Source organism: Curvibacter sp. GW821-FHT01G03, from assembly GCF_059422285.1.
In genome coordinates, this window is sequence record NZ_JBWKWP010000003.1 from 1 (window position 1) to 55,506 (window position 55,506).

Here is a 55,506-nt window from a genome sequence, read left to right on the forward strand (position 1 = left end):
AGTGAAGCTGATCAACCCCATCGCCATGGAAGAAGGTCTGCGTTTCGCCATCCGTGAAGGTGGCAAGACTGTGGGCGCCGGCGTGGTTGCGACCATCATCGAGTAATTCTTGATAAGAAAATAAGGAGAATTACCATGTCTACCAAGCAAAAGATCCGCATCCGTCTGAAGGCTTTCGATTACAAGTTGATCGACCAATCGGCCGCTGAAATCGTTGATACTGCCAAGCGCACCGGCGCGATCGTCAAGGGTCCCGTGCCCCTGCCGACCCGCATGAAGCGTTTCGACATCCTGCGTTCGCCGCACGTCAACAAGACCAGCCGTGACCAGTTCGAAATCCGTACCCACCAACGTCTGATGGACATCGTGGACCCGACGGACAAGACGGTTGACGCTCTGATGAAGCTCGACCTGCCGGCTGGCGTCGACGTTGAAATCAAGCTGCAATAAATCCAGCTGTACTGGTATCTGCCTGCAGTGATGCGGGTGGATAGCTGATCAAATAATGCGGACTTGTCCTATGGACAAGTTCGCGTTATACTTTTGGGCTCGGCTGCATTTGTAGTCGAGAATTTATCAACTCTCTTTCACACACAAGCGTCGCGGCCAATTGAAGTCGTGGCGGTGGAAGTTTTGGAGAACTACATGAGTCTGAGCAACTCCCTCGGGTTGCTGGGTCGCAAGGTGGGCATGATGCGTCTGTTCACCGATGATGGGGATGCAATCCCTGTCACGGTGGTGGATGTGTCCAACAACCGCGTGACCCAGGTCAAATCCCAAGAGAAAGACGGCTACGTCGCCCTGCAAGTGACGTTCGGCTCGCGCAAAGCATCGCGCGTGACCAAGCCCGTTGCCGGTCACCTTGCCAAGGCAGGTGTTGAAGCCGGTGAAATCATCCAGGAATTCCGCGTGACCGCTGATACTGCTGCTCAGTATCAAGCTGGTGCTGCCGTGCCTGTGACTGCTGTGTTTGCTGTGGGCCAGAAGGTGGACGTGCAAGGTACGACCATTGGTAAGGGCTTCGCTGGCACCATCAAGCGTCACCACTTCGGTTCGCAGCGCGCATCCCACGGTAACAGCCGTTCGCACAACGTTCCGGGCTCCATTTCGATGGCGCAAGATCCGGGTCGTGTGTTCCCGGGCAAGCGCATGTCGGGTCACCTCGGCGTCGATCTGGTTACCACTCAAAATCTCGACGTGATTCGCATTGACGAAGCACGCCAACTGCTCTTGATCAAGGGCGCTGTTCCGGGCTCCAAGGGTGGCTTCGTGACGGTGCGTCCGGCGATCAAGGCCAAAGCTTCCAAAGGGGCGAACTGATGCAGCTCGAACTCCTGAATGACCAAGGCCAGGCTGCTTCGAAGTACGAAGCTCCTGAAACCGTGTTCGGCCGTGACTACAACGAAGACCTGGTTCACCAGATCGTTGTGGCTTACCAAGCTAACGCCCGTCAAGGCACCCGTGCCCAGAAGGATCGTGAGCAGGTCAAGCACTCGACCAAGAAGCCTTTTAAGCAAAAGGGTACTGGTCGCGCTCGTGCTGGTATGACTTCCTCGCCTCTGTGGCGTGGGGGCGGTCGGATTTTCCCGAACCTGCCGAACGAAAACTTCAGCCAGAAGATCAACAAGAAGATGTACCGCGCTGGTATGGCTTCGATCTTCTCGCAACTGGTGCGTGAAGGCCGTCTGGCTGTGGTGGACACCCTGAAGGTGGACGCTCCGAAGACCAAGCTGCTCGCTGCCAAGTTCAAGGCGATGAACCTTGAATCGGTGATGGTGATTGCCGACGAAGTTGACGAAAACCTGTACCTCGCTTCGCGCAATCTGCCGAACGTGCTCGTCGTTGAAGCCCGTTACGCTGATCCGCTGTCGCTGGTTCATTACAAGAAAGTGCTCGTCACCAAGGGCGCAATCGACAAACTCAAGGAGATGTTCGCATGAGCACCGTGAAGTTTGACGAAGGCCGTCTGATGCAAGTTCTCGTCGCTCCCATCGTGTCCGAAAAGGCCACCCTGGTTGCAGAGAAATCCAATGCTGTGACGTTCAAAGTGCTGCAGGACGCTACCAAGCCCGAAATCAAGGCCGCTGTGGAATTGATGTTCAAGGTTGAGGTCAAGGGCGTGTCTGTGGTGAACACCAAAGGCAAGACCAAGCGTTTTGGCAAGTCCATCGGCCGTCGCGACAATGTTCGCAAGGCTTATGTGACCCTGAAGCCCGGTCAAGAGCTCAACCTCTCTGGGGAGGCTGCGTAATCATGGCTGTCATCAAGATGAAACCCACCTCGCCTGGCCAACGTGCCGTGGTGAAGGTGACGCGTGATCACCTGTACAAGGGTGCTCCGCACGCTGCTTTGCTGGAACCTCAATTCCAGAAGGCCGGTCGCAACAACAATGGTCACATCACCACCCGTCACAAGGGCGGCGGTCACAAGCACCATTACCGTGTTGTCGACTTCCTGCGCAACAAGGATGGCATTCCTGCCAAGGTTGAGCGCGTTGAATACGATCCGAACCGCACGGCCCACATCGCTCTGGTGTGCTACGCCGACGGTGAGCGTCGTTACATCATCGCTCCCCGTGGCGTTGAAGCTGGTGCAACTCTGCTGAGCGGTTCGGAAGCCCCGATCCGTGCTGGCAATACGCTGCCGATCCGCAACATCCCCGTGGGTTCGACCATTCACGCCATTGAACTGCAACCCGGCAAGGGTGCGCAGATCGCTCGCTCGGCTGGCTCGTCTGCCACCCTGCTGGCCCGTGAAGGCGTGTACGCTCAGGTTCGCCTGCGCTCGGGTGAAGTTCGCAAGATTCACATCGAATGCCGTGCCACCATCGGCGAAGTCGCCAACGAAGAACACAGCCTGCGCCAATTGGGCAAGGCCGGTGTGAAGCGTTGGATGGGTATTCGCCCGACCGTTCGCGGTGTGGCTATGAACCCGATCGATCACCCGCACGGTGGTGGTGAAGGTCGTACCGGCGAAGGCCGTCATGCTGTCGATCCTTGGGGCAATCTGACCAAGGGTTACCGTACCCGTAACAACAAGCGCACTCAGGTCATGATCGTGTCGCGCCGTAAAAAGTAAGGGGTAACAAATGACTCGCTCTCTTAAAAAGGGTCCGTTTGTTGACCATCACCTGGTTGCAAAGGTTGAAAAGGCCGTTGCTACCAAGGACAAGAAGCCAATCAAGACCTGGTCGCGTCGTTCCATGGTTCTGCCCGAGTTCATCGGCTTGACCATTGCTGTGCACAACGGCAAGCAACACGTGCCCGTGTACGTTACCGACCAGATGGTGGGCCACAAGCTGGGCGAATTCGCCCTGACGCGCACCTTCAAGGGTCACCCCGCGGACAAAAAAGTCCAGAAGAAATAAGGAATGACCATGGAAACACGTGCAGTCCTCCGGGGCGTTCGTCTGTCGGTCGATAAAGGCCGTCTGGTGGCCGACCTGATCCGCGGCAAGAAGGTGGATCAGGCTCTGAACATCCTGACGTTCACGCAAAAGAAGGCCGCTGGCATTGTCAAGAAGGTTCTTGAATCTGCCATCGCCAACGCCGAACACAATGACGGCGCCGACATTGACGAACTCCGCGTCAAGACGATCTACGTTGAGCAAGGTGCCACGCTGAAGCGTTTCACTGCTCGCGCCAAGGGTCGTGGCAACCGCATCAGCAAGCCCACGTGCCATGTGTACGTGACGGTTGGCAACTGAAAGGCTGGTCAGAAATATGGGACAGAAAATCCATCCTACTGGCTTCCGCTTGGCGGTCAGCCGTAACTGGGCCAGCCGCTGGTACGCGAGCAACCGTGACTTCGCTGGCATGCTGGCTGAAGACATCAAGGTTCGCGAGTACCTGAAGGCCAAGCTGAAGAATGCCGCCGTGTCGCGCATCCTGATCGAGCGTCCTGCCAAGAATGCCCGCATCACGATCTTCTCGGCTCGTCCGGGTGTTGTGATCGGCAAGAAGGGCGAAGACATCGAGAACCTCAAGAAGGAACTCGCAACTCGTCTGGGCGTGCCGGTTGCTGTGAACATCGAAGAAGTGCGCAAGCCTGAAATCGATGCCAAGCTGATCGCTGACTCGATCACCCAGCAGCTCGAAAAGCGCATCATGTTCCGTCGTGCCATGAAGCGTGCCATGCAAAATGCCATGCGTCTGGGTGCTTTGGGCATCAAGATCATGTCTTCGGGTCGTCTGAATGGTATCGAAATCGCTCGTTGCGAGTGGTACCGCGAAGGTCGCGTGCCTCTTCACACCCTGCGTGCGGACATCGATTACGGCTTCTCTGAAGCCAAGACCACCTACGGCGTCATTGGCGTCAAGGTGTGGGTGTACAAGGGTGACACGCTGGGTCGCAATGATCTGCCCGCCGTGACTGAGCCCCGTGCTGAAGAAGAGCGTCGCCCCCGTGGCCCGCGTCGTGATGGCCGCCCAGGCGACCGTCCCGGTGCTGATCGCCGTGGTCCCCGTCGTCCGGTCGGTGGCAATACTGCCCCAGCCGACGGCAGCGACAAGCCTGCTGAAGCCGGTGGTGCTGATGCTAAATCTGCCGTTAAGCGCGTCCGCAAGGTCACCGCGCCCGCTACAGCAGCGGACGGTAAAGGAGAATAACTATGCTGCAACCTGCTCGCCGCAAATATCGCAAGGAGCAAAAGGGTCGCAACACCGGTATTGCCACCCGAGGTAACTCGGTGGCTTTCGGTGACTTCGGCCTGAAATCCACGGACCGTGGCCGTTTGACGGCCCGCCAGATCGAGGCTGCACGTCGTGCAATCTCCCGTCACGTGAAGCGTGGTGGCCGCATCTGGATCCGCGTGTTCCCCGACAAACCAATCTCCCAAAAGCCTGCTGAAGTGCGTATGGGTAACGGTAAGGGTAACCCGGAGTACTACGTGGCTGAAATCCAGCCCGGCAAGGTGCTGTACGAAATCGTTGGCGTGCCCGAAGAGCTCGCTCGCGAAGCGTTCCGTCTGGCCGCTGCAAAGCTGCCCTTGCGCACCACGTTCGTGGCACGCATGCTCGGCCAGTAATTCAGGAGAAATCGAAATGACGAAAGCTGCTGAACTGCGCCAAAAAGACGTTGCCGGCCTCGAAGCTGAAGTGAAGTCCTTGCAAAAGGCCCACTTCGGTCTGCGTATGCAAAAAGCCACGCAACAACTGAACAACACGTCGACCCTGCGCACGACTCGTCGTGACATTGCTCGTGCCAAGACCATTCTTGCTGAAAAGCAAGCCGCCAAGTAAGGAGCCAACATGACGGAAGCTAAAAAATCCCTCAAGCGCACCTTGATCGGCAAGGTTGTCAGCGCAAAGCGTGCCAAGACCGTGACTGTGCTGGTTGAGCGTCGTGTGAAGCACGAGCTCTACGGCAAGATCGTGGGCAAGTCGAGCAAGTACCACGCTCATGATGAAGCTGGTACCTATCAACTGGGTGACGTGATTGAGATCACTGAAAGCCGCCCCATCTCCAAGACCAAGAACTGGGTTGCTACCCGTCTGGTTGAAAAGGCTGGCATCGTTTAAGTCTTATTTGACTTTGACGGTGAGAGTTTGAGAAACGACCCACAATGTGGGTCGTTTTTCTTTTTGGGCCGTGTTTTCATGGCCTCCCCCCAGCGCTTAAGGAGCAAGCATGATCAAAGTTGGCGATACCCTGCCGTCCACCACATTGATGGAGTACTCGGAAGTCGAAGGAGAAGGCTGCAGCATCGGTCCGAATCCGGTGGACGTTGCGAAAGCCGTTTCGGGCAAGACCATTGCCCTGTTTGCACTTCCTGGTGCCTTTACGCCGACCTGCTCGGCCAAACATGTTCCCGGTTACGTGGAATTGGCAGATGATTTCAAGGCGGCAGGTGTCGATGAAATTTGGTGCCTCAGCGTCAACGATGCATTCGTCATGGGCGCATGGGCGCGCGATCAGAAGGTGGCCGGCAAAGTTCGCATGCTCGCCGATGGCAGTGCCGACTTCGCCAAGGCCACTGGCTTGACATTGGACTTGACCGGCCGCGGCATGGGGCTTCGTAGCAATCGCTATTCGATGCTGGTCAAGGATGGAAAGGTCCAGACTTTGAACATTGAAGCACCTGGAAAATTCGAAGTCAGCGATGCGCAGACCCTGCTCGGTCAGGCCAAAAACTGATAGCTTTCAAAGCGTTGCGACCCACCAAGTCCGCAATGAAAAAGGCGCCTATCGAAAGATAGGCGCCTTTTTTCTCTCAAGATGCCTCAAAGATCTGCCTTGAGATAGTGAGACCCGGCAATAGGGTTGTGATAGTACGGTGGGATTTCGATGAAACCGAGCTCTGCGTAGAGCGCCCTGGCGGACTCCATGTCATCCAGAGTGTCCAACAAGACACAGGCGTAAGCAAGTTGGCGGGCGCTGTCCATGATGGACTCTGCCAACATTCGTCCGAGACCGAATCTGCGAAATGCCTTGCGAACGTACAAACGCTTCATCTCTGCCGCGTTAGGGTAGTCTGCTGCATCCAGCGGGCGAAGCGCACAGCAGCCAGCGATCGAGCCTTCTACCAAGGCCAGTAGAAGCGTGCCACGAGGTGCTGCGTACTCACCCGGAAGGTTCAGCAGCTCTTGCTCGAAATTCTGAAAGCAAAGATCTACAGCCAGGCTCGCCGCATACTCGCGAAAGATGTCACGAGCGCACTCGATTTGCTGTGGAGTTTCGCAGACGATGATCTGGATATCGGGACGATTCACGGACGGCGCATCAACAAGCTTTGTTGCATGCATTATGACTTGGAGGACCGACGCGGTCTTCGGTGTCCCGCACACTTGCGAGTGGCCTGTGCGGGCGATAAGGTGTCAGAAATGCGTTTTCAGGCCTCGATCAACAACTTTTCGATCAGCTGTTGAAGCTCATTGAAATCTGGCTCGCCGATGTAGCGCTTGACGATCTGCCCCTGTTTGTTGACCAGATAAGTCGTGGGCGTCAGTTGCACATCCCCCCAGGCTTTGGCGATGGAGCCGGTGTTATCGATGGCTACTTGAAAGGGTAGTTGCCGTGTTTGCGCAAAATTCACCACATAGGCGGGCGGGTCATAACTCATGGCCACGGCCATCGTGTTGAAGCCTTGAGGATGGTATTTCTGGTACGTCGCAATCACCTTGGGCATCTCCGCGACACACGTGGTGCAGCTGGTTGCCCAAAAGTTCACGAGAGTGACCTGTCCCTTGAGGGAGGACGAACTCTTGCTACTACCATCCAGCAGAACAAAAGTGGATTCGGGTGCTTGAACGGGCTTGGCACTCCACCAAGTAGCGCCGATGGCCAACGCCAAAGCGAAGGCGCCAGCCGTCACAAGAATAGCCTTTTTCATATTAAGGATGAACTCCATGCATCGTCGACAGTTTAATTCCAACGCGTCAGCCATGCTTGTCTTGGCACTTGCCGGCGTCTCGGATTTGGCGCAGGCCATCAATCTCTCGGGGCTGAGCAATGCGGATGCTACGGCTGGCCTGAAGGCGACCTTGGAGAAGGGGGCCAGTGCTGCCATCAGTTTGCTCGGTCAAGAGGATGGATTCATGGGCAACCCGAAAGTTCGAATTGGTTTGCCAAAACCTTTGGATGAGGCCGCTGGCATGCTGCGTCGATTTGGCCAAGGCCGCCAACTTGATGAACTGGTCATGGCCATGAATCGCGCGGCCGAACAGGCCATCCCACTTGCCAAAAGCCTGTTGCACGACACCATACAGTCGCTGTCCATCCAGGACGCCAAAAGCATCTTGAGTGGCGGCGACAATTCGGTCACCCAGTTTTTTGAAAGCAAGACCCGTGAGCCCCTCAGTCAGCGCTTTTTGCCTGACGTGAGCAAGGTGACAGCCAGGGTCGGGGTCGCAGAGAAATACAAGCAAGTGGCAAGCAAGGCTGCCAGCGTTGGCTTGCTGAAGCAGGAGGATGCCCAGCTTGACACCTATGTCACTGCAAGAGCGCTGGATGGTCTGTATTTGGTGATTGGTGAGAAGGAGCGGGAGTTTCGCAGCAATCCCTTGGCAGCAGGCAGCGCCGTGATCGAAAAGGCCCTGGGTGCGCTCAAACCCTGACTGATGACGCAGGGCGGCGTGTCATGTGTTCTTGCTGAGCAACCTGGCAAGTACAGAAGGCAGCTTGTTGGTGAGGTTGTCCCTGTTGATGCGTTCAATCGCATCGTCAGCCCAACTGGTCATCGTGAGGGAGTGCTGATCATCCGTCACCTCAAGTACCGGCATCTGCGGGTCTGCTGCTAGCAGCTGTCGCCGGATGCTTTCAAGGCCCACACCGTTCAAGCGTTGGTCGAATATCAGCATTTGCGGGCGCTCGGCTTCACAGTGAGCCTTGGCTTGTTCTGGTGAGCTGACGCTCTCGAGGATGACTTGGCCGGAGCGGCACAAGGGGGTCATGACGTCCACCAGACCAGCGTCTGCGGTGACCAGGAGAATGCGTTGACCCGCCGGGAGTCTGGAATGGCTGCTGGCCCAGGAGTCCATGCCGCTGCTCAGGTCCACGGGGTTGGCCTTTTCCAATTGTTTCACCGTGCGCCTGAACTCCAGGACCAAGCTGAGGCTCTGCGCCGACTCGGTGTGTTGAATTGGAATCTGAGCCAGGGACGCCGACTCCACCAGAAGCCACCAGCTCAGACGATAAGGCGCGGGCGCATGGGTATGCTCAGGGTTTGAGTCCGACACCGTGGGGCGGGCTTTGAAGCTCAAAAGTGCATGTTCGGGCATGCTCTGCATTTCAAGCGTGATGTTCAGTCTGTAGCCGGGGCGCGCCATCCATGAAAGCGCTGCGTGCAACACAGTTTCGAGAAGGCTGGGGTCCAGAATCACCTCCACGGCCTGCAATCGATGCACCAGATCGACCGCCCGGCTTTGCAGCATGCCTGCGTTGTCGGCCAGTGCCTGGCGCAATCGGGCGTCGAGTGCCACATGCTCGTGGGATTGCCTGATCGGACTGTGTGCCAGGTGGTCCAACAATTGACTCTGAGCTGCAATGCGCCTGGCCGTGCCCAACGAGCTCATCAACGCATTGACTTGCGGTCGAGACAATTTACCCGTCGTAAGCAATTGCTGGACGATGTGCTCCATTTCAAGCAAAGGGCCAGACAGCTCCGCACCGATGGAGCCTGCCAGCAGGTACTCTGGCCGTGGTGGTGGCGTGGCTCCTGCGTTGGCTTGGGGGGGGCTGCTTTTGACGGGTTCCATTGAAAACGAGCGGTTGGGTCGGCCAGGAAAGGACGGCATCGATCAAGGGTGTCTGGCCGCAGGTTTCAAGGCCAAGCGCTTCCATCATCGGGCGTATCCTTCACCGATCAAGTGAACGGTAACACCGATTCTGATCGTTGGGTTTGTGCCATTTGGCAATCTGCACGTCAAGCGCTTGAAACAGCACATTCCTGCAGCACTGCCGTCAACTCCTCGGGTGCACTGATCATCGGGTCGTGACCCGTGGCCATGTCGACACGTCGTGATCCAGGCAGCCAGGCGCCATCCCAAAAGCGAGGATCTTGAACACGGGTACGAATCACATCGATCGTGGCCAGTGTGGGGCGAGTGCAGTTGATGAAGGTTCTCGGCGTTTGAGCCACTCGTTTCGCATCGAAATGCAACGGTGCTTCGTAGGTGTGCCCGGGATGGGGTGTCTGGCGCCGCTTGACCCACTGATAGTCAGCATCTGCCAAGCCGAAAATCGCCGGATCGGGTGCCGGAAAACTGTAATCTGGATGGCTCTGCGCAGCGACCAGTCTGGCCTGTCGCGTGGCGCTGGCGTGGGTCGAACTCCAGCTTTCGCCCACTTTGGGCACCACCGCATCGACGTACACCAGGTGTTTGAGTCGGTGCGGCAGGCGATCTGCCACCGCCGTTCCAAGCATGCCCGCATAGGAGTGCACGACCAACACCACGTCATGCAATTCCTCGGACTCCATGGCGTTCACCACGTCGCTGATGTGGGTCTCCAGGGTGATGGCGGGTGACATCAGATGGGCGCGTTCCCCCAGGCCCGTCAAGGTGACTGCGTGCGCCCTGTGCCCATCGCGAATGAGGGCTTGCGTCACGTGCTGCCAGCACCAGGCGCCATGCCAGGCGCCGTGAACAAGTAAGAAGTGGGCCATGGGTCGATCTCCTGAGCGTCAAAAGAGTGCGTTGCAAACACTGCTTTGCTGAGCAGTGCACCAAGCTGGTGGTGCGGCTGATAATGATGACATGAGTTCACTGAAGTCGATTTGGCCCTTGGGCGTGTTGATGTCGTTGCTGGCCTGCAGCCCGGCCCTCAATTGGCGCAGTGTGCGCATCGACGACCTGTCGCTGCAGGCAGCGCTGCCTTGCAAGCCAGAGCGAGCCGCTCGGCAAGTGCCGTGGGCCGAGCAAGCCGTTGACATGAAACTCGTCGGCTGTGAGGCGCGGGGGGCGATGTGGACCATTGCGTCTATGGCGCTACCCCAGAACATGTCTGTCGGCGAGGGCTTGGCCCATTGGAGGCAAATCACGCTGGCGCATCTGCGATCCGACGCTGCCGCAGCAAGCCGTTCGTTTGTGCCCCGGGGCGCCTTGGAGGTACCACAGTCAACAAGGGTGCATGTGCGAGGGCAAACGCCCGATGGGGCCGCACTGGAGGTTGATCTGGCCTGGTTTGCCCGGGTCTCGTCGGGCGGGGCCTATCTTTACCAGGCGGGGGTCTATGCGCCAGCGTCTGAGGCGGAAGGTGCGGAGACGCTTCTGGCCGGACTGCATTTCGAGTGAGGTGCTCTTGAACACAGCACTCAAGCGCGGTCGCTTGATCGCCATCTTCCTGGCATTCGCATTTGCGTATTTTTTCTCGGCACTCATCCGGGCGGTCACGGCCACTTTGTCGCCGGTGCTCACCCAGGAACTGGCTTTGCAGGCGCGTGATCTGGGGCTGCTTGCCGGTGGCTACTTTCTGGGCTTCTCCGTGACCCAGCTTCCCCTGGGTGCCTGGCTTGATCGGCATGGACCACGCAAGGTCATCTTGTGCTTTCTTTCCCTGGCCGTATTGGGTTGTCTGGCCTTCTCCATGGCGACCAGCTTCTCGGGCTTGATGGCCGCCCGTGTGTTGTGTGGCGTGGGTGTCAGCGCCTGCCTGATGGCACCGCTGACGGGCTTTCGGCGCTGGATGGCGCCTCAAACCCAGTTGCGGGCTAACTCGTGGATGCTGATGACGGGATCATTTGGCATGGTGGCCTCCACCTTGCCTGTTCAGTGGTTGCTGCCGCAAATCGGTTGGCGGCCTCTGTTCTGGGGCCTCGCCGCATTGACCGCTCTGGGCATGGCCTTGATCGCTTGGCTGGTTCCTCATTGGCACTCAGGCCAGCTCATCAGGCCGGTTGAGGTGGGGGCTCAGCCGCCTGTCATGCCGAAGGGCTACGCAGCAGTTTGGTCAGATCCTTATTTCAGAAGAATGACCCCCATCGGCTTCTTCAGTTACGGCGGCATGGTGGCCATTCAGACGCTGTGGGCGGGCCCCTGGATGGTGAAAGTGGCTGGCTACAGTGCGGCCGAGGCCGCCACGGGCTTGTTTGCGATCAATCTGTGCATGCTCTGCACCTTCTGGTCTTGGGGCATGTTGACCCCCTGGCTGTTTTCAAGGGGCGTTTCGGTAGACCGGCTCATCACCTTTGGACTGCCGGCCAGCCTGCTGACCTTGTCGGGCATTCTGTTGGCGGGTGAGCGTGCCGGGGCTGCGGCCTGGGCTTTGTTCTGCGTCACTTCAACTGTGATTTCGTTGGCCCAGCCGGCCGTGGCTTTGGCGTTTGCACCGGCATTGGCGGGGCGTGCGCTGTCCGCCTACAACCTGGTGGTCTTTGCCGGCGTCTTTGTCTTGCAATGGGGGATTGGCCTGGGGGTGGACCTGTTCTCCTCGCTGGGCTTTTCATCAGTCGATGCATTTCGTGCTGCCATGGGGGTATTCCTGTCCCTCAGTGTCCTGAGTTACGGCTACTTCCTGGCCCTGAAAAGCCATAATGCACGGCAACCAAATTCCCCATGAGCAACAGTATTCTGATCATCGCCCACGCGCCCTTGGCCCATGCCTTGCGTCAATGTGCGCTGCACGTGTTTCCAGACTGCGAGCGTGACATCGTCGCCGTCGACGTGCAGCCCAACATCTCTCCGGAAGAGACCTTGGCTACTGCGCGCATCGCGATGACTGAGCTTTCAGCCCGTGACACGCTGGTGCTGACGGACGTGTTCGGTGCCACGCCTTGTAACGTGGCCCAGCGGCTGGTGGATGGCGTGCATTCCCGGCTTGTGGCCGGTGTCAATTTACCCATGCTGCTGCGCACGGTGACGTATCGGCATGAATCCCTGGATGCCCTGGTGTCCCGGGCCGTGGTGGGTGGCACGCAGGGCGTCCTGCAGGTGGCCATCACGGCGCCCCAGAACCAGGCAAGGAGAAGAAATGATCAAATCCACCACGACCATCAGCAATAAGCTCGGCCTGCATGCGCGGGCCTCGGCCAAGCTCACCAAGCTCGCAGGCAGTTTCCCCTGCGAAGTCTGGATTTCCAAAGGTGAGCGCCGCGTCAATGCCAAGAGCATCATGGGTGTGATGATGCTGGCAGCCGGTCTGGGCAGCACGGTCAGCCTCGAAACCGAGGGGCCGCGAGAGCAAGAAGCCATGGACGCCTTGTTGGCGTTGATGGCCGACAAATTCGGGGAAGGCGAGTGAGCTGCCCGGGGCATCTCCCGGACTCACTTTCCCTGCAACGGAGACATCCATGACATTCACCGTCCATGGTCTGGCTGTGGCCCGGGGCATTGCCATCGGGCGGGCGGTGCTGGTGGCATCCAGCCGCATCGATGTGGCCCACTACTTCATCGATGCGTCGCGCATACCTGAAGAAATCGACCGCATCCGCGTCGCCCGCAACGCGGTGGTGGATGAGTTGCAGCGACTGCAACAAGGCCTGTCCCAGATGGGGCCCAACGATGCGCCGCAAGAACTGACGGCCTTGCTGGACGTGCACCTCATGTTGCTCCAGGACGAGGCCTTGACCTCGGGTGTGAAACACTGGGTGACCGAGCGCCTGTACAACGCCGAGTGGGCCTTGACCACCCAGCTTGAAGTGATCGGCCGCCAGTTTGATGAGATGGAGGACGAGTACCTGCGCGAACGCAAGGCCGACCTGGAGCAGGTGGCCGAGCGCATCCTGCGGCACATGAAAGGGGCCGCGTCACCGGTCTCGCCGCCCCCGCCCTCGCCGCGTCGCAATCAGCAGGAACTGCTGCTCGACGACACCGTCGACGTGCCGCTGGTGCTGGTGGCCCATGACCTGTCGCCGGCGGACATGCTGCAGTTCAAACAAAGCGTGTTCGCGGGTTTCGTCACCGATGTGGGGGGCAAGACCTCTCACACGGCCATCGTCGCGCGCAGCATGGACATCCCGGCCGTGGTGGGGGCCCGCAGTGCCAGCCAGTTGGTGCGCCAGGACGACTGGGTGATCATTGATGGCGACGCCGGTGTGATGATCGTCGACCCTTCGCCCATCATTCTGGCTGAGTATGGTTTCAAACAACGCCAGGGTGAGCTTGAACGTCAGCGCCTGTCGCGCTTGCGGCACACCCCTGCCGTCACCATGGATGGTGAAAAAGTCGAGTTGCTGGCCAACATCGAGATGCCCGATGATGCGCCCGCCGCGCTGGCTGCCGGGGCACTGGGGGTGGGGCTGTTCCGCAGCGAATTTCTGTTCATGGGCCGTCAGGGCAAGCTGCCCGGCGAAGAAGAGCAGTACCAAGCCTATCGGCGTGCCGTCGAGGGCATGCAGGGGTTGCCCGTCACCATCCGCACGGTGGATGTAGGGGCTGACAAGCCCCTGGACTATGCCCACCGCGATGACGCTCACCTCAACCCGGCGTTGGGTTTGCGGGCCATCCGCTGGAGCCTGGCAGACCCCGCCATGTTCCGAACACAGTTGCGCGCCATCTTGCGGGCCGCCGTGCATGGCAAGGTGAAATTGCTGATTCCGATGTTGGCCCACGGTTCCGAGATACGCCAGGCCCTGGCGCAGATCGACCACGCCCGTGCCGAACTCGACAACCTGGGGGTGGTTCATGGGCCGATTCAACTGGGGGCGATGATCGAGATACCGGCGGCCGCGTTGTCGGTGCGCATGTTCCTCAAGTACTTCGACTTTCTGTCCATCGGCACCAACGACCTCATCCAGTACACGCTGGCCATTGACCGTGCCGACGAGTCGGTAGCGCACCTCTACGATCCCCTGCACCCGGCGGTGCTCAAGCTGGTCGCCGAGACCATTGCCGAGTGCCGGGCACAAGGCAAGGACGTGAGTGTGTGCGGTGAAATGGCGGGCGATGTCAGCGCCACGCGTTTGCTGCTGGGCCTGGGCCTGCGCAGCTTCTCCATGCATCCTTCGCAGATCCTGGCGGTCAAGCAAGAGATCTTGCGCAGCGATACGCGCAAGTTGGCAAGCTGGGCTCAGGCCGTGCTCAACGACGATGAGCCGTCACGCTTGATGCCCAACTGATTTTCGTCGCCAGCGCCGCTGCCACGCCCATTGCGGGTGGGCAGGGCGGCCTGGCGTTTCAGGCCTTGGATTCGAGCACGTGCCCGGCTTGCTGGTCTGCGTGGTAGCTGGAGCGGACCATGGCCCCCACAGCGGCGTGGCTGAAGCCCATCTTGTAAGCCTCGGTCTCGAACATTTTGAAGGTGTCCGGGTGCACGTAGCGGCGCACCGGCAGGTGGCTGTTCGTGGGGGCCAGGTATTGGCCGATGGTGAGCATGTCGATGCCGTGTTCGCGCATGTCGCGCATCACTTGCAGAATTTCTTCATCGGTCTCGCCCAGACCCACCATTAGGCCGCTCTTGGTCGGCACGTTGGGGTGCAGTGCCTTGAACTTCTTGAGCAAGTTCAGGCTGAAGGCGTAATCCGAGCCTGGACGGGCTTCTTTGTAGAGGCGCGGCACGGTTTCCAGGTTGTGGTTCATCACGTCCGGCGGGGCGGCCTTGAGGATTTCTAGCGCCCGGTCATCACGCCCGCGGAAGTCGGGCACCAGGATTTCGATCTGGGTGGTGGGGGACAGCGCCCGGGTCTGACGGATGCACTCCACAAAGTGGCCGCTTCCGCCGTCGCGCAAGTCGTCCCGGTCCACGCTGGTGATCACCACGTACTTGAGCTTCAGGCGGGCAATCGTCTTGGCCAGGTTTTCGGGTTCGTTGGTGTCCAGAGGGTCTGGCCGGCCATGACCCACGTCGCAAAACGGGCAGCGACGTGTGCACTTGTCGCCCATGATCATGAAGGTGGCCGTGCCCTTGCCAAAACACTCGCCGATGTTGGGGCAGGAGGCCTCCTCGCACACCGTGTTGAGTTTGTTCTCGCGCAGGATCTGCTTGATCTCGTAGAACCGGGTGGTGGGGGAGCCTGCCTTGACTCGGATCCATTCCGGCTTTTTCAGCACCTCAGCCTGCTCGACCTTGACAGGGATGCGGGACAGCTTGGCCGCAGCTTTCTGCTTGGCCAGCGGGTTGTAGGCGTCTACGCCCTGTGCTTCTCGAACGACTTCGTTGGTGCTCATCTGATTACGGCGCGAGGAAGGTCTGGAGCTTCTGGCCCAGGACCGCTGCTGCGTCTTCCCAAGTGGATTGAACCCCGATTGTAGAAAGGTCCACGGTTTGCAGACCCGCGTAGCCACAAGGGTTGATGCGTTGATAGGGCGACAGGTCCATCGCCACATTGAGTGCCACGCCATGGTAAGTGCAGTGGCGGCTCACCTTGATCCCCAGCGCCGCGATCTTGCCCAGGCCCCGGAAAGGGTCGTGCTCGGGCATCGGGCCGTTCAGTGCCGCATGGCTGAAGGGGTCATCCAGGCGCACATAGATGCCCGGCGCTCCGGCAACCCGGTGCCCTGTTACACCGAAGTGGATCAAGGTGCGTAGCACGGCCTCTTCGATGCGGTACACATACTCCTTGACGTAGTAGCCCGCCCGCCTGAGGTCGATCAGCGGGTAGGCCACCACCTGGCCCGGTCCGTGAAAAGTGACCTGCCCCCCGCGGTTGGTGGCTACCACGGGGATGTCGCCCGGGGCCAGCAGGTGGCTGTCCAGCCCTGCCAGTCCTTGGGTGAAGACAGGGGGGTGTTCGCACAGCCACAGTTCATCGGGCGTGCTCTCAATGCGGCCGTCCGTGAAGGCGCGCATGGCCTCCAGCGTCGGTTCGTAGGGTACCTGACCCAGGGGGCGCAGCTGCATGGGGTCTCAGAGCACGTATTTGGCCAGGGGGTGGGCGGTCAGTGCCCGGTACAGGTTGTCGAGTTGCTCGCGGCTGGTGGCCGTCACGGTCAGGGTCACGCTGAGGTACTTGCCCCCGGAGCTGTCGCGCAGTTGCACGCGCGTCATCTCAAAGCTGGGGTCGTGCTCGGTGGCGATCGCGGTCATGGTCTCGACAAAGCCTTCCACTTTCGGCCCCATCACCTTGATCGGAAACAGGCTGGGAAACTCGATCAGTGATTCCTGTGCAGGAGGCGTGACGGCGGTTGGGGCTGCCGGCACTGCATCGATGGCGGGCGCCGCAGGGGCGCCTTGCTTGGCGCGTTGGTAGCCGGCATAGAGCTGGGCGTACACCGGCCCAGGGCGACCGCTGCCCACTGGTTGGTCGTCAAGGCGTGACACCGCCAGCACCTCCTTGGTGGCCGACGACAGCAGTACCTCGTCGGCGTTGCGCAATTCAGCCTCGCTGATGCGACGCAGTTCGAAGGGGATGTTGGCTTCTTTGCACAGGGTCTCGATCAGACCGTAGCGGATGCCTTCCAGTACCAGGCCATCGCGGGGCGCGCCCAGCACGCGGCCATCCTTCACCACCCAGACGTTGCTGGACGAGGCTTCGGTGAGGTAACCGTCCCGTAACAGGATGGTCTCGGTGGCGCCGGCTTCGACGCTGATCTGGCGCGCCAGCACGGCGCTGAGCAGGCTGGTGCTCTTGATGTGCCCTTTCTTCCAGCGGAAGTCTTCGGCTGTCACGCATGCCACGCCGTTTTCGCGGGCGGCGGCTGATTGAGCTTTCAGCGGGTTGATCATGGCGAACACCGTAGGGGTGATGCCTTGGGGCATGGCGTGATCGCGCGGAGCCACACCTCTGGAGACCTGGATGTAGACGGTCTCTTCGCCTGTGGCACTTGCGGCGTTGCGTTCGACCAGCGCATCTGCGATCTGGCGCCACTGTTCAGGCGTGTGGGGGTTGGGAATTTGCACCTCGGCCAGCGAGCGGAACAGTCGAGCCAGGTGTTCATCGAAGCGGAACAGGCGGCCCTGATAGACCGGAATGACCTCATAGATGCCGTCGCCAAAAATGAAGCCTCGGTCAAGCACGCTGATGCGGGCATCTTGGAGGGCGGTATAGTCGCCGTTGAGGTAGCAGAGGGTGTCGGGTAGTGCTTGCATGGTGAAATTATCCCCGCAGGCCTGAGGCCGTGCAGACGTGGCTGACCCAAGCTTGCCCATTCGCTCGACCTAAGTCAAAACACCTTTGACCTAGGGCCTTTCCCGAGTGGACTGCTTTACATGCGTTGACGTTGCGGGTTTTTACTTATAATCAATGGCTTTGCTGAAATTCAGGCGTGTAACCCTGGCGTAACCAAGAATGAACACAATCGCGCCAGTTCCTGAAGATGAGGCGGAAGAGTCTGATTTCAAGCCGCTGACTGCTGAAGAAGCGCAGCAGCTTCGTGCAAGAATTGCGCCCGTTTCATTGGGGCGTGTTCTGGCGGTTCAGGCTCTGGTTGGGTGTCTGGTGGCCTTGGCTGCCTGGGGCCTGACTGGACGGCCAGCAGCCGGTTGGACTGCTGCCTACGGCGCGATGGCGGTGGTGATTCCTGCCGCACTGTTTGCCCGAGGGGTGCGCAAGCACATGTCGTCTGGCAATCCGGGTACTGCGGTCACCGGGTTGTTTGGGTGGGAGCTCGTGAAGATCGTCCTGACGGTGGCCTTGCTGGCTGCTGCACCTTGGGTGTTGCCTGAGGTGGTCTGGCTGGCGTTGTTGGCCGGCATGGTCGTCACGCTGAAAATGTACTGGCTTGCACTGTGGGTGCAGACCAGGTCTGTTAAACCGACTTGACTCTTCGTTTGAAGAGTCAAAAGAAAGAGTTGAAAGATGAGCGCAGCAGAACACGGTCCGACAGCGAGTGAGTACATCGTTCACCACTTGCAGCATCTGCAGAACGTCCAGCAGAAAGCGATTGTTGATTTTTCAGTGATCAACTTTGATTCGTTGATCGTGGCCGGTCTGTTGGGCGTCGTCGCGCTGATCTTGCTCTTGACTGCTGCGCGCAAGGCCACCTCGGGCGTGCCGGGCCGTTTTCAAGCTGCTGTCGAAATCTTGGTTGAAATGGTCGACAACCAGGCCAAGGCCAACATCCACAGCGCCGAAAGCCGCAAGTTCATCGCTCCCCTGGGTCTGACGGTTTTTGTCTGGATCTTCCTGATGAACTTCATGGACATGCTGCCGGTCGATTTGCTGCCCGCACTTTGGGGCAAAGTCTACGAAGCCAATGGCGGTGAAGCCCATCATGCTTTCCTGCGCATCGTTCCCACGGCCGACCTCTCCACCACCCTGGGCCTGGCTTTTGCCGTCCTGCTGCTGCGCTTCTGGTACAGCATCAAGATCAAGGGCGCCGGCGGCTGGGCTCACGAACTGGTGTCTGCGCCTTTTGGCACCAGCAAGAACCCCATCTTTGCCCTGGTTCTGGGCGTGATCAACCTTTTGATGCAAATCATCGAATACGTCGCCAACACCGTGTCTCACGGCATGCGACTGTTCGGCAACATGTACGCTGGCGAGCTGGTGTTCATGTTGATCGCCTTGATGGGCGGCGCCGCTGCGCTCTCGCTCTCTGGTGTTCTGCTGCCTGTCGGCCACATCATCGCCGGCACCATCTGGACGCTGTTCCACATCCTCGTGATCACGTTGCAAGCCTTCATTTTCATGATGCTCGCGCTGATCTACCTGGGTCAGGCGCACAACGCCCACTAAGCGCTCACCAGGCGCCCTCTGATTTCGTTTCGTTTCTTCTTTCCTCAACCATCCGTTTCTTAATTAGGAGTCATCATGGAAAACATTCTCGGTCTCGTCGCTCTGGCTTGTGGTCTGATCGTTGGTCTGGGCGCTATCGGCGCTTCTATCGGCATCGCCCTGATGGGTGGCAAGTTCCTCGAATCGTCGGCTCGTCAGCCTGAACTGATCAACGAACTGCAAACCAAGATGTTCATCTTGGCCGGTCTGATCGACGCAGCCTTCCTGATCGGCGTGGCTATCGCTCTGCTGTTCGCCTTCGCCAACCCGTTTGCTTCGACCTTCTTGGCCAACCTGCCCAAGTAATTCCCGTTCAACGCCACTCTAGAAAGGTGTTGCCGTGAGTATCAATGCGACCCTGTTCATTCAGGCCATCGTATTCCTGATCTTGGTGTGGTTCACGATGAAATTCGTGTGGCCCCCGATCGCGAAAGCGCTGGATGAACGTGCCCAGAAAATCGCCGATGGTCTCGCTGCTGCCGACCGTGCCAAAACCGAACTCGCCGCTGCAGATCAGCGCGTGAAGAAGGAATTGGCCGCCGCCAGCACCGAAACTGCATCGCGTCTGGCTGATGCCGAGCGTCGTGCTCAGGCCATCATCGACGAGGCCAAGGCCCGTGCCACCGAAGAAGGCAACAAGATCGTTGCCGCTGCCAAGGCTGAGGCTGAGCAGCAATCGGTCAAGGCCCGCGAGGCCCTGCGTGAGCAGGTCGCCGTGCTGGCCGTCAAGGGTGCCGAGCAAATCCTGCGCAAGGAAGTCGATGCCGGCGTTCACGCCGATCTGCTGAATCGCCTGAAGACTGAGCTGTAAGGAGCAACCATGGCTGAACTCGCCACCATTGCCCGTCCTTACGCCGAGGCCTTGTTCAAGGCCAGCACTTCGACCGCAGGCGTTGATCTCAACGCCACGGCCGGCTGGCTGGACGAGCTGGCTGCGATTGCAGCCGACGCCCAGCTCAAGCAGTTTGCCGAGAGCCCGAAGGTCAGTGCCCAGCAGGTCTTTGACCTGGTGGCCGGCCTGACCAAGTACGTTCTGCCCGATCAGGGCAAGAACTTCCTGCGAACGGTGATCGACAACGGTCGTCTGCAGGCACTGCCCGAAGTCGCTGCCCAGTTCCGCAAGCTGGTCAATGCCCAGAGCGGTTCGTCGGATGCCGTTGTGTACAGCGCATTCCCGATCGATGGTGCTGCCCTGGCAGACCTCGCCGCCTCGCTCGAAAAGCGTTTTGGCCGCAAGCTCAACCTGACCGTCGAAACCGACAGCACCTTGATTGGTGGTGTCCGTGTGGCAGTGGGCGACGAAGTGCTCGACACCTCGGTCAAAGCGCGCCTCGAACAAATGAAAGCGGCCCTGGCCGCGTAACCGCGGCCTTGTGCCTCGGCTAAACAAAGAAAGAAGGAAAGAGTCATGCAACTCAATCCCGCAGAAATTTCTGAATTGATCAAGAGCCGCATCGAAGGGCTGGCTGGCAGCGCTGACATCCGCAACCAGGGCACCGTGGTGTCCGTGACCGACGGTATCGTTCGCGTGCATGGCCTGTCTGACGTGATGCAGGGCGAAATGCTCGAATTCCCGGCCAACGCTGAAGGCGTGCCTTCGTACGGCCTGGCCCTGAACCTGGAGCGCGACTCCGTCGGCGCCGTGATTCTGGGCGAGTACGAGCACATCTCCGAAGGCGACACCGTGAAGTGCACGGGCCGCATTCTGGAAGTGCCCGTGGGCCCCGAACTGATTGGCCGTGTGGTGAACGCCCTGGGCCAGCCTATCGACGGCAAGGGTCCGATCAACGCCAAGATGACCGACGTGATCGAAAAGGTGGCACCTGGTGTGATCGCCCGTGAATCCGTGGGTCAACCGCTGCAAACCGGTCTGAAGTCCATCGACTCGATGGTGCCCGTGGGCCGTGGTCAGCGCGAGTTGATCATTGGCGACCGCCAGACCGGCAAGACGGCCGTGGCCATCGACGCCATCATCAACCAGAAGGGCCAAGGCGTCACCTGCGTGTACGTCGCGATTGGTCAGAAGGCCTCGTCCATCAAGAACGTCGTGCGCTCTCTGGAGCAGGCTGGCGCCATGGACTACACCATCGTGGTGGCTGCCTCGGCTTCTGAATCGGCTGCCATGCAGTACGTGTCGGCCTACTCGGGCTGCACGATGGGCGAATACTTCCGCGACCGTGGTGAAGACGCGCTGATCGTTTATGACGATCTGTCCAAGCAAGCTGTGGCTTACCGTCAGGTGTCGCTGCTGCTGCGCCGCCCCCCAGGCCGTGAAGCTTTCCCTGGCGACGTGTTCTATCTCCACAGCCGTCTGCTCGAACGCGCCGCTCGCGTGAATGCCGACTACGTGGAAGCCTTCACCAAGGGCGAAGTCAAGGGCAAGACCGGTTCGCTGACCGCTCTCCCCGTGATCGAAACCCAAGCTGGTGACGTGTCTGCCTTCGTTCCGACCAACGTGATCTCGATCACTGACGGCCAGATCTTCCTGGAAACCAGCCTGTTCAACGCCGGTATCCGCCCCGCCATCAATGCCGGTATCTCGGTGTCGCGCGTCGGTGGTGCTGCCCAGACCAAGCTGATCAAGAACCTGTCCGGTGGTATCCGTACCGACTTGGCCCAGTACCGTGAACTGGCTGCCTTCGCGCAGTTCGCTTCTGACCTGGACGAAGCCACCCGCAAGCAGCTCGACCGCGGTGCCCGCGTGACCGAATTGCTCAAGCAGGCTCAGTACAGCCCGCAGCCCATTTCGCTGATGGGCGCTACGCTGTTCGCGGTCAACAAGGGTTTCCTGGACGACATCGACGTCAAGAAGGTTCTGGCCTTCGAACACGGCCTGCACCAGTTCCTGAAGACCAGCCATGCTGCCCTGCTCGCCAAGCTCGAGAAGGACAAGGCCATGGACAAGGACGCCGAAGCTGAAATGACCGCCGCCATTGGTGCGTTCAAGAAGTCGTTTGCTTAAGTAGCTCTCCAAGCACCCAACAAACGCTTTAGGAGCACATATGGCAGCAGGCAAGGAAATACGCGGCAAGATCAAATCGGTGGAAAACACCAAGAAGATCACCAAGGCCATGGAAATGGTGGCCGCATCCAAGATGCGCAAGGCGCAGGACCGGATGCGTGCTGCCCGTCCTTACAGCGAAAAGATCCGCAACGTTGCCGCCAACCTGGGTCAGGCCAATCCCGAGTACACGCACGCGTTCATGAAGACGAACGATGCGAAGACTTCTGGGGTGATCGTGGTCACGACCGACAAGGGTTTGTGCGGTGGCATGAACACCAACGTGTTGCGTGCCGTGACGACCAAGCTGCGCGAACTGCAAGGTGCAGGCGTGTCGGTGGAGGCTGTCGCCATCGGTAACAAGGGTCTGGGTTTCCTGAACCGTGTTGGCGCGAAAGTGGTTTCGCACGTCACGGGGTTGGGTGATACCCCGCATCTGGACAAGTTGATCGGCCCCGTGAAGGTGCTCTTGGATGCCTACGCAGAAGGCCGCATCAATGCGGTCTACCTGGGTTACACCAAGTTCATCAACACCATGAAGCAAGAGTCGGTGCTGGAGCAGCTGCTGCCCCTGTCCGCCGACCAGATGCAGGCTGAAAAGACCGAACATGGTTGGGACTACATCTACGAGCCCGATGCTCAGGCCGTCATCGACGATCTGCTGGTTCGGTACGTTGAATCCCTGATCTACCAGGCCGTGGCAGAAAACATGGCATCCGAACAGTCGGCGCGCATGGTGGCCATGAAGGCCGCGACCGACAACGCGGGCAGTGTCATCGGCGAATTGAAGCTGGTCTACAACAAGACCCGTCAGGCAGCGATCACGAAAGAACTTTCGGAAATCGTCTCCGGCGCGGCTGCGGTTTGACCCTCGTCGTCGTCACGGTTTAAAAATTTTTGGAGCAAAAAATGGCTCAAGTTCAAGGAAAAATTGTTCAGTGTATTGGCGCTGTGGTTGACGTGGAGTTTCCGCGTGACCAGATGCCCAAGATCTACGACGCTCTGAAGCTCGAAGGATCTACACTGACCCTGGAAGTTCAGCAGCAGCTGGGCGACGGCGTGGTGCGTACCATTGCGCTGGGTTCGTCCGACGGTCTGCGTCGTGGCCTGATCGTGACCAACACCCATGCACCCATCACGGTGCCTGTGGGCAAGGCCACTCTGGGTCGCATCATGGACGTGCTGGGCGCGCCTATCGACGAACGTGGTCCTGTCAGCCAAGAGCTGACCGCCTCGATCCACCGCAAGGCACCCGCTTATGACGAGTTGTCGCCTTCGCAAGAATTGCTGGAAACCGGCATCAAGGTGATCGATTTGGTCTGCCCGTTCGCCAAGGGCGGCAAGGTGGGTCTGTTCGGTGGTGCCGGCGTGGGCAAGACCGTGAACATGATGGAACTCATCAACAATATCGCCAAGGCTCACTCGGGTCTGTCGGTGTTCGCTGGTGTGGGTGAGCGTACCCGCGAAGGGAACGACTTCTATCACGAAATGGCCGATTCCGGCGTGGTGAACCTGGAGAACCTCGGCGAGTCCAAGGTGGCCATGGTTTACGGTCAGATGAACGAGCCCCCGGGCAACCGTCTGCGCGTGGCCCTGACCGGTCTGACCATTGCTGAATCGTTCCGCGACGAAGGTCGTGACGTGCTGTTCTTCGTGGACAACATCTACCGCTACACGCTGGCCGGTACCGAAGTGTCCGCTCTGCTGGGTCGTATGCCTTCCGCCGTGGGCTATCAGCCGACGCTGGCTGAAGAAATGGGCCGTCTGCAAGAGCGGATCACCTCGACCAAGGTGGGCTCGATCACCTCCATCCAGGCCGTTTACGTGCCTGCCGATGACTTGACCGATCCGTCGCCTGCCACCACCTTTGCCCACTTGGATTCCACTGTGGTGCTGAGCCGTGACATTGCCGCCCTGGGTATCTACCCCGCCGTGGATCCGCTCGATTCGACCAGCCGCCAGCTGGACCCGAACGTGGTGGGTGAAGACCACTACAGCACGGCCCGTGCCGTGCAGGGTACGCTGCAGCGCTACAAGGAACTGCGCGACATCATCGCGATTCTGGGTATGGACGAACTGGCACCAGAAGACAAGCTGGTGGTGGCCCGTGCTCGTAAGATCCAACGTTTCCTGTCGCAGCCTTTCCACGTGGCTGAAGTGTTCACCGGCTCGCCCGGCAAGTACGTGCCCCTGTCTGAAACCATCCGTGGTTTCAAGATGATTGTGGCCGGCGAGTGCGACCACCTGCCCGAGCAGGCCTTCTACATGGTTGGCACCATCGACGAAGCCTTCGAAAAGGCCAAGAAGATCTAAGGCCTTCTGTCATCGGAGAGTCGGGTTTGAAAAAGCCCCTCTCCGGTGCAGTCAAGCCTCCAGAAAAGGATTGCCATGGCAACCATTCATGTTGACGTTGTGAGTGCCGAAGAGTCGATCTTCTCGGGTGAAGCCAAGTTTGTGGCTTTGCCTGGTGAGGCAGGCGAACTCGGTATTCTGCCGGGCCACACGCCGCTCATCACCCGTATCAAACCCGGCTCGGTGCGCATCGAGACGGCCGATGGCGGTGAAGAATTCGTGTTCGTGGCCGGTGGCATTCTTGAAGTGCAACCGAACTGCGTGACCGTCCTGTCTGACACCGCGATCCGCGGCAAGGACCTCGACGAAGAAAAGGCCAAACAGGCCCGCGCTGCGGCCGAAGAGGCCATCAAGAACGCCAAGAGCGACATCGACTTGGCCCGTGCCCAGTCCGAGTTGGCCGTCATGGCTGCTCAGATTGCGGCACTGCGCAAGTTCCGTCAGAAGCGCTGAAGCGCCCCGGCTTTCGGCCATGCCCTGGTGCATGGCTCGGGCCTCGCATCAACCCCGTGCCCTCAACTGCACGGGGTTTTGTTTTTGGGGCGATTGACCGGCAAACTGCACCACTTGCCCAAAGCGCGGCAGAATAAAGGCCCGCAGCGAACCCGAGCCCATCGTCATGCCCAAAGCCAAACTTCAGGCCATCACCGTAGGCGGTTCCGCCGCTGAAGTTGAAGTGGCGTTTTACGACGCCTTGCAAAAAGGGGATGTCGGCCAGTTGATGGCCTGCTGGGCAGACGAGGACGACATTGTTTGCGTGCATCCTGGGGGGGCCCGCCTGATCGGGGCCGGAGCCATCCGAGCCGCTTTTGAATCCCTGTTGGCCCAAGGCGCCGTGCCCATTCATCTGGAGCATGTGCAATGTGTGGAGGCGTTGGCCAGTTCGGTGCACAGTGTCATCGAACGCATTGAAATTGACACACCGGCGGGCCGGCACGAGGCCTGGGTGATCGCGACCAACGTGTACCACAAGACAGCTCAGGGATGGCGCATGGTGGCTCACCATGCCAGTCCCGGAACCCCACACAAGCCCTTGCCCTTGACGGATGGCCCTGCCGTCCTGCATTGAGGGGCCATGCAACTTGGCCGTGTTGATGAATTATGTCGCCCCCGCCTGGGTGCCAGGTGGCAATCTTCAAACCATCTGGCCGGCGCTCTTTTCCCGCCGCGTCTTTGGTCATGCGCCTCGGTACCGGCGAGAGCGTTGGAGCACGCCGGATGCCGACTTCATCGATGTCGACTTCCTGGAGCCCGGCGTGGGACCGGAGTCCGCAGCCTCAGCCCCCATGCTGGTGCTGTTTCATGGGCTGGAGGGGTCTTCCGGCAGCCACTACGCTGAGGCCTTTGCCGACTACGCCCGCGAGCGTGGCTGGGCCTACGCCGTGCCGCACTTTCGAGGTTGCAGTGGTGAAATCAACCTCGCCCCTCGCGCTTACCACTCAGGTGACCATGAAGAGATCGGCTGGGTGCTGTCTCGCGTGAAAGCCGCCCACAGGGGCCCCGTGATCGCCGTGGGGGTCTCATTGGGTGGCAATGCCTTGCTGCGCTGGGCCGAGGAAGCCGGCAGCACAGCGGCTCAGGTCGTGAAGGGCGTGGCCGCGGTCTGCTCGCCGATTGATCTGGCCGCGGGTGGGTGGGCCATTGGGAGGGGCTTCAACCGGCTGGTGTACACGCGCATGTTCCTCAAGACCATGAAGCCCAAGGCCTTGCAGAAATTGGCGCAGTTTCCAGGCCTGTTTGACCCACAGGCCCTGGCCGAGGCGCGGGATTTGTACGAGTTTGACAACGTGTTCACCGCCCCTTTGCACGGCTTTCGCAGCACCGAAGATTATTGGGCGCGCGCGTCTGCCAAACCGCATTTGGCCAGCATTCGTTTGCCCACCCTGGTGGTCAACGCTCGCAATGATCCCTTTGTGCCGGCTTGGTGCCTGCCCGGTCAGGGTGAGGTTGGCCGGCACGTGACCTTGTGGCAACCCGCACACGGGGGGCACGTGGGCTTTCCGCATGGGCGGCTGCCGGGGCATGTACGCGGCATGCCCGACGCCGTGGGCGGCTGGCTGGCAGACCACATTTGAATCAGGAAGCGATATGGATGACATCGTTCGACAGGCCATGGCCAAGTGGCCCAACGTGCCTGACTGCTATGGTTGGCTGGGCCTGGATGCGCGTGGCCAGTGGTACATGCGTGACGACCGTGCACAGGCCCTTGGCAGCTTCGCCAGCGGCCAACCGGGTGCCCGTGGCTCCGTGTTGCGGCACGACAAACTGATCGACTTCATTCAGCGCAATTACGAGCCCGATGCCCGGGGCTGCTGGTATTTTCAGAACGGGCCTCAGCGCGTCTATGTTGAGCTGGAAGCCACGCCATGGATCTGGCGCATCAATGACGCATTGCAGGTCAGCAGCCACTCGGGCCGCGAGGCTCAGGTGCAACACTGTCTGCTGGATGAACAGGGCCGGGTCTACCTGGGGACTGATCTGGGCCTGGGGCTGGTGCACACCCTCGATGTGGGCCATGTCGCCAATGCCGTGGAGGCGGGCCTTTGGACGCCAACGGAGGTGGCCTCTGACAGCTTGCCCGCCCGCTTTGGCTATGTGCTGAGCCCCGCTGCGGGCCTTGCCGCTACTTGATTGCCGCGGTCTTGGCAGCGTCAGCAGTCGATGCAGAAATGAAAAAGCCGGCCTATGAGACCGGCTTTTTCACACTGACAGCCCAAGGGGCGCAGCGCGATGACTTTATTTGGCTTCTTCAGCGGCGGCTGGCGCCTTGGGTTCGGGGAAGTTCGCACCGCCATTGTTGGCCATGTAGGCCACGCCACGCGCCACTTCAACGTCAGAGAAATCGCCGCCGCCCTGAGCGCCCATGGCACCCTTGCCCTTGAGGGCAGAATTCACCAGCGATTCGAAACCGGTCTTGATGCGCGGAGCCCAGGCCGCTGCGTCGCCAAACTTCGGCGAGCCTGCTGCACCGGTGGCGTGGCAGGCTGAGCATTGGGCTTTGAACACTTCTTCGCCAGAGCGCAGAGGGCGGTTGGCATCGCGAATGTCCACTGCGCCCACCTTTTGAATGCGTTCGGCCAGAGCCCGCTCTTCATTGCCGGAACCCACCGCCGGCTTGTTGCCCGAGGTGACATACGCGACCAAGCCGATGATCAGAAACACCGGGATGACAAACGAAAAAATAACCGCCACCAGCAGTTGCTTGGGGTTTTTGATCGGGCCGGTGTGTGCGTCTTCGTGGATGTCGCTCATGGCGTCCTCAATGTTGTGGTAAGGCTTGAAACTTAACTTTTGATTATAACGACGGGGCACCCTTGGCTGACCAGGGGCTTGCCCCGAGGGTGTTGCATGCAAGCCAAGTTGATCGCTTGTGTCGGGCCTGATTCGCTGCTGGGTGCGTGAAGGTCATGCGTCCGTCACATCTGCCGCTTACGCTCAAACCCGTGAACCAGTCGGGCTTGGCACGCACCTGAACTTCGGTGCAGGTGCCGCTGGGCCAGCGGTTGAATGAGGGGGGGCGCCACCTGCGCTTGCGCGCAGGCCGGGGTGCTCCATTGCGACGGGATGGCGCCGGAAGGCGCCGTCCCGCTTTTTTGGGCCTGTCTTTCGGCTGCTCATGTCGGATCCGATGAGCGCCGGTCCGCGCGCCAGTGGCCGCCGAGCACCTGATAGACCGAAACCTGGTTTTGCAGCCGATTGAGTTGCGCCTGCACCCGTTGCTGTTTCTGGCTCAGCCAATTGCGTTGGCTGGCCAGCCAATCGAGTCGGCTGCTCACGCCCATCTCCAGGCTGCGTTCGGCCAGGTTCGCCTGGGCCTGCGCCGCCGTGGTCTGACGCTCGGCCGCATCGAGTTGCTGCACAACGGCCTGACGTTCGGCCAGTGCGTCTGCCACCTCGCGGAAAGCCGATTGGATGGCTTTTTCGTACTGGGCGGTGGCGATGTCGCGGCCCACTTTGGACGCGTCCACCTGGGCTTGGTTCTGCCCCGCATCCAACAGCGGCAGACTGGCCTGGGGTGCCAGTGTGAAGCCCTGCGAGCCGCTCTTGAACAGCCCCGAGAGTTGGGGGCTCAGACTGCTGACGCCGGCGGTCAGGCTGATGCGGGGGAACAGGGCAGCCCGGGCTGCGCCCACATTGGCATTGGCGGCGACCAACGCCTGCTCGGCCTGGGCCACGTCGGGCCGCCGCAGCAGCAGTTCGGAGGGCAGGCCTGGCGCCAGGTCGGCCCAGGGGGACACATCCAGGGTGCTGGCGTCCAGGCTGTCGTGCAGGGGAACCGAGTCGGGCAGACCCAGCAACAACTGCAGCGCGTTTTCATCGCGTTGGCGCTGCAGCTCACCCTGGGCCAGGGCTGCACGTGCGGCCTGGGTCTGGCTTTCGGCCTGCAGCAAATTCTGTCGCGCCAACGTGCCGTGCTGCGCTGCGCGCTGGGTCAGTTGCAGGGTGGCTTCCAGGTTGAGCATCGTCTCGCGCAGCAAGGCCAACTGGGCCTCATCGGCCAGCAAGGTCAACCAACCCGTGGCCACACTGGCAATCAGGCTCAGGCGGGCACTTTCGTAGGCCTGGGTACTGCCCAAGTATTGGGCCAGGGCCTGTTCCTTCAGGCTGGCCACACGCCCGAAAAAGTCGAGTTCGAAGGCCGTCACGGTCAACCCGACCGAGTAGCTGCTGCCTTGCACCGTGCCCATGGTCGTGGCCACGGGCGCACGTGACCCGCCTGCCGATCCATTCAAGGTTGGCCACTGATTGGCGCGGCTGATCTGAAACTGGGCCCGGGCCTGTTCCACCTTGAGGGCTGTCACCCGCAGGTCACGGTTGTTGGCCAAGGCCTGGGCGATCAAGGGCTGCAGCCGGGCGTCGCTGAAATAGTCCGCCCAGTCCCCGTTGCGGACAGGCCCTGCCGAGTCCTGCGCCGATCCCGAGGCAGGCCACTGCGCCGGCAGCGACACGACAGGCCGCTGGTAGTCCGGCAACTGGCTGCAGGCGGCCAGCAGCCAGGGCAGGGCCAGAAGATGCAGGCGCTGAGGCAGACGCAGGCGCACGGCAGGCAACGCTGGTTTGGTGGGGTGGAGCAAGGGCTCAGTCATGCGGGACTCCAGGCAAAGGATGGGCCGCTGGTTGGGCACGCCTGGGCTTGAACAAGGTGCGTACCACCACAAAAAACACCGGCACAAAGAACACGGCCAGCGTCGTACCGACCAGAATGCCACCCAGCACCCCGGTGCCAATCGCGCGCTGGCTGGCAGCGCTGGCGCCATGGGCAATGGCCAGTGGCAGCACTCCCAGCCCAAAGGCCAGCGAGGTCATGATGATGGGGCGAAAGCGCAGTCGCACGGCTTCCAGCGTGGCCTCCAGCAGGCCCTTGCCGGCGGCCTGGGTGTCTTTGGCGTACTCCACGATCATGATCGCGTTCTTGGCCGACAGACCGATGATGGTGATCAGGCCCACTTGAAAGTACACGTCGTTCGAGTAACCGCGCAACAGGGTGGCCAACACCACCCCCAGCAAGCCCAGGGGGACCACCAGGATCACCGACAGCGGGATCGTCCAGCTCTCATACAAGGCGGCCAGACACAGAAACACCGACAGCAGCGCGAAGCCATACAGCACCGTCGACTGCGATCCCGCCTGGCTCTCCTGCAAGGACTGTCCGGTCCACTCGTAGCCGAAGCCCTCGGGCAACTCGCCCGCCAGGCGTTGCATCTCGGCCATGGCCTCCCCGCTGCTGTGGCCCGGGGCTGCACTGCCGCTGAAGCGCACGGCGTCGTAGCCGTTGTAGCGCACGGCCTGCATGGGGCCGTTTTGCCAGTGGGTGGTGGCGAAGGTGGACAGCGGCACCAAAGCGCCCGTGTTGCTGGGCACCTGGAACTGCAACAGGTCTTCACCCTGCATCCGGTGCGCCGCATCAGCCTGCACCACCACGCGCTGCATGCGGGCCTTGCTCGGGAAGTCGTTCACATAGCTGCTGCCCAGCAGGGCTGACAAAGCGGCGTTGATGGCAGAAAAGCTCACGCACTGGGCCTGGGCCTTGTCGCGGTCGATCTGCAGGTGCAGTTGCGGGGCATCGTCCAACCCGTCCACCCGCACCTGTGACAACAGCGGGCTCTTGGCCGCTGCGGCCTGCAATTGGGCGCGTGCGGCCATCAAGGCCTCGTGGCCTTTGCCACCGCGGTCCTGCAGCCGGAAGGTGAATCCGGTGGAGTTGCCCAATTCGGGAATCGGGGCTGGGTTCAGTGGCAGGATGAAGGCGTCGCGCACCTGCATCAGGGCCCCGAAGGCCCGCCCGACCACGGCCTGCGCCGAATGTTCCGGGCCTTGACGATCCGACCAATCCTTGAGCGTGACGAAGGCGAGCCCGGCATTTTGTCCGCTGCCTGAAAAGCTGAACCCCAGCACGCTCACCATGCTCTTCACCTCTGGCTGCGCGAGCACGTAGCGCTCCACGTCCTGCATCACCTCCAGCGTGCGGTTTTGCGAGGCCCCGGCCGGCAGTTGGGCGTTGATCAGGATGCTGCCCTGGTCTTCATCGGGCAGAAAGGCCGTGGGAAGACGCTCAAAGACCAGCAGGGCGGCACCGATGAGCGCCCCATACAGCACCAGATAGCGTGCGCTGCGTTGGAGCAGGCGCGTCACCGTGCTCTCATAGCCCGAGGCGGTGCGCGAGAAGCCCCGATTGAACCAGCCGAAGAACCCCTTGCGCTCGTGCTGGGTGCCCGCGGGAATCGGCTTCAGCATCGAAGCACACAGTGCAGGCGTCAAGGTCAGCGCCAGAAAGGCCGAGCAGGCGATCGAGGACACCATGACCACCGAGAACTGGCGATAGATGTTGCCCACGGCGCCGGCAAAAAAGGCCAGCGGCACAAACACCGAGATCAGCACCACGGTGATCCCCACAATGGCACCGGAGATCTGGCCCATGGCCTTGCGGGTGGCTTCCATCGGTGCAAGCCCTTCGTCGGCCATGATGCGCTCGACCGCCTCAACCACCACGATGGCGTCATCCACCACGATGCCGATCACCACCACCATGGCAAACATGGTCAGCACGTTGATCGACAGGCCCATCACCAGCATCGTGGTGAACCCGCCCAGCAGGGCCACCGGCACCACGATGGCCGGGATGATTGTGTAGCGCACGTTCTGCAGAAACACGAACATCACCACAAATACCAGCACCAGGGCTTCGAACAGCGTTTCGGTCACCTGGCTGATGGAGATTCGCACAAAGTTGGAGGTGTCGTAGGGAATCGCCCACTTCATGCCCTTGGGAAAGTAGTGCTCCAACTCGCCCATCTTCTGGCGCACTGCGGTGGCCGTGGCCAGGGCGTTGCCGGTGCTTGACAACTGCACGCCCAGGCCCGAAGCCGGCACCCCGTTGAGCCGGGCCGAAGTGGCATAACTGGAACCGCCCAGCTCGACCCTGGCCACGTCGCGCAGGCGCACGGTGGAGCCATCGGGGTTGGCACGCAGCACGATGCGGCCAAAGTCTTCGACCGAGGCCAGCTGACCACTGACCACCACGGTGGCCGAGATCTCCTGACTGGGCAGTTGGGGCAGGTCACCGATCGCCCCCGAGGCCACTTGCGCGTTTTGCGCCGCGATGGCGGCGTTCACGTCGGCCGGCGACAGCTTGTAGCTGACCAGCTTGGCCGGGTTGAGCCAGATCCGCATGGCGTGTTCGGCACCAAACTGCTGCACCTGCCCGACGCCCGCCAGGCGCTGGATCTCGGGCACCACGTTGCGGGCCACGTAGTCGCCGATCTCGATCGGACCGAAGGCCGGGTCGTCTGAAGACAGCAGGGCAAACAACAAAAAGTTGTTCGACGCCTTGGACACCACCACGCCTTGCTGATTCACGGCCGCAGGCAGGCGTGGCGTGGCCCGGCTCAGGCGGTTCTGCACATCCACCTGGGCCAGTGCCGGGTCGGTGCCCGGCTCAAAACTCAGGGTGAGGGTGCCGGTGCCATCGGCTTGGGCCACCGACTCCATGTACATGAGGCCGGTCGCACCGTTCATTTGCTGTTCGATCACACTGATCACGCTGTTCTTGAGCGTTTCGGCCGACGCCCCCGGGTAGCTGGCGTTGAGCACGATGGTGGGGGGCGCCACCGTGGGGTACTGGGCAATCGGCAGTTGGGTCAGGGAGACACAGCCCAGCACGACCACGAACAGCGCAATCACCCAAGCGAAGATGGGTCGGCTGATGAAGAAATTGGACATGGCGCAGCTTTCTCAGGGCTTGACGCCCGGGGCGGGCGGCGTGGCTGCCGGGGGCGCTTTCCAGGGCACGGGCTTCACTGGGGCGTTGCCGCGCAATTTCTGGAAGCCGTCCACCATCACCTGTTCCCCCGCCTTCAGCCCGCTCAGCACCACCCATTGGCCCGACACGGCCTGGGCGATCTGCACGGCTCTGACACCGACGGCCCCATCGGGGGCCACCACCATGACCGTGTTGCCGGTCTGGGTGCGGGTCACGGCCTGTTGGGGCAGCAGCAGGCCATCGCTGGCGCGTGCTTGCTCCAGCCTCACACGCGCAAACAGCCCGGGCATCAGCAAGCGATCGGGGTTGGGCACTTCAGCGCGAAGCGTCACCTGGCCCGAGCTGGCGTCCACGGTAACGCCTGAGAAAAACAGCTTGCCCGGGCGTGGATACTCACTGCCGTCAGGCAGCACGATGCGCACGCTGGCGGCCTGGGTACCTTGGGCGCGCTTGAGCTGCCCCTGGGCCAGGCTGCGTTGCAGGCGCAGCACCTCGTCGGCCGACTGAGTGAAGTTGACGTACACCGGATCCAGTTGCTGCACGGTGGTCAGGGGCGTGACCTGGCCCTGGCCCACCAGCGCGCCTTCGGTCACCAGGGTCTGGCCCACGCGGCCGGCAATCGGGCTGCTGACCCGGGCATAGCCCAGGTTCAGGCGCGCGGTTTGCACACCGCTTCGTGCGCCGGCCAGATCGGCCGTGGCCTGCTGTACCGCCAGCCGCGCAGCGACCAGGGCCTGCTGGCTCACGGCGCCGTCCTCGGCCAGGGGCCCGTAGCGTTGCAGCACATCCTGAGCCTGGGCCAGGGCTGCTTCGGCTTTCAGCACATTGGCCTGCGCGCTGTCGTGTGCCAGTTGAAAGGGCTCGGGGTCGATCTGATAAAGCGCTTGTCCGGCCTGCACCTCGCTGCCTTCTTCAAACAGGCGCTTTTGCAGGATGCCCGCCACCCGTGCCCCGATCTGTGCCACCCGGTACGGCTCGATGCGACCGGGCAATTCGGTCTGCAAGCCGACCGGCCCTGGCTCAACCACCACCACACCCACCTCGGGCGGTGGCATCGCGCCCTGCGGCGGAGATTTGCCGGCGCGTTCACAGGCGCTCAACAGGGTGGTCAAGGCCAGGCACAGGGCCAGCGGGAGTGCGGGCCACCTGGCTTGCACCAAGGCACGGCTGCGTGCAGGCTGTCGGGTGGCCGCGGGGGGCGTTTCGGGCATGGCTGTCCTTCGGGGGCGAGGGGGGCGAACGGGGTTCGCCGCATCATCCGCCGGGGTCAGGGCTCGTAAATGCAACAAGTGCAAGCCTGGCTTGCGGCTTTGTGGGCATTTGTTGCCGAAAGCCAGGCCGCCAAAAAGAAAGGCCCCGAGCCGGGGCCTTAAGCGCGTGTTGAATGTCTCGCACGATCCGTGGAAGACCTTGAGCCCGCTCTCAGGGGGCAGGGCGGTGATGACCGCCGCTGCAGGGGGCTCAATGCGTGGGCTGTTGGGGGGCCGCGGCCACCCCATCGGTCCAGCCCCCCCCGAGCACCTTGTACAGGGTGACCTGGGTCTGCAACTGGCTCAGGCGTGTCTGCACCAGGGCCTGCTGGGCGGTGAACAGCGAACGCTGCGCGTCCAGCAGATCGAGGTAGCTGGCCACGCCATTGCGGTAGCGCAGGTCCGACAACTCGGTCTGCCGCGTGGTGGCTTTCACCAAGGCCTGCTGGGCCCGCAGTTGGTCGCCCAGGGTGTCACGCCCGGCGAGGGCGTCGGCCACCTCGCGGAAGGCTGTCTGGATGGCTTTCTCATACTGTGCCACGGCAATGTCGCGGGCGGCCTGCGCCGTTTCCACGCCCGCCTGGGTGCGGCCGGCATTGAAGAGGGGCACCGACAACTGGGGCGAAAGGGTATAGCCCCAGGAGCCGCTCTTGAACAGGCCCGACAAGGCGCTGCTGGCGCTGCCGATGCCGGTGGTCAGGCTGATGGTCGGGAAAAACGCCGCGCGTGCCGCACCGATGTTGGCGTTGGCCGCGATCAGCGACTGTTCGGCCTGGCGGATGTCCGGGCGCTTGATCAGCAACTCAGAGGGCAGGCCCACGGGCACCTCGGGCAGCGTTGCCTGACTCAGGTGGGCCTGGCGCAGGGCCTGGCGTGCATCGTCGGGCAGGCCCTGGCCCAAGACCAGCACCAGGGCGTTTTCGTCCTGGGCGCGCTGGCGCACTTGTTGGGCCAGCGTGGCGCGGGCGCTCTCCACCAGCGATTCGGCCTGACGCAAGTCCAGCTCGGAGGCCGAGCCCTGGTCAAAGCGCAGCCGGGTCAGCTTGAGTGAGTCTTCCCGCGTGGCCAGGGTGCGGCCCGACAGGTCGAGCAACTCCTCGTCGGCCACCAGGGCCAGCCAGGCGTTGGCCACCGTGGCCACCAGGCTGATCTGGGCTGCCTTGCGGGCCTCGCCCGTGGCCAGGTACTGGGCTTGAGCCTGCTCCTTCAGCGCCTGCAGGCGGCCGAAGAAATCGATCTCCCAGGACGATACCAGCAGGCCACCGGTGTAGACACTGGTGGTACCGCCGCTGGTGTTGGGGGTGCGCGAGCCCGAGATCACGCCGTTGACCGCAGGCAACTGGTTGGCCCGTGCGATCTGCAGCGCGGCGCGGGCCTGTTCGATGTTGAGCACTGACACGCGCAGGTCGCGGTTGTTGTCCAGCGCCAGGGCGATCAGACGGCGCAGCGCCGGGTCGCTGAAGTAATCCTGCCAGGCCAGGTCGGCGGCCGCCTTGTTGCCGGCGGCCTGGGCCACATCGGCCTTCAGCGCCGGAAACTGCTCGGCCACCGGGGCGGCCGGGCGCTGGTAGGCCGGGATCATGCTGCAGCCGCCCAGCAGGGCGCTCAGGGCCAGCGCCACGGGCGCCAGGGGCAGGCGGAGTCGCCAGCTTGGGGTTTTACGCATGGTCTTGGCCTCCTGCGGCTTCGGCCACACCGGCCTGTCGAGCATGTTCTGCATAGATCTGGCGCTGGCGCTCGCTGCCCTTGAACAGCTTGCGCACCACCACAAAGAAGATGGGCACAAAGAACACCGCCAAGGCGGTGCCGGTGATCATGCCGCCCACCACGCCGGTGCCAATGGCACGCTGGCTGGCCGAGCCGGCACCCGTGGCGATGGCCAGCGGCACCACGCCCAACATGAAGGCCAGCGAGGTCATCACGATGGGGCGGAAGCGCAGGTGCGCCGCCGCCAGGGCCGACTCGATCACACCGCGGCCCTGCGCTTGCAGGTCCTTGGCAAACTCGATGATCAGAATCGCGTTCTTGGCCGACAGGCCGATGATCGTGATCAGACCCACCTGGAAGTACACGTCGTTCGAGTACGCCCGCAGCCAGGTGGCCAGCAGCACGCCCAGCACGCCCAGCGGCACCACCAGAATCACCGACAGTGGGATCGACCAGCTTTCGTACAAGGCGGCCAGGCACAGGAACACGGCCAGCACGGCAAAGCCGTACAGGATCACGGCCTGCGAGCCGGCCAGCTTCTCCTCACGCGACTGGCCTGTCCATTCGTAGCCAAAGCCTGCCGGGAGTTGTGCGGCCAGCTTCTCCATCTCGGCCATGGCCTCGCCGGTGCTGCGTCCGGGCGCTGCACCGCCGCTGATGCGCACGGCCGGGTAGCCGTTGTAGCGCACGGTCTGCATGGCACCGTTCTCCCAGCGGGTGCTGGCAAAGGTGGACAAGGGCACCAATTGACCGGCACTGTTGAGCACGCGCAGTTGCAGGATGTTGTCTGGCTGCATGCGCGCTGGCGCATCGGCTTGCACCACCACGCGTTGCAGACGGCCCTGGTTCGGGAAGTCGTTCACGTAGGTGGAACCCAGCGCGGTGGACAGGGCCGAGTTGATCGCGTTGAACGGCACGCCCAGGGCCTGGGCCTTGTCGCGGTCGATGTCGATCTGGAGCTGAGGCGCGTCTTCCAGGCCGTCGGGGCGCACCTGGGTCAGCACCGGGCTCTTGCTGGCCATGCCCAGCAACTGGTTGCGCGCATCGATCAGGGCCTTATGGCCCTTGCCGGCGCGGTCCTGCAGGCGGAACGTGAAGCCGCTGGCGTTGCCCAACTCAGGGATCGGTGGCGGGCTGAGCGGAAAGATGAAGGCATCGCGGATGCCCATCAGCGCGCCGAAGGCACGGCCGGCCAAAGCCTGGGCCGAGTGCTCTTCGCCATGGCGCTCGTCCCAGGGCTTCAGGGTCACAAAAGCCAGCGCGGCGTTCTGGCCCTGGCCCGAGAAGCTGAAGCCCAGCACGCCGACCATGCTCTTCACCTCAGGCTGCTTCAGGATGAAGCCTTCCACCTGTTCCATCACGCTGCGGGTGCGTTCGACTGTGGCGCCCGGGGGCAGTTGCACGTTCACCAGCATCGTGCCCTGGTCCTCGTTGGGCAGGAACGAGGTGGGCAGGCGCATGTAAACCACCACGGCAGCCGCACCGATGGCGACATAAATCAGCATGAAGCGGCCGGCCCGCTTGAGCAGCTTGGCCACCCAGCCTTCATAGCCCTTGGCGGCCCGGCTGAAACCTCGGTTGAACCAGCCGAAGAAGCCCTTCTTCTCGTGGTGATGCCCGGCCTCGACCGGCTTGAGCAGCGTGGCGCACAGCGCCGGCGTGAGCGACAGCGCCAGGAAGGCCGAGAAGGCGATCGACGACACCATCACGGCCGAGAACTGGCGGTAGATGTTGCCCACCGAACCGCTGAAGAAAGCCAGCGGCACGAACACCGAGATCAGCACCACGGTCACGCCGATGATGGCGCCCGAGATCTGGCCCATGGCCTTGCGCGTGGCCTGCAGCGGGGGCAGGCCTTCCTCGCTCATGATGCGTTCGACGTTCTCCACCACCACGATGGCGTCGTCCACCACGATGCCGATCACCAGCACCATCCCGAACATGGTCAGCACGTTGATCGAGAAACCCAGGGCCAGCAGTGTGGCAAAGGTGCCCAGCAGGGCCACGGGCACCACGATGGTCGGGATCAGGGTGTAGCGCCAGTTCTGCAGGAACAGGAACATCACCAGGAACACCAGCACCACGGCTTCGACCAGGGTCTCGGCCACCTGAGACAGCGAGATCTTGACGAAGCCCGAACTGTCATACGGAATGGCGTAGGACACGCCGGCCGGGAAGTAGCGCTGCAGGTCTTCCATCTTGGCCTTCACCGCCTTGGCAGAAGCCAGGGCGTTGCCCGAGGGGGTCAGCTGGACACCGATGCCGGTGGCCGGCTTGCCGTTCAGGCGGGCCGAGGTGGCGTAGGTCTGGGCTCCCAGCTCGATGCGGGCCACATCCTTGAGGCGCACGGTCGAGCCGTCGCCATTGGCGCGCAACACGATGCGGCCGAACTGCTCCACCGAGGCCAGTTGGCCCTTCACCACCACCGTGGCGGCAATGCCCTGGCCGGTGATGTTGGGCAGATCGCCGATGGCGCCAGAAGACACCTGGGCGTTCTGGGCCGTGATCGCGGTGTTCACGTCGGCGGGCGCCAGGCCATAGCCGGTGAGCTTGGCCGGGTCGATCCACACCCGCATGGCGCGCTCGGTGCCGAACAACTGGGCCTGGCCGATGCCGGGCAGGCGCTGGATTTCGGGGATCACGTTGCGCGAGGCATAGTCGCCCAGCGCGATCGGGTCCAGTGCGCCGTTGTCCGACGACAGCATGATGAACAGCAGGAAGTTGCTGCGTGACTTGTCCACGCGCACCCCCTGTTGCGTCACTGCTGCCGGCAGGCGTGGCGTGGCGCGCGAAAGCCGGTTCTGTACGTCCACCTGGGCCAGGTCGGGGCTGGTCGAAGGGTCAAAGCTCAGCGTGATCGTGCCGGTGCCGTCCGCCTGGCTGACCGACTCCATGTAGAGCAGCCCCGGAGAGCCGTTCATTTCACGCTCAATCACACTGATCACGCTGTCTTCCAGCGTCTGGGCCGAGGCCCCTGGGTAGCTGGCGCTGATCACCACCGAGGGCGGTGCCACCGGTGGGTATTGAGAAATGGGTAGCTGGGTGATGGACACCCCGCCCAGCACCAGGATGAACAGAGCGATCACCCAGGCAAAGATGGGCCTGTCAATGAAGAATTTCGCCATGAATCAGGCTCCTCAGGACTTGGCGGCCGGGGCCGCGGCGGGGGCCGCGCTGCCCGGTGCCTGCCAAGGCACGGCCTTCACGGGCGCATCGCCACGCAGCTTCTGGAAGCCGTCCACCATCACCTGTTCGCCGGCCTTGAGGCCGTCCAGGATCACCCATTGGTTGCCCTTGCCCGCTGCCACCTTGACCGGGCGCGGGCTGACCTTGCCTTCGGGGCTGACCACCATCACCACGTCACCTTTTTCGCTGCGGGTGACCGCCTGCTGGGGCAGGGTGATGGCATCGCTGGCCTGGGCCTGCTCCAGGCGCACCCGCACATACAGGCCCGGCAGCAACTGGCCGCCCGGGTTGGGGACCTCGGCACGCAGCGTGATCTGGCCGCTGGTGCTGTCCACCGTCAGGTCCGAGAACAGCAACTTGCCGGCCTTGGGGAACTCGCTGCCGTCATCCTTCACCAGGCGCACGCTGGCCGCTTCGGCACCAGGTGCCCGCTTCAGTTGGCCATTGGCCAGCGCATCGCGCAGTTTCATCACCTCGGCGGCCGACTGCGTGAAGTTGACATACAGCGGGTCGATCTGTTGCACCAGCGCCATCTGTGTCGCCTCGCTTTGGCCCACCAGCGCCCCCACGGTCACCAGCTCGCGGCCGATGCGGCCCGAGATCGGCGACGTCACCGTGGTGTAGCCCAGGTTGATCTTGGCGGTCTGCAGGGCCGCCTTGGCCGAGGCCAGGTCGGCTTCGGCTTGTTTCTGTGCCGCTTCGGCGTTCACGTAGTCCTGTTTGCTGATGGCATTGGCCTCCACCAGCGGCTTGTAACGGGTCAGTTGGGCGCTGGCCTGCATCAGCGTGGCTTCGGCCTTGGCCACGGCGGCCAGGGCGCTGTCATGGGTGGCCTTGTAGGGCGCTGCATCGATCTGGAACAGGGGCTGGCCTGCCTTCACGTCGCTGCCTTCGCGGAACAGGCGCTCTTGCACGATGCCGGCCGCACGTGCCCGCACCTGCGCCACGCGCGAGGCCTCCAGGCGACCCGGCAACTCGGTTTGCAAACCCACCACGCCCGGGGTGACCGTGACCACGCCCACTTCGGTGGGCGGCATGCCGCCACCCGGGCCACCGGCCCCTCCCTGCGCACCCGAAGGACCGCAAGCGGCAAGAACGGCACTCAGCGTGCCCACAGTCATGAAGAGAGGCAGGCGGCTCAGCAAGGGCCGGCGCTGCGGTGCGGCGACTGCCGCAGGTTGGGATTCGGTCATGTCCGTTTTCCGGTGTGAGTGTGTTGGTATCGGGTAAGACTTGCTAGGGTCAACCCGTACTGTGTCTTGTTCATGTAAAAAACGAAAGGGCAGTATACATACATTCGTGAATGTATGATGTGGGCTGCAATTCATACCCACAACAGGAGACGCCATGGCCCGCCGAACCAAAGAAGATGCCCTTGCCACCCGGCACAGCCTGCTGGACGCGGCCGAGCGCGTGTTCTCTGAAAAAGGGGTTTCGCGCTCGTCGCTGAATGACATTGCCGTGGCGGCAGGCACCACGCGCGGCGCCATCTATTGGCACTTCAAGGACAAGGCCGATCTGTTCAACGCCATGATGGACCGCGTCACCCTGCCCATGGAGGAGGCTTTGCAGCAGATGGGGCGTGAGCCCGGGCGAGACCCGCTGGACGACCTGCGCCGCGCCACCCTGGACGTGTTGCGCAAGATGACGCAAGACCCCACAACCCAGCGGGTTTTCGAGGTGGCCAGTTACAAGGTCGAGTACGTGGGCGAGGCCCTGGCCATCAAGGGCCGGCACCTGGAGGCCCGCAACGACTGCCTGGCTGAAATGACCCGCAGCCTGCAGGCCGCAGCGCAATTGCGGGGGGTGACATTGCACCTGCCGGTGCAGGCCGCGGTCATCGGCCTGCATGCGCTGCTTGATGGCTTGATCCAGAACTGGCTGTTGTCACCCGAAGAATTTGACGTGGTGACCATCGGTCAGCAGGCCATGGACACCTACCTGGCCGGCCTGGGCTTCAGCCATCCCGCGCCATGAAACCCAGCAATGCCACTTGATGGCGCTGGCGCCGTTGCATCGCAAGCCCTCCGGCCCGTGCCATAATCCGCGGATCGTTTGCCTGTCATCAGGCACGCGGCTGTAGCTCAGTGGATAGAGTATTGGCCTCCGAAGCCAAGGGTCGTGGGTTCGATCCCCGCCAGCCGCACCAAACACGTTCAAGCCCTTGATCTTCAAGGGCTTTTTCGTTTCTGGGCTGTTTGCTGCATCGCCTTGCGGCAAAGATCGAACGTGGTGGTGGTCATCTGTCACAAGGCCAGGGTTTGGGCCGTCTAGGGACTACCATGACCTGTCTTCGCACTTGCCCCTCCCTTTTTCCAGTGTCTGACGCCGATACCGACACCTTTGTGGCTTTGCGGCCGCGGCTCTTTGGCATGGCCTATCGCATGCTGGGCACGCGTGCCGACGCTGACGATGTGCTGCAGGAAGCCTGGTTGCGCTGGCATCGCACGGATCGGGCCGCACTTCAATCGGGCGAGGCCTGGCTGGTGACGGTGGTGACGCGTCTGTCCATCGACCGCCTGCGTGCGGCCAAGGCCGAGCGCGAGGCCTATGTGGGCTTCTGGCTGCCCGAGCCCCTGGTGGCCGTGGACGATCAGGGACCCGAGGCCGTGGCCGAGTTGGCTGACGATCTGTCGATGGCCTTGCTGCGGGTCCTGGAGCAACTGTCGCCCGAGGAGCGGGCGGCCTTTTTGCTGCGCCAGGTGTTTGATCACGATTACGCTGACATCGCTGCCACCCTGGGCAAGAGTGAGGCGGCCTGCCGTCAATTGGTGCACCGAGCGGGCCTGCGCGTGAAGCAGCCCCACGGTGGGCCGCCGCCGCGGTTCACGGTGCCCCGGGCGCGTCACCGCGCCTTGCTTGCCCGCTTCATGCAAGCGGCCCAGAAGGGCGATCGCGCCAGCCTGCAGGCTTTGCTTGCCGACGATGTGGAACTGATGGGCGACGGCGGCGGTCGCGTGGCATCGGTTGCGCACGTGCTGCGCGGTGCTTTCCGTGTCACGAATCTGTACTGGGCCGTGGCGCGCCGGCTGGGGGACCAGATCCGTTATCGACAGGTGCTTGTCAATGGCGAGCCGGGGCTGTTGCGCTATGTGGGTGGGCAGCTTGAATCAGCCCAGGCCTTTGTGTTGGATGGCGAGCGCATCGTGGCGGTGTATGTGGTGCGCAACCCTGACAAGTTGGCGGGCATTGCCTTGCAGGCTTGAGGCGTGTTGTCACAAGTGGCCAGCCCCGGGCGTCTAACAGGGGAGAGGCCGCATCGGGTGGCCTCCGAACTGAACAGAAAGCCCATGCCATGCAGACCCCTGCTGCCCGTGTCCCCTACATCCAACTGGCCCCCAAGGCCTTTCAAAGCCTGCTCGACCTGTCTCAAACCCTGAAGAAAGGCCGCCTGGGCGAGCGGCTGATCGACCTGGTGTGGCTGCGTGTGTCGCAGCTCAATGGCTGCGCCTACTGCATCGACATGCATGGACAGGATCTGCTGCGCCAGGGCGTGACGCCGCGCGAACTCAATGCGGTGGCCGGCTGGCACGAGGCGCCTTTTTTCAGCGAGCGTGAACGCGCCGCGCTGCGCTGGGCGGAGATCATCAACGCCACCCCGAATGGCGATGCCAGCGATGCCGAATTTGACCGCCTGGCTCAGCAGTTCTCACCTGCCGAGATGGCTGAGTTGGGCTTTGCCATCGCCACCATCGCCGCCTGGAACCTGCTCAACGTGGGGTTTCGCCAGCCCCTGCCGATTTGAAGCGCCCGAGCGGGAAACTGACAGTTACAACTTGGCGCACGAGAGGTCATCGACGGTTGAAACCGGGGCGTTAAAGGTAGCAACCAGGCCTTTTGCCTGGGGCTCAACGAGAGAAAAGGGCTTTGCCATGAACAAGCTGTTCGCCATCCTTCCCGCCGCCGTGCTGTCTGTTTGCGTCTCCATGGGCGCCTGGGCCCAGGCCCCGGCGGCCGCCACTGCCGCCACCCCGGTCACACCGGCGGTCGCGGCTTCTGCGGCAGGGGTGAAACCCGTTGAGGTCAAGCCTGCGGTGGCCAGCACCGTGGGCCCTGCTGCCACACCTTCCGCATCGGACAAGGTGAGCCCCACCCAAGCGGCGCCGGCACCGAGCGCCAAGGCCAAGTCGCCCACCCCCCTGCATGCCAAGGCAGGGCACAAGACCGTGCACTCCAAGGCCGCCAAGGCCAGTGTGAACAGCGGTGCCTCGATCAAGTGAGTGCGGGCGCGTCAGGCTCTGAGAGAGTCTGACGCATCCAAGTTCTTCACTGGGCAAGTGTTCAGCACGGAACCAACTCAGACGGCATCGCTCACAGTGAGCCTGCCCGGATGGGTTCCTGTCGATCCGGTTCGGCCCCGTCGTTTCACGGCGGGGCTTCTGTCGTTTGTTCCTCTTTGTTCTTGACCGATGCTGCTGCGCCTTCTTCTCCCCATCCTCCTGCTGTCTCCTTTGTTGCTGCCCTTGGGCCAGGCCCATGCCGAAGACGGCGATCTGGCCCAGCGTTATGCCGATGTGCAACGCTGCATGGCGCGCGGCCTGGGGCCCCATTGGGATCGCACTTACCAGATCGACCAGGTGCGCAACCGCTGGGGCGGGCTGGAGCCCAAGGCGCAGTCGCTGGAGAGTGCGCCACAGGGTGTGCGCATCACCGAACTTCGTTGCCGCTACCAGGCTGGCCTGCAGGACGCAGAACGGCCTTGAGCGGGCTCATCGTCGTCAACCGCAAGAGCCGAGGTAGCCGCAATGGGTGCAGAACTCGCAGCCGTCCTTCTTGACCAACGCATGGGCGCCACATTCGGGGCAGGGCTTGCCCGGCGTGACCTCCATGTGCGGCAGCATGGCGGGTTCGCCTGGCGCCGGCGCTGGGGCCTGGCCCGGGGCCGCAGCCCGCGACGCCTGTTGGCGCAGCGCCGGGATCACCCGGCCTTCGTCGTCGAGAAAGCCACGTCGGTACAGGATCTGTTGCACCGCGTAGGCGATGGCCGCCACTTCCGAGCTGTGAAAGCGTGGCACACGGGTGCCGTCGGCCTTGCGGTAGTAGCCCGAGCGCACGGGGCCTTTGTCCCAGGTCACCTTGCGCAGATCGGCCAGCGCCTTGGGCAGTCGCCCATCGCGGGCCGTCAGCGACAGTACCCGGGCCACAGCGGTCACCCATTGCTGGGCCTCGTCGTTCTGGCCCGCCGGGATGAACACCTCCAGCGGGCGCTCCACCGTTACCCTTTGGCCATCCAGAAAGCCTTCCACGCTCACGAAAGACACCACCAGGTACAGCGACTTCTGGCCTTCGGAGGTGTGGTAGACCAGTTTCTCGGTCACCGCCGGGGTCTCACCTTCGGGGCGCTTTTCGATGCTGATGCGCAGCGGGTCCATGTCCAGCGGGGCCGGCGCGGGGCTGGGGCTGGCGCCGGGGGGGTTGGCGCCGGCCGCTGCGGTGGCAGGCACTTCCAGCACCGCGCCCAGGGTGTCGTTGGGGCGGTAGGTGGCACACCCCTTCAGGCCATAGGCATGGGCGCGCAGGTACAGCTGTTTGAAGTCCTCGAACGGGTAGTCGGCCGGTACGTTGACGGTCTTGCTGATGGCCGTGTCGATGAAGGGCTGCACCGCGCCCATCATCGCCAGGTGCTCATCGCAGGACATGGCCAGCGCGGTCACCATCGAGTTGGGCAGCACCTGGCTCACGCGCAGGCGCTGGCCTTCGTGGCTGAACTCATCCTGATAGCGGCACACGGCGTCCAGCACGGCATTGCCAAAGGCCGGCTCCAGCGTGCCCAGAAAAACCCGCAGGCCGTGGTCCTCCACGGCAAAGGCCTGGGTGCCGCCTTCTGGGGTGCGCTTGTTGCGCGTGTAGGCGAGCGAGAAAGGCGGCTCGATGCCGTTGCTGGCGTTGTCGGCAAAGGCCAGGCTCACGGTGCCGGTGGGGGCGATCGACAGCAGGTGGCTGTTGCGGATGCCGTGCTCGCGGATGCGTGCCTTCAGGGCCTCGGGCAGGCGCGATGCAAAGGTACCGGGCGCCAGATAGGCCTCGGCCTGCAGGGCCGGGAACGGCCCGCGTTCGATCGCCAGGTCGATCGAGGCGGCGTAGGCCGCGTCACGCATCAACTCGGCGATGTGGGCGGCCTGACGTCGGCCGGCCTCGCTGTCGTAGCGCAGGTTCAGCATGGCCAGGGCATTGCCCATGCCGGTGAAGCCCACGCCGATGCGCCGTTTGGCCATGGCCTGTTCCTGTTGCTCTTTCAGCGGCCAGGGCGTGGCATCCAGCACGTTGTCGAGAAAGCGCACCTGCAGTCGCACCGAGGCGACGAAGCCGGCTTCATCGAAGCGCGCCGCCGGCGTGAAGGGCTGCTGCACGAAGCTCGGCAGGATGATTGGGCCCAGATCGCAACAGCCATAGGCACACAGCGGCTGTTCGCCGCAGGGATTGGTGGCGACGATCTCTTCGCAGTAGCGCAGGTTGTTGTCTTCGTTGACCCGATCGAGAAAAATGATGCCCGGCTCGGCGTAGTCGTAGGCCGAGCGCATCACGCGGTCCCACAAGGCGCTGGCACTCACCTCCTGGTACACCCACAGGCCATCGTCGCGTTGAAAGGCGCCTCGCTCGATCAGGGCCCGTGTCGGGCGCGCCTTGTGCACCAACTGCACCTGGCCTTGCGCGGCCAGTGCCTGCATGAAGGCCTTGGTCACCCCCACCGACACATTGAAGTTGTTCCAGCGCCCCTTGGTGCGCTTGGCTTCGATGAACTCCTGCACGTCGGGGTGGTCGATGTTCAGGATGCCCATCTGCGCGCCCCGCCGCGAGCCCGCCGCCATCACCGTGCGGCACGAGGCGTCGAACACATCCATGAAGGTGCAGGGGCCGGACGCGTCGGAGTTTGTGCCTTTCACCAAGGCGCCTTTCGGGCGAATCGCCGAAAAGTTGTAACCCACACCGCCACCGCGGCGCAGGGTTTCGCTGGCCTGCGACAGCGCCGTGTAGATGCCAGGCACGCCATCTTCGTCGTAGCCGACCGCCGCATCGCCCACGGGTTGCACAAAGCAGTTGATGAAGGTGGCGTTGTGGCCCGCGCCGGCCGACGCCATGATGCGCCCGGCGCCAATGGCCCCGGCCAACATGTTGAGTCGGAACTTCTCGCCCATCTCGGCGCGCAATTCGGGGGTGGGCTCGACCGAGGCCACCGCCCGCGCCACGCGCTCGAACACCTGGCCGGCCGAGGTTTCACCCAGTTCTGCCTGACAGTATTTTTCCTGCAGCACCTCGGTGGTGATGCTTTGAGGGGCGAGCGCTGCGGCGGTGGCGGTGACAGCAGTGTCCATGGGTATTCCTTGGGTGGCGGGGCACCGAAAAGAACGCAGCATAGGCCCGACTTGAGTGCTGTGCTTGACCCTGATCAGCAAGAGGTCTCGCCTCCTGTTGATCATGGGAAGCTGTGTCAGGAGACAACCCAGGCATGTGCCTTGCTTGAGATGACTGTGATGAGTGCAAATCTAAGACAATGTTTTTTAAGTGAAACGGATCCCGGTGCTTCCGCTTGGCGGGGGGCGTCGCGCACTGTTTTGGCCCTTGGGTGCACCCCGCTGGCTCGGCCTGGCGCCGAAGCGCCGCACTGAACCCGGAGACACCATGCGCATCCCGCATCTGCAAGATCCCAGTACCCCGTCGGGGGGCCGCTTCCATCCAGCCCCAGACACCGCACCCCGTCTCAAGGCCACGGTGGACGATGGCTCGATCCGGGCCACGGCCATTTTGCTGACTCAGCAAGGCCTGGCCGAAGCCCTGCAGGGCGGCGGTGACTGGGCCGAAGCCGCCCCTTTGACCCTGGTCGAGACCGAGCGCGGCGTGCTCACCCTGTGGGCCTTGGTGAAAGACGTGGTGGCCCGGCCCCAGGCCGAGGCCGTCTTGGCGTCGCTGCTCAGCCAGGCGCTGAGTCTGCGTCTGCGCGGCGTGGCCGAAGGCCTGGCCCTGCTGGGGCGGCAGGCGCTCGAACCGCTGGCGCCGTCACCGGTGCGTTGAATCGTCAGGCCTGGCCCGGTATTTCAAGCGCGGCCCATGCCACGGGCAAACCATTGGCGTGCCAGCCGGTCCCAGAACGTGGCGCCCAGCCCCAGGATGTCGTCATTGAAGTCGTAATGCGCGGCGTGCAGGTTCACACCGGTCTGGCCAATGGCTGCGTTGCCGATCCAGCCGTAGGCGCCGGGCACCTGCTCCAGCATGAAGCCGAAATCTTCGGCGGTCATTGCTGGCAGCACGTCGGTGTGGGCCTGCTGCGGGCCGACCACCTCAGCCATCACCTCGCCCATGAAGCGGGCCTCGCGGGCGTGGTTCACGGTGCAGGGGTAGCCGGGCTTGATGATCACGCGCGCGGTGCAGCCATGGGCTTCGGCCACGTGGGTGGCGATGCGTTCGATGCCCGCCACCAGCCGTTCCAGCGTCTCGGGCTGCAGGGTGCGGCAGGTGCCGTACAGGGCGGCCTCGTCGGGAATGATGTTCTCCACTGTGCCGCCTTCGATCTTGCCGACCGTGAGTACCGCACTGTCCAGCGGGTCGGTCTGGCGTGACACCAGCAACTGCAACTGGCCCACGATGGCGCAGGCCACCGGGATCGGGTCCAACGCAGCGTGCGGCTGGGCAGCGTGGCCGCCACGCCCCGTCACGCGGACCTCGAAGCGGTTGGCCGAGGCCATGATGGGCCCCACCCGCACACCCATCTGGCCGGCTGGCAGGGCGGGCCAGTTGTGCAGTGCAAACACGGCCTGCATCGGAAAGCGCTCGAACAGGCCCTCCTGCATCATGGCCCGGGCGCCGGCACCGCCTTCCTCCCCGGGCTGGAAGATGAAGTGCACGGTGCCGTCAAAGTCGGCTTGCCGTGCCAGCAAGGTGGCCGCCCCCAGCAGCATGGTGGTGTGGCCATCGTGACCACAGGCGTGCATGCGGCCCTCATGCTGGCTGGCGTGGCCGAAGGTGTTGAGCTCCTGCACCGGCAGCGCGTCCATGTCGGCGCGCAGGCCCACCGCCGGCCCTGGGTTGGCGGCGTTGCGGCCACGGCCGTGCAGCGTGGCCACCACCCCGGTCTGCGCCAGGCCCCGGTGCACCGGCAGGCCCAGGGCCTCCAGGTAGGCCGCCACACGGGCGGCGGTGCGCTGCTCTTCGTATTTCAGCTCGGGGTGGGCATGCAAGTCGCGGCGAAAGCCGATCAACTGACCCAGGTAGGGGGTGATGTCGGGGGTGAAGGGGGCGAGAGTCATGGGGTAACAGCCTGATGGAGGCCTGATTCTGCTCCGTTTGGCGCCGGGCGTCAGGGGTCATCAGGCCTCGCCCACCGGTAGCCGCACCTCCGACTTGACCTCGTTGAGCACGATGCTGGAGCGCACCTGCGACACCCCTGGCAGTCTGAAGATGGTGCCGTGCAAGAGTTGCTCGTAGTGCGCCACATCGCGCGCCATCACGGTCAGGATGTAGTCGGCCTGCCCGGTCGTGCTCAGGCAGCGCACGATGTGGGGCGAGACCGCCACCTCGCGTTCGAACTGGCGAACCGTGGTCTCGGTGTGCTGGCTCAGGTTCACCTCCACCACCACCAGCAGGTTCAGGCCCACCTTGCTGCGGTCTACCAGGGCTGTGTAGCCCCGGATCACCCCGGCCGCCTCCAGCTCCTTGATGCGCTTCCAGCACGGCGTGGTTGACAGGCCGACCTTGGTGGCGATCTGCTGCACGGTCTGGCGCGAGTCGCGTTGCAGTTCCTGCAGAATCAGCAGGCTGGCGGCATCAAGTGTGAAATTCTCATGCATGACTGATTTTAGGAATGAAATTCTCGAATCTGCGCAATTGACCAAAAACTAAGAATCAAATTCTCACGCGTCTCCGGCAAGCTCATGGCTTCCCCAAAGCCCTGCGGGGCGCGAGAAGAACATGGAGACATCCACCCCCCTGATGGCGCCGCCAGCCCCTGTGTTGCGCCCTGATTTCAAACTGTCCGACAACCTCTGGGCCGAGCGCGGGCAGGTCTTTCTCACCGGCACCCAGGCCCTGGTGCGTCTGCTGCTGATGCAGCGCAACCGCGATGCGGCCCAGGGCCTGAACACCCAGGGTTTTGTCAGTGGCTACCGTGGCTCGCCGCTGGGCATGCTCGACCAGGCGATCTGGAAAGTCGGAAAAAAATTCTCCGATCATGGCGTTCGCTTCGTGCCTGCCGTCAACGAGGAACTGGGTGCCACCCAGGTGCTCGGCACCCAGCGCGTCGAGTCTGACCCCGAGCGCACCGTCGATGCCGTCTACGCCATGTGGTACGGCAAGGGACCGGGCGTTGACCGCGCCGCCGATGCGCTCAAGCACGGCAATGCCTATGGCTCGTCACCGCGTGGCGGCGTGCTGGTGGTGGCTGGGGACGACCACGGCTGTGTGTCGTCCTCGATGCCGCACCAGAGCGATCAACTGATGCAGGCATTTCACATGCCCGTGGTCTCGCCGGCCAATGTGGCGGAATACCTGGAGTTTGGCCTGTATGGCTGGGCCCTGTCGCGCTACAGCGGTAACTGGGTCGGGCTGACCGCCTTGTCCGAGGTGGTTGAAAGCGGGGCCACGGTCAACCTCGATGAGGTCAACGCCCGCGTGGCAAAGTGGCAGGGTGCCGAGACGGTGCGCACCCTCACCGGCCACCAGCCCCCAGCCGACGGTCTGCATTACCGCTGGCCTGATCTGCCCTCGCTGCGCATCGAGTCGCGGCTGGCCGACAAGCTGGCCGCGGTGGCGGCTTTCGCCCAGGTCAACAGCATTGACCGCCACATCATCGAGTCGCCCCATGCCCAGGTCGGCATCATCACTTGTGGCAAGGCCCATTACGACCTCATGGAAGTGCTGCGCCGCCTGGAAATCAGCCCGGCCATGCTCGCGACGGCTGGTGTGCGACTGTACAAGGTGGGCTTGTCGTTTCCGATCGAGACCACCCGGGTGCGTGCCTTTGCCCAGGGCCTGCGCGAGATCCTGGTGATCGAGGAAAAAGGGGCGGTGGTCGAGCAGCAACTGCGCGAGCTGTTCTACAACGCCCCGCCCGAAACCCGCCCGGCCCTGGTCGGCAAGCACGACGCACAAGGCCGGCCCCTGGTCTCGGCCCTGGGTGAACTGCGGCCCTCGCGCCTGATCGAGCTGATGGCCGACTGGCTGCTGCGTCATTTTCCGGACAACAGCACCTTCAACGATCATCGCCGCCATGTGGTCGACTTTGTGCCCGCACCGTTGTTGGCCAACAGTGCCGACAGTGTCAAGCGCCTGCCCTACTTCTGCGCAGGCTGTCCGCACAACACCTCGACCGTGGTGCCCGAGGGATCGACCGCACGGGCCGGCATCGGCTGCCACTTCATGGCCAACTGGATGGAGCGCGACACCGCCGGCCTGATCCAGATGGGGGGCGAGGGGGTGGACTGGGTCTCGCACTCGATGTTCACGCGCACGCCTCATGTGTTCCAGAACCTGGGGGACGGTACTTACTACCACTCGGGCTATCTGGCGATCCGGCAGGCTGTGGCCGCCCAGGCCACCCTGACCTACAAGATCCTGTTCAACGATGCTGTGGCCATGACCGGAGGGCAGCCCGTGGATGGCGTGATCAGCGTCGACGCCATTGCCCGCCAGGTCGAAAGCGAGGGCGTGAAGCAGGTGGTGGTGCTGTCTGACGACATCGACAAATATGCCGCGCAGCGCGATCGGTTTCCGACCGGGACCGAGTTCCATGACCGCAGCCAGCTCGACGCGGTGCAGCGCCGCCTGCGCGAGGTGCCTGGTGTCACCGTGCTGATCTACGAGCAGACCTGCGCCGCTGAAAAGCGTCGGCGTCGCAAGAAGGGCCAACTGGCTGACCCGTCGCGTCGACTCTTCATCTATGACGCCGTCTGCGAAGGCTGTGGCGACTGCTCGGCCCAGAGCAACTGCGTGGCCGTGTTGCCCCACGAAACCTCGATGGGCCGCAAGCGCCGCATCGACCAGAGCAGCTGCAACAAGGACTATTCCTGTGCCAAGGGCTTCTGCCCCAGTTTTGTCAGCGTCAGCGGCGGCCAGCCTCGCCGCAAGATGGGGGCCTTGCAGACCGCCTCGGCAGCCTTCGAGCAGCATGTCGCCGCACTGCCGCACCCCACGGCCCATGTGTGGGAGGCCCCCTACGACCTGCTGGTCACCGGTGTGGGGGGCACGGGCGTGGTCACCGTGGGCGCCGTGATCGCCATGGCCGCCCACCTCGAGGGCAAGAGCGCCAGCGTGCTCGACTTCATGGGCTTTGCGCAGAAGGGTGGTTCGGTGCTTTCCTTTGTGCGCCTGGCCGATGTGCCCGAGCGCCTGAACCAGGTGCGCATCGATACCCAGCAGGCCGATGCCGTGCTGGCCTGCGACATCGTCGTGGCGGCCTCACCCGAAGCCTTGCAGACCGTGCGCCGCGGCCGCACCCGGCTGCTGGTCAACACCCACGAAGTGCCTGTGGCCGAATCCATTCGCAACCCCGACGCCAGCCTGCAGGTCGATCAGCTGATCGACAAGTTGGAGTTCGCGGCCGGTCCGGGCCAGCTCGAAACCTTTGACGCTCAAGCCCTGGCCGAAGATTTTCTGGGCGACACCATCGTCGCCAACATCCTGGCCATGGGCTATGCCTGGCAACGCGGGCTGGTGCCCTTGAGCCTGGCCGCCATGCTGCGCGCCATTGAGCTCAATGGCGTGGCCGTGCCCACCAACCTGCTGGCCTTCTCCTTGGGGCGCCTGGCGGCGGCCCGACCCGAGCTGTGCCAAAGCCTGCTGGAAGCCCCGGCACAGGGTTCGGCCCTGCAGGTGCCGGGCGATCTGGAGGCCTTGCGTCGGCAGGCGGGTGAGCTGCTTGGTGCCTACCAGAATGCAGCCTATGCCCGTCGGCACGATGAACTCGTGCAAGCCGTGCTGGCACGCGAGCAGGCCCTGGGCTTGTCCCCAGGCGGTGCCCTGAGCCAGACGGTGGCACGCAGCGCGCTCAAGCTCATGGCCTACAAAGACGAGTACGAAGTGGCCCGCCTTTACAGCACGCCCGCCTTTCGAGAGGCTCTGGCCCAGCAGTTCGAGGGTGAGTTGCAGCTGGCGTTCCACATGGCCCCACCGCTGCTGGCGCGGGGGCGCAACGGTCAGCCCCCGGCCAAGCTGCGACTCGGCGCCTGGATGTTGCCCGCCATGCGCCTGCTGGCGCGGGGCAAGGCTTTGCGCGGCACCCCGCTCGACGTGTTCGGGTACACAGCCGAGCGCCGCATGGAGCGCGCACTCATCCAGGCCTACGAGGCCCGGGTGCATGAACTGCTGCCCCTGATCAACGCCGAGCGACTGCCCTTGGCGCTGGAGCTGCTTGCCCTGCCGCTGTCCATGCGTGGCTTTGGCCACGTCAAGGCGCGCAATGTTGAGCGCGCCCGCCGCCGCGAGGCCGAACTGCTGCACCGCCTGGATCCACAGCGCTACCCGCGCCCGCAAGGCGGACCGCAGGCCGGCCAGTTCAAAGGCATCGAGGTGCGCGCGGCCTGACCCGCTTGACCCGCCAGCGCCTACGCTCAGCCTGCTGGCCCCGAGGGGCCAGCCGCTGGCGCATCACCATGGGGCTTTCCAAACCGAGGGCACCCGCCCTCATGCCAGGGAGCCCCCATGAAAAAGGAAGTCATTCACCAACTTCACAAGAACTTTGAGGACTGTGCGCGTCGGAAAGACGACGTGGAGTATTGGCTGGCCAGAGAGCTGCAGACCCTGCTTGGCTACAAGGAATGGCGCAATTTCGAGCTCGTGATCGACAAGGCCAAGGTGGCTTCCCAAAACGCTGGACAAGCTGTGTCCGATCATTTTGTTGACGTCAACAAGATGATCGAAGTCGGCAAGACAGCTGAGCGCGAAGTGAGTGACATCGCGCTGACCCGCTATGCCTGCTACCTCATCGCCCAGAATGGCGATCCACGCAAGGATGCTGTCGCCTTTGCCATGACCTACTTTGCGGTACAAACCCGAAAGCAGGAACTGATTGAGGTTCGAATGGCCGAATGGGAACGCCTTCGCGCCCGCGAGAAGCTGACGCTCTCGCAAAAGGAGTTGTCGGGCGTCCTGTTCGAGCGCGGCATCGACAGCCCCGGCTTCAGTCGCATTCTCAGCCGAGGCGATGCGGCCTTGTTCGGCGGCCTGAGTACCCACGACATGAAGCAGCGCTTGGCGGTGCCTGACAGCCGGCCCCTGGCCGATTTTCTCCCTACCATCACCATCAAAGCCAAGGACTTCGCCAACGAAATCACCAACACCCAGGTCAAGCAACAGGACCTGCACGGCGAGTCCGGCATCAGCCGCGAGCACATCAAGAACAACCGCGATGTGCGAAAACTGCTGACCCAGCGCGACATCGTGCCCGAGGACTTGCCGGCCGCTGAAGATGCCAAGAAGCTGGAGCGTCGCCTGAAATCCGAAGCCCAGAAGCTCCCGGGCCTGACCCCTAAGCTGGGTCGCAAGCGCCGTTGAGGCGCTGCTGAACCGCCATCACCGTTGCCGCAGTTTCGTCTGTTCCGACGATGCCAGCGCAACCGTGGCTGAACCATCATGGCGACAACAACAGCCGCCGCTGTGGCGGCAGGAGACGCACATGGCCGGTCCACTGCAAGGGCTCAAGGTGATCGAGATGGCCGGTCTGGGGCCGGGGCCTTTTTGTGCCATGTTGCTGGCCGACATGGGGGCCGAGGTGTTGCGCATCGAGCGCCCGGGCACACCACACACGCCGCACGACATCCTAGCCCGGGGCCGCACCCACCTCGCGCTGGATTTGCGCGCCGCCGGGGCGGCAGACCCAGTGCTCAGTCTGATCGAGCGGGCCGATGTGCTGATCGAGGGCTTTCGCCCGGGTGTCATGGAGCGCCTGGGCCTGGGGCCCGAGCCCTGCCTGCAACGCAACCCGCGCCTGGTCTATGGCCGCATGACCGGCTGGGGCCAGCACGGCCCACTGGCCCAGGCTGCGGGGCACGACATCAACTACATCGCCCTCAGCGGGGCCCTGCATGCCATCGGCCGCAGCGGCGAGGGGCCGGTGCCGCCGCTCAATCTGGTGGGTGATTTCGGGGGCGGTGCCATGCTGCTCGCCTTTGGCGTGCTCAGTGCGCTGTACGAGGCGCAGCGCTCGGGCCAGGGCCAGGTGATCGACGCGGCCATGACCGATGGCGCCGCCCTGCTGTCCGCCATGATGTACGGCTTCAAGGCGGCCGGTCGCTGGAGCAACCAGCGCGGCGAAAACCTGCTTGACGGGGGGGCCCACTTCTACGACACCTATGCCTGTGCCGACGGGCGCTACGTCGCCATCGGCGCCATCGAGCCGCAGTTCTATGCCCTGCTGCGCGAGCGCTGCGGCATCGCCGACGACCCGGCCTTCGATGCCCAGATGGACCCTGCGGCCTGGCCTCTGCTCAAGCTGCGGCTGGCCGATGTGTTCCGCACCCGCACGCGAGACGAGTGGTGTGCCCTGCTCGAGGGCAGCGACGCCTGCTTTGCCCCCGTGCTGGACTGGGACGAAGCCCCTCAGCACCCCCACAACCAGGCCCGCGGCACCTTTGTGACGGCCCAGGGCCTGACCCAGCCCGCACCGGCGCCACGCTTCAGCCGCAGCGTCCCCGAGCAGCCTGGCACCCGGTCGGCCCCCGCAGCCAGCGAGCTGTTGCGTCGGTGGGGCCTTGATGGGCCCGCCCTGAAGGCCGTTCTGCCCCCCGGAGGCCCCCGTGCCTGAGGCCGTTTTGCTGGTGCGCGAAGAAGGCGCCGTGGCCTGGCTCACGCTGAACCGGCCCGAGCGCCTCAACGCCCTCAACCCTGCGCTGGTGCAAGCCCTGCTGGCCTACTTTCAGGCCTTGTATCGCCGCACTGAACTGCGGGTGGTGGTGCTGCAAGGCGCTGGTACCGCCTTTTGCAGCGGCCTGGACCTGAAAGAGGCCCCCGATGCCCGTGCCCTGGGGGTGCCGGGCATGCTGGCGGTCCAGCGCGACCTGCGCGACATCATGATCGCCATGCGGCGTTGCCCGCAGCCCATCATCAGCCTGGTGCAAGGGGCGGCCAGCGGCGGCGGCTTTGCCTTGGCACTGGCCTCCGACATTCGCCTGGCCACCCCTGATGCTCGCTTCAATGCGGCCTTCATTCGCATCGGCCTGTCGGCCTGCGATGTCGGTGTCAGCTACTTTCTGCCCCGCATGGTGGGCAGTTCGGTGGCCGCGCACTACCTGCTCACCGGGCGCTTCATGGACGCGGCCCGAGCCCAGGCCCTGGGCTTGGTCAGCACTGTGGCGCCGGGGCCCGAGTTGCAGGCAGAGGCACAGGCGCTGGCCGACGACATGCTGCGTGCCAGCCCCCTGGGCCTGCGCCTGACCAAGGACGCGCTGGGGCACGCGGTGGACGCCGCCGGCCTGGACGCCGTGGTGGCGCTGGAAGACCGCAACCAGATCCTGTGCAGCCAGACCGACGACTTTCAGGAAGGCATTGCGGCCTTTCTGGGCCGACGCGCACCACGTTACAGCGAACGCTGACCCGACCCTGCCAACCCTCGGAGCCTGCTCATGACCCTGGACGACCTGATCTACCAACCTGGCCTCATGGCCGGCCAACGCATTCTCGTCAGCGGTGGCGGCACCGGCCTGGGCCGCGTCATGGCCGAGGCGCTGCTGATCCTGGGCGCCGAGCTCTACCTCTGCGGGCGCCGCGGCAGCGTACTGGAAGCCACGGCCCACGAGTT

General features: G+C 63.0%; 59 protein-coding genes, 1 tRNA gene and 1 pseudogene (1 of these 61 only partly in view). 43 read left to right on the top strand and 18 right to left on the bottom strand.

From position 1 onward, the window contains the following. From AC07VS_RS04255 to AC07VS_RS04315, 13 genes are all read left to right on the top strand, one after another. Positions 1–106 (top strand): EF-Tu C-terminal domain-related protein (locus AC07VS_RS04255; RefSeq protein ID WP_494750434.1); only part of this gene is annotated, 106 nt, incomplete at its 5' end. 29 nt (positions 107–135) lie between these two features. Further along, positions 136–450: a 30S ribosomal protein S10 gene (gene rpsJ / locus AC07VS_RS04260; RefSeq protein ID WP_019575636.1), complete on the top strand. Its 315-nt coding sequence runs from the start codon at positions 136–138 to the stop codon at positions 448–450. Positions 451–645: 195 nt separating this feature from the next. Further along, on the top strand, positions 646–1,320 hold the full coding sequence (rplC, locus tag AC07VS_RS04265) for a 50S ribosomal protein L3 (RefSeq protein WP_492349588.1): 675 nt from the start codon (positions 646–648) through the stop codon (positions 1,318–1,320). Then, entirely contained in the window at positions 1,320–1,940 is a 621-nt protein-coding gene (gene rplD / locus AC07VS_RS04270; protein ID WP_019575638.1) for a 50S ribosomal protein L4, read from the top strand. Before rplC ends, rplD begins: the two co-directional genes overlap by 1 nt. Continuing rightward, complete coding sequence (gene rplW, locus AC07VS_RS04275; protein ID WP_019575639.1) at positions 1,937–2,251, top strand: 50S ribosomal protein L23; 315 nt, start codon at positions 1,937–1,939, stop codon at positions 2,249–2,251. The genes rplD and rplW overlap by 4 nt, the downstream gene beginning before the upstream one ends. A gap of 2 nt (positions 2,252–2,253) precedes the next feature. Then, positions 2,254–3,078, top strand: a complete 825-nt coding sequence (rplB, locus tag AC07VS_RS04280) for a 50S ribosomal protein L2 (RefSeq protein ID WP_492349589.1) — start codon at positions 2,254–2,256, stop codon at positions 3,076–3,078. Between the two features lie 10 nt (positions 3,079–3,088). Next, positions 3,089–3,367, top strand: coding sequence for a 30S ribosomal protein S19 (gene rpsS, locus AC07VS_RS04285; protein ID WP_027476201.1), 279 nt, complete (start codon positions 3,089–3,091; stop codon positions 3,365–3,367). A gap of 9 nt (positions 3,368–3,376) precedes the next feature. Next, on the top strand, positions 3,377–3,706 hold the full coding sequence (rplV, locus tag AC07VS_RS04290; protein ID WP_019575642.1) for a 50S ribosomal protein L22: 330 nt from the start codon (positions 3,377–3,379) through the stop codon (positions 3,704–3,706). A 16-nt stretch (positions 3,707–3,722) separates the two neighbouring features. After that, on the top strand, positions 3,723–4,607 hold the full coding sequence (gene rpsC, locus AC07VS_RS04295) for a 30S ribosomal protein S3 (protein ID WP_019575643.1): 885 nt from the start codon (positions 3,723–3,725) through the stop codon (positions 4,605–4,607). Positions 4,608–4,609: 2 nt separating this feature from the next. Continuing rightward, positions 4,610–5,026 (top strand): 50S ribosomal protein L16, encoded by a 417-nt coding sequence (rplP, locus tag AC07VS_RS04300; protein WP_019575644.1) that lies wholly within the window; start codon positions 4,610–4,612, stop codon positions 5,024–5,026. 16 nt (positions 5,027–5,042) lie between these two features. Continuing rightward, the gene (rpmC, locus tag AC07VS_RS04305) at positions 5,043–5,240 is read left to right on the top strand and encodes a 50S ribosomal protein L29 (protein ID WP_273925273.1); all 198 of its coding nucleotides are present in this window, start codon (positions 5,043–5,045) and stop codon (positions 5,238–5,240) included. A 9-nt stretch (positions 5,241–5,249) separates the two neighbouring features. Further along, positions 5,250–5,519, top strand: a complete 270-nt coding sequence (rpsQ, locus tag AC07VS_RS04310; RefSeq protein WP_019575646.1) for a 30S ribosomal protein S17 — start codon at positions 5,250–5,252, stop codon at positions 5,517–5,519. A gap of 109 nt (positions 5,520–5,628) precedes the next feature. Further along, a complete protein-coding gene (locus AC07VS_RS04315; protein WP_494657995.1) occupies positions 5,629–6,135 on the top strand; it encodes a peroxiredoxin in 507 nt (168 codons plus the stop codon). An 86-nt stretch (positions 6,136–6,221) separates the two neighbouring features. Here the strand turns inward: AC07VS_RS04315 and AC07VS_RS04320 are convergent, their stop codons facing one another. Together AC07VS_RS04320 and AC07VS_RS04325 are read right to left on the bottom strand one after the other, a co-directional pair. Further along, the gene (locus tag AC07VS_RS04320; protein ID WP_492349591.1) at positions 6,222–6,710 is read right to left on the bottom strand and encodes a GNAT family N-acetyltransferase; all 489 of its coding nucleotides are present in this window, start codon (positions 6,708–6,710) and stop codon (positions 6,222–6,224) included. 119 nt (positions 6,711–6,829) lie between these two features. Continuing rightward, complete coding sequence (locus tag AC07VS_RS04325) at positions 6,830–7,330, bottom strand: TlpA family protein disulfide reductase (protein WP_492349706.1); 501 nt, start codon at positions 7,328–7,330, stop codon at positions 6,830–6,832. Positions 7,331–7,346: 16 nt separating this feature from the next. Here AC07VS_RS04325 and AC07VS_RS04330 point away from each other — a divergent pair, with 16 nt between their 5' ends. After that, on the top strand, positions 7,347–8,054 hold the full coding sequence (locus AC07VS_RS04330) for a DUF4197 domain-containing protein (protein WP_494750283.1): 708 nt from the start codon (positions 7,347–7,349) through the stop codon (positions 8,052–8,054). A gap of 21 nt (positions 8,055–8,075) precedes the next feature. Here the strand turns inward: AC07VS_RS04330 and AC07VS_RS04335 are convergent, their stop codons facing one another. After that, positions 8,076–9,194 carry a hypothetical protein gene (locus AC07VS_RS04335; protein WP_494750284.1) on the bottom strand — a complete coding sequence of 373 codons (1,119 nt, stop codon included), beginning with the start codon at positions 9,192–9,194 and terminating at the stop codon, positions 8,076–8,078. Between the two features lie 167 nt (positions 9,195–9,361). After that, on the bottom strand, positions 9,362–10,102 hold the full coding sequence (locus AC07VS_RS04340) for an alpha/beta fold hydrolase (RefSeq protein WP_494750285.1): 741 nt from the start codon (positions 10,100–10,102) through the stop codon (positions 9,362–9,364). A 91-nt stretch (positions 10,103–10,193) separates the two neighbouring features. On the opposite strand from AC07VS_RS04340, the gene AC07VS_RS04345 reads away from it, so the two are divergent. The 5 genes from AC07VS_RS04345 to ptsP are packed head-to-tail and all read left to right on the top strand — an operon-like array spanning position 10,194 to position 14,491. Then, positions 10,194–10,730 carry a hypothetical protein gene (locus AC07VS_RS04345; RefSeq protein WP_492349595.1) on the top strand — a complete coding sequence of 179 codons (537 nt, stop codon included), beginning with the start codon at positions 10,194–10,196 and terminating at the stop codon, positions 10,728–10,730. A 7-nt stretch (positions 10,731–10,737) separates the two neighbouring features. After that, positions 10,738–11,994, top strand: a complete 1,257-nt coding sequence (locus AC07VS_RS04350) for an MFS transporter (protein WP_494657997.1) — start codon at positions 10,738–10,740, stop codon at positions 11,992–11,994. Further along, positions 11,991–12,437 carry a PTS sugar transporter subunit IIA gene (locus AC07VS_RS04355; protein ID WP_019575655.1) on the top strand — a complete coding sequence of 149 codons (447 nt, stop codon included), beginning with the start codon at positions 11,991–11,993 and terminating at the stop codon, positions 12,435–12,437. Before AC07VS_RS04350 ends, AC07VS_RS04355 begins: the two co-directional genes overlap by 4 nt. After that, positions 12,406–12,675, top strand: a complete 270-nt coding sequence (locus AC07VS_RS04360; protein WP_019575656.1) for an HPr family phosphocarrier protein — start codon at positions 12,406–12,408, stop codon at positions 12,673–12,675. The genes AC07VS_RS04355 and AC07VS_RS04360 overlap by 32 nt, the downstream gene beginning before the upstream one ends. A 49-nt stretch (positions 12,676–12,724) precedes the next feature. Next, positions 12,725–14,491, top strand: coding sequence for a phosphoenolpyruvate--protein phosphotransferase (gene ptsP, locus AC07VS_RS04365; RefSeq protein WP_492349597.1), 1,767 nt, complete (start codon positions 12,725–12,727; stop codon positions 14,489–14,491). Positions 14,492–14,549: 58 nt separating this feature from the next. Here ptsP and lipA read toward each other — a convergent pair whose 3' ends face one another. The 4 genes and pseudogenes from lipA to AC07VS_RS04385 all read right to left on the bottom strand — a co-directional run. Further along, positions 14,550–15,539 carry a lipoyl synthase gene (lipA, locus tag AC07VS_RS04370; RefSeq protein WP_492349598.1) on the bottom strand — a complete coding sequence of 330 codons (990 nt, stop codon included), beginning with the start codon at positions 15,537–15,539 and terminating at the stop codon, positions 14,550–14,552. A gap of 4 nt (positions 15,540–15,543) precedes the next feature. Next, positions 15,544–16,212: a lipoyl(octanoyl) transferase LipB gene (gene lipB, locus AC07VS_RS04375; RefSeq protein ID WP_492349599.1), complete on the bottom strand. Its 669-nt coding sequence runs from the start codon at positions 16,210–16,212 to the stop codon at positions 15,544–15,546. A gap of 6 nt (positions 16,213–16,218) precedes the next feature. Further along, on the bottom strand, positions 16,219–16,512 hold the full coding sequence (locus AC07VS_RS04380; protein WP_492349707.1) for a YbeD family protein: 294 nt from the start codon (positions 16,510–16,512) through the stop codon (positions 16,219–16,221). Positions 16,513–16,542: 30 nt separating this feature from the next. Beyond that, positions 16,543–17,400: pseudogene (locus AC07VS_RS04385) on the bottom strand (D-amino acid aminotransferase); the annotation flags it as partial. Between the two features lie 199 nt (positions 17,401–17,599). On the opposite strand from AC07VS_RS04385, the gene AC07VS_RS04390 reads away from it, so the two are divergent. From AC07VS_RS04390 to AC07VS_RS04445, 12 genes are all read left to right on the top strand, one after another. Next, positions 17,600–18,073 carry an ATP synthase subunit I gene (locus AC07VS_RS04390; protein ID WP_494750286.1) on the top strand — a complete coding sequence of 158 codons (474 nt, stop codon included), beginning with the start codon at positions 17,600–17,602 and terminating at the stop codon, positions 18,071–18,073. A gap of 36 nt (positions 18,074–18,109) precedes the next feature. Beyond that, the gene (atpB, locus tag AC07VS_RS04395) at positions 18,110–18,988 is read left to right on the top strand and encodes a F0F1 ATP synthase subunit A (protein WP_492349601.1); all 879 of its coding nucleotides are present in this window, start codon (positions 18,110–18,112) and stop codon (positions 18,986–18,988) included. 75 nt (positions 18,989–19,063) lie between these two features. Next, on the top strand, positions 19,064–19,333 hold the full coding sequence (atpE, locus tag AC07VS_RS04400; protein WP_007847749.1) for a F0F1 ATP synthase subunit C: 270 nt from the start codon (positions 19,064–19,066) through the stop codon (positions 19,331–19,333). A gap of 34 nt (positions 19,334–19,367) precedes the next feature. Further along, positions 19,368–19,838, top strand: a complete 471-nt coding sequence (locus AC07VS_RS04405; protein ID WP_019575664.1) for a F0F1 ATP synthase subunit B — start codon at positions 19,368–19,370, stop codon at positions 19,836–19,838. 9 nt (positions 19,839–19,847) lie between these two features. After that, entirely contained in the window at positions 19,848–20,390 is a 543-nt protein-coding gene (locus AC07VS_RS04410; protein ID WP_019575665.1) for a F0F1 ATP synthase subunit delta, read from the top strand. Positions 20,391–20,435: 45 nt separating this feature from the next. Beyond that, positions 20,436–21,989: a F0F1 ATP synthase subunit alpha gene (gene atpA, locus AC07VS_RS04415; RefSeq protein ID WP_492349602.1), complete on the top strand. Its 1,554-nt coding sequence runs from the start codon at positions 20,436–20,438 to the stop codon at positions 21,987–21,989. Positions 21,990–22,029: 40 nt separating this feature from the next. Then, positions 22,030–22,896: a F0F1 ATP synthase subunit gamma gene (atpG, locus tag AC07VS_RS04420; RefSeq protein WP_492349603.1), complete on the top strand. Its 867-nt coding sequence runs from the start codon at positions 22,030–22,032 to the stop codon at positions 22,894–22,896. Between the two features lie 41 nt (positions 22,897–22,937). Next, entirely contained in the window at positions 22,938–24,341 is a 1,404-nt protein-coding gene (atpD, locus tag AC07VS_RS04425) for a F0F1 ATP synthase subunit beta (protein ID WP_492349604.1), read from the top strand. Positions 24,342–24,416: 75 nt separating this feature from the next. After that, a complete protein-coding gene (locus AC07VS_RS04430) occupies positions 24,417–24,833 on the top strand; it encodes a F0F1 ATP synthase subunit epsilon (protein WP_492349605.1) in 417 nt (138 codons plus the stop codon). Between the two features lie 166 nt (positions 24,834–24,999). Next, positions 25,000–25,449 (top strand): YybH family protein, encoded by a 450-nt coding sequence (locus AC07VS_RS04435; protein ID WP_492349606.1) that lies wholly within the window; start codon positions 25,000–25,002, stop codon positions 25,447–25,449. Positions 25,450–25,474: 25 nt separating this feature from the next. Then, complete coding sequence (locus AC07VS_RS04440; protein WP_494657999.1) at positions 25,475–26,455, top strand: YheT family hydrolase; 981 nt, start codon at positions 25,475–25,477, stop codon at positions 26,453–26,455. A 13-nt stretch (positions 26,456–26,468) separates the two neighbouring features. Further along, the gene (locus tag AC07VS_RS04445) at positions 26,469–27,011 is read left to right on the top strand and encodes a DUF2946 family protein (protein WP_494750287.1); all 543 of its coding nucleotides are present in this window, start codon (positions 26,469–26,471) and stop codon (positions 27,009–27,011) included. Between the two features lie 105 nt (positions 27,012–27,116). Here the strand turns inward: AC07VS_RS04445 and AC07VS_RS04450 are convergent, their stop codons facing one another. From AC07VS_RS04450 to AC07VS_RS04480, 7 genes are all read right to left on the bottom strand, one after another. After that, complete coding sequence (locus tag AC07VS_RS04450) at positions 27,117–27,632, bottom strand: c-type cytochrome (RefSeq protein WP_492349609.1); 516 nt, start codon at positions 27,630–27,632, stop codon at positions 27,117–27,119. Between the two features lie 362 nt (positions 27,633–27,994). Next, complete coding sequence (locus AC07VS_RS04455) at positions 27,995–29,467, bottom strand: efflux transporter outer membrane subunit (protein WP_494750288.1); 1,473 nt, start codon at positions 29,465–29,467, stop codon at positions 27,995–27,997. Continuing rightward, positions 29,460–32,600 (bottom strand): efflux RND transporter permease subunit, encoded by a 3,141-nt coding sequence (locus AC07VS_RS04460; protein WP_494750289.1) that lies wholly within the window; start codon positions 32,598–32,600, stop codon positions 29,460–29,462. The genes AC07VS_RS04455 and AC07VS_RS04460 overlap by 8 nt, the downstream gene beginning before the upstream one ends. A gap of 12 nt (positions 32,601–32,612) precedes the next feature. Continuing rightward, positions 32,613–33,851, bottom strand: a complete 1,239-nt coding sequence (locus tag AC07VS_RS04465; protein WP_494750290.1) for an efflux RND transporter periplasmic adaptor subunit — start codon at positions 33,849–33,851, stop codon at positions 32,613–32,615. Between the two features lie 250 nt (positions 33,852–34,101). Then, positions 34,102–35,556, bottom strand: coding sequence for an efflux transporter outer membrane subunit (locus AC07VS_RS04470; RefSeq protein WP_494658003.1), 1,455 nt, complete (start codon positions 35,554–35,556; stop codon positions 34,102–34,104). Continuing rightward, positions 35,549–38,722 (bottom strand): efflux RND transporter permease subunit, encoded by a 3,174-nt coding sequence (locus AC07VS_RS04475; RefSeq protein WP_492349614.1) that lies wholly within the window; start codon positions 38,720–38,722, stop codon positions 35,549–35,551. Before AC07VS_RS04475 ends, AC07VS_RS04470 begins: the two co-directional genes overlap by 8 nt. A 12-nt stretch (positions 38,723–38,734) precedes the next feature. Next, entirely contained in the window at positions 38,735–39,976 is a 1,242-nt protein-coding gene (locus tag AC07VS_RS04480; RefSeq protein WP_492349615.1) for an efflux RND transporter periplasmic adaptor subunit, read from the bottom strand. Positions 39,977–40,130: 154 nt separating this feature from the next. On the opposite strand from AC07VS_RS04480, the gene AC07VS_RS04485 reads away from it, so the two are divergent. The 6 genes from AC07VS_RS04485 (at position 40,131) to AC07VS_RS04510 (ending at position 43,486) form a co-directional block, all read left to right on the top strand. Then, positions 40,131–40,760: a TetR family transcriptional regulator gene (locus AC07VS_RS04485; protein WP_492349616.1), complete on the top strand. Its 630-nt coding sequence runs from the start codon at positions 40,131–40,133 to the stop codon at positions 40,758–40,760. Between the two features lie 96 nt (positions 40,761–40,856). Next, positions 40,857–40,932 (top strand) — tRNA-Arg (locus AC07VS_RS04490). A 133-nt stretch (positions 40,933–41,065) separates the two neighbouring features. Beyond that, the gene (locus AC07VS_RS04495) at positions 41,066–41,989 is read left to right on the top strand and encodes an RNA polymerase sigma-70 factor (RefSeq protein WP_492349617.1); all 924 of its coding nucleotides are present in this window, start codon (positions 41,066–41,068) and stop codon (positions 41,987–41,989) included. Between the two features lie 89 nt (positions 41,990–42,078). Then, positions 42,079–42,528: a carboxymuconolactone decarboxylase family protein gene (locus tag AC07VS_RS04500; RefSeq protein ID WP_492349618.1), complete on the top strand. Its 450-nt coding sequence runs from the start codon at positions 42,079–42,081 to the stop codon at positions 42,526–42,528. Between the two features lie 127 nt (positions 42,529–42,655). Continuing rightward, entirely contained in the window at positions 42,656–43,003 is a 348-nt protein-coding gene (locus tag AC07VS_RS04505) for a hypothetical protein (protein ID WP_494750291.1), read from the top strand. Positions 43,004–43,192: 189 nt separating this feature from the next. After that, entirely contained in the window at positions 43,193–43,486 is a 294-nt protein-coding gene (locus AC07VS_RS04510) for a hypothetical protein (RefSeq protein WP_494750292.1), read from the top strand. Between the two features lie 15 nt (positions 43,487–43,501). Here the strand turns inward: AC07VS_RS04510 and AC07VS_RS04515 are convergent, their stop codons facing one another. After that, positions 43,502–46,096: an adenosylcobalamin-dependent ribonucleoside-diphosphate reductase gene (locus tag AC07VS_RS04515; protein WP_494750293.1), complete on the bottom strand. Its 2,595-nt coding sequence runs from the start codon at positions 46,094–46,096 to the stop codon at positions 43,502–43,504. Positions 46,097–46,403: 307 nt separating this feature from the next. Between AC07VS_RS04515 and AC07VS_RS04520 the strand changes: the two genes are divergently transcribed. Further along, on the top strand, positions 46,404–46,793 hold the full coding sequence (locus tag AC07VS_RS04520; protein WP_492349622.1) for a hypothetical protein: 390 nt from the start codon (positions 46,404–46,406) through the stop codon (positions 46,791–46,793). Between the two features lie 23 nt (positions 46,794–46,816). Here AC07VS_RS04520 and AC07VS_RS04525 read toward each other — a convergent pair whose 3' ends face one another. Further along, positions 46,817–48,025: a M20 aminoacylase family protein gene (locus tag AC07VS_RS04525; protein WP_494750294.1), complete on the bottom strand. Its 1,209-nt coding sequence runs from the start codon at positions 48,023–48,025 to the stop codon at positions 46,817–46,819. Between the two features lie 60 nt (positions 48,026–48,085). Continuing rightward, positions 48,086–48,565 carry an Lrp/AsnC family transcriptional regulator gene (locus AC07VS_RS04530; protein WP_492349624.1) on the bottom strand — a complete coding sequence of 160 codons (480 nt, stop codon included), beginning with the start codon at positions 48,563–48,565 and terminating at the stop codon, positions 48,086–48,088. Between the two features lie 121 nt (positions 48,566–48,686). On the opposite strand from AC07VS_RS04530, the gene AC07VS_RS04535 reads away from it, so the two are divergent. The 5 genes from AC07VS_RS04535 to AC07VS_RS04555 all read left to right on the top strand — a co-directional run. Further along, positions 48,687–52,295, top strand: coding sequence for an indolepyruvate ferredoxin oxidoreductase family protein (locus AC07VS_RS04535; protein WP_494658007.1), 3,609 nt, complete (start codon positions 48,687–48,689; stop codon positions 52,293–52,295). A 117-nt stretch (positions 52,296–52,412) separates the two neighbouring features. Beyond that, positions 52,413–53,264 (top strand): DNA damage-inducible protein D, encoded by an 852-nt coding sequence (dinD, locus tag AC07VS_RS04540; protein ID WP_492349626.1) that lies wholly within the window; start codon positions 52,413–52,415, stop codon positions 53,262–53,264. 121 nt (positions 53,265–53,385) lie between these two features. Then, positions 53,386–54,513 carry a CaiB/BaiF CoA transferase family protein gene (locus tag AC07VS_RS04545; protein ID WP_494750295.1) on the top strand — a complete coding sequence of 376 codons (1,128 nt, stop codon included), beginning with the start codon at positions 53,386–53,388 and terminating at the stop codon, positions 54,511–54,513. After that, positions 54,506–55,300 carry an enoyl-CoA hydratase/isomerase family protein gene (locus AC07VS_RS04550; RefSeq protein WP_492349628.1) on the top strand — a complete coding sequence of 265 codons (795 nt, stop codon included), beginning with the start codon at positions 54,506–54,508 and terminating at the stop codon, positions 55,298–55,300. Before AC07VS_RS04545 ends, AC07VS_RS04550 begins: the two co-directional genes overlap by 8 nt. Positions 55,301–55,330: 30 nt before the next feature. Further along, a protein-coding gene (locus AC07VS_RS04555) for an SDR family oxidoreductase (protein WP_492349629.1) crosses the window boundary here: on the top strand, positions 55,331–55,506 show its 5' portion. Its footprint extends 727 nt past the window's final position; only the first 176 of its 903 coding nucleotides appear in the window; it begins with the start codon at positions 55,331–55,333; its stop codon lies off the right edge, out of view.

Coding starts and splice junctions, on each gene's coding strand:
- rpsJ (WP_019575636.1), top strand. CDS start 136: ATGTCTACCAAGCAAAAGATCCGCATCCGTCTGAAGGCTTTCGATTAC.
- rplC (WP_492349588.1), top strand. CDS start 646: ATGAGTCTGAGCAACTCCCTCGGGTTGCTGGGTCGCAAGGTGGGCATG.
- rplD (WP_019575638.1), top strand. CDS start 1,320: ATGCAGCTCGAACTCCTGAATGACCAAGGCCAGGCTGCTTCGAAGTAC.
- rplW (WP_019575639.1), top strand. CDS start 1,937: ATGAGCACCGTGAAGTTTGACGAAGGCCGTCTGATGCAAGTTCTCGTC.
- rplB (WP_492349589.1), top strand. CDS start 2,254: ATGGCTGTCATCAAGATGAAACCCACCTCGCCTGGCCAACGTGCCGTG.
- rpsS (WP_027476201.1), top strand. CDS start 3,089: ATGACTCGCTCTCTTAAAAAGGGTCCGTTTGTTGACCATCACCTGGTT.
- rplV (WP_019575642.1), top strand. CDS start 3,377: ATGGAAACACGTGCAGTCCTCCGGGGCGTTCGTCTGTCGGTCGATAAA.
- rpsC (WP_019575643.1), top strand. CDS start 3,723: ATGGGACAGAAAATCCATCCTACTGGCTTCCGCTTGGCGGTCAGCCGT.
- rplP (WP_019575644.1), top strand. CDS start 4,610: ATGCTGCAACCTGCTCGCCGCAAATATCGCAAGGAGCAAAAGGGTCGC.
- rpmC (WP_273925273.1), top strand. CDS start 5,043: ATGACGAAAGCTGCTGAACTGCGCCAAAAAGACGTTGCCGGCCTCGAA.
- rpsQ (WP_019575646.1), top strand. CDS start 5,250: ATGACGGAAGCTAAAAAATCCCTCAAGCGCACCTTGATCGGCAAGGTT.
- AC07VS_RS04315 (WP_494657995.1), top strand. CDS start 5,629: ATGATCAAAGTTGGCGATACCCTGCCGTCCACCACATTGATGGAGTAC.
- AC07VS_RS04325 (WP_492349706.1), bottom strand. CDS start 7,330: ATGAAAAAGGCTATTCTTGTGACGGCTGGCGCCTTCGCTTTGGCGTTG.
- AC07VS_RS04330 (WP_494750283.1), top strand. CDS start 7,347: ATGCATCGTCGACAGTTTAATTCCAACGCGTCAGCCATGCTTGTCTTG.
- AC07VS_RS04335 (WP_494750284.1), bottom strand. CDS start 9,194: ATGGAACCCGTCAAAAGCAGCCCCCCCCAAGCCAACGCAGGAGCCACG.
- AC07VS_RS04340 (WP_494750285.1), bottom strand. CDS start 10,102: ATGGCCCACTTCTTACTTGTTCACGGCGCCTGGCATGGCGCCTGGTGC.
- AC07VS_RS04345 (WP_492349595.1), top strand. CDS start 10,194: ATGAGTTCACTGAAGTCGATTTGGCCCTTGGGCGTGTTGATGTCGTTG.
- AC07VS_RS04355 (WP_019575655.1), top strand. CDS start 11,991: ATGAGCAACAGTATTCTGATCATCGCCCACGCGCCCTTGGCCCATGCC.
- AC07VS_RS04360 (WP_019575656.1), top strand. CDS start 12,406: ATGATCAAATCCACCACGACCATCAGCAATAAGCTCGGCCTGCATGCG.
- ptsP (WP_492349597.1), top strand. CDS start 12,725: ATGACATTCACCGTCCATGGTCTGGCTGTGGCCCGGGGCATTGCCATC.
- lipA (WP_492349598.1), bottom strand. CDS start 15,539: ATGAGCACCAACGAAGTCGTTCGAGAAGCACAGGGCGTAGACGCCTAC.
- lipB (WP_492349599.1), bottom strand. CDS start 16,212: ATGCAGCTGCGCCCCCTGGGTCAGGTACCCTACGAACCGACGCTGGAG.
- AC07VS_RS04390 (WP_494750286.1), top strand. CDS start 17,600: ATGAACACAATCGCGCCAGTTCCTGAAGATGAGGCGGAAGAGTCTGAT.
- atpB (WP_492349601.1), top strand. CDS start 18,110: ATGAGCGCAGCAGAACACGGTCCGACAGCGAGTGAGTACATCGTTCAC.
- atpE (WP_007847749.1), top strand. CDS start 19,064: ATGGAAAACATTCTCGGTCTCGTCGCTCTGGCTTGTGGTCTGATCGTT.
- AC07VS_RS04410 (WP_019575665.1), top strand. CDS start 19,848: ATGGCTGAACTCGCCACCATTGCCCGTCCTTACGCCGAGGCCTTGTTC.
- atpA (WP_492349602.1), top strand. CDS start 20,436: ATGCAACTCAATCCCGCAGAAATTTCTGAATTGATCAAGAGCCGCATC.
- atpG (WP_492349603.1), top strand. CDS start 22,030: ATGGCAGCAGGCAAGGAAATACGCGGCAAGATCAAATCGGTGGAAAAC.
- atpD (WP_492349604.1), top strand. CDS start 22,938: ATGGCTCAAGTTCAAGGAAAAATTGTTCAGTGTATTGGCGCTGTGGTT.
- AC07VS_RS04430 (WP_492349605.1), top strand. CDS start 24,417: ATGGCAACCATTCATGTTGACGTTGTGAGTGCCGAAGAGTCGATCTTC.
- AC07VS_RS04435 (WP_492349606.1), top strand. CDS start 25,000: ATGCCCAAAGCCAAACTTCAGGCCATCACCGTAGGCGGTTCCGCCGCT.
- AC07VS_RS04440 (WP_494657999.1), top strand. CDS start 25,475: ATGAATTATGTCGCCCCCGCCTGGGTGCCAGGTGGCAATCTTCAAACC.
- AC07VS_RS04445 (WP_494750287.1), top strand. CDS start 26,469: ATGGATGACATCGTTCGACAGGCCATGGCCAAGTGGCCCAACGTGCCT.
- AC07VS_RS04450 (WP_492349609.1), bottom strand. CDS start 27,632: ATGAGCGACATCCACGAAGACGCACACACCGGCCCGATCAAAAACCCC.
- AC07VS_RS04455 (WP_494750288.1), bottom strand. CDS start 29,467: ATGACTGAGCCCTTGCTCCACCCCACCAAACCAGCGTTGCCTGCCGTG.
- AC07VS_RS04460 (WP_494750289.1), bottom strand. CDS start 32,600: ATGTCCAATTTCTTCATCAGCCGACCCATCTTCGCTTGGGTGATTGCG.
- AC07VS_RS04465 (WP_494750290.1), bottom strand. CDS start 33,851: ATGCCCGAAACGCCCCCCGCGGCCACCCGACAGCCTGCACGCAGCCGT.
- AC07VS_RS04470 (WP_494658003.1), bottom strand. CDS start 35,556: ATGCGTAAAACCCCAAGCTGGCGACTCCGCCTGCCCCTGGCGCCCGTG.
- AC07VS_RS04475 (WP_492349614.1), bottom strand. CDS start 38,722: ATGGCGAAATTCTTCATTGACAGGCCCATCTTTGCCTGGGTGATCGCT.
- AC07VS_RS04480 (WP_492349615.1), bottom strand. CDS start 39,976: ATGACCGAATCCCAACCTGCGGCAGTCGCCGCACCGCAGCGCCGGCCC.
- AC07VS_RS04485 (WP_492349616.1), top strand. CDS start 40,131: ATGGCCCGCCGAACCAAAGAAGATGCCCTTGCCACCCGGCACAGCCTG.
- AC07VS_RS04495 (WP_492349617.1), top strand. CDS start 41,066: ATGACCTGTCTTCGCACTTGCCCCTCCCTTTTTCCAGTGTCTGACGCC.
- AC07VS_RS04500 (WP_492349618.1), top strand. CDS start 42,079: ATGCAGACCCCTGCTGCCCGTGTCCCCTACATCCAACTGGCCCCCAAG.
- AC07VS_RS04505 (WP_494750291.1), top strand. CDS start 42,656: ATGAACAAGCTGTTCGCCATCCTTCCCGCCGCCGTGCTGTCTGTTTGC.
- AC07VS_RS04510 (WP_494750292.1), top strand. CDS start 43,193: ATGCTGCTGCGCCTTCTTCTCCCCATCCTCCTGCTGTCTCCTTTGTTG.
- AC07VS_RS04515 (WP_494750293.1), bottom strand. CDS start 46,096: ATGGACACTGCTGTCACCGCCACCGCCGCAGCGCTCGCCCCTCAAAGC.
- AC07VS_RS04520 (WP_492349622.1), top strand. CDS start 46,404: ATGCGCATCCCGCATCTGCAAGATCCCAGTACCCCGTCGGGGGGCCGC.
- AC07VS_RS04525 (WP_494750294.1), bottom strand. CDS start 48,025: ATGACTCTCGCCCCCTTCACCCCCGACATCACCCCCTACCTGGGTCAG.
- AC07VS_RS04530 (WP_492349624.1), bottom strand. CDS start 48,565: ATGCATGAGAATTTCACACTTGATGCCGCCAGCCTGCTGATTCTGCAG.
- AC07VS_RS04535 (WP_494658007.1), top strand. CDS start 48,687: ATGGAGACATCCACCCCCCTGATGGCGCCGCCAGCCCCTGTGTTGCGC.
- dinD (WP_492349626.1), top strand. CDS start 52,413: ATGAAAAAGGAAGTCATTCACCAACTTCACAAGAACTTTGAGGACTGT.
- AC07VS_RS04545 (WP_494750295.1), top strand. CDS start 53,386: ATGGCCGGTCCACTGCAAGGGCTCAAGGTGATCGAGATGGCCGGTCTG.